Annotated in this window: 40 protein-coding genes and 1 pseudogene (1 of these 41 running past the window's edge); 18 read left to right on the top strand and 23 right to left on the bottom strand. The window is 71.7% G+C overall.

Annotated elements, in window-relative coordinates; all coding sequences use genetic code 11:
* Positions 1-420: 420 nt before the first annotated feature.
* Positions 421-966, bottom strand: a complete 546-nt coding sequence (locus WMF45_RS40740; protein WP_437711509.1) for a DUF4920 domain-containing protein — start codon at positions 964-966, stop codon at positions 421-423.
* A gap of 158 nt (positions 967-1,124) precedes the next feature.
* Here WMF45_RS40740 and WMF45_RS40745 point away from each other — a divergent pair, with 158 nt between their 5' ends.
* The gene (locus tag WMF45_RS40745) at positions 1,125-1,958 is read left to right on the top strand and encodes a hypothetical protein (protein ID WP_437711511.1); all 834 of its coding nucleotides are present in this window, start codon (positions 1,125-1,127) and stop codon (positions 1,956-1,958) included.
* 21 nt (positions 1,959-1,979) lie between these two features.
* Here WMF45_RS40745 and nadA read toward each other — a convergent pair whose 3' ends face one another.
* Positions 1,980-2,939: a quinolinate synthase NadA gene (gene nadA / locus WMF45_RS40750; RefSeq protein ID WP_437711513.1), complete on the bottom strand. Its 960-nt coding sequence runs from the start codon at positions 2,937-2,939 to the stop codon at positions 1,980-1,982.
* Between the two features lie 179 nt (positions 2,940-3,118).
* On the opposite strand from nadA, the gene WMF45_RS40755 reads away from it, so the two are divergent.
* The 4 genes from WMF45_RS40755 to WMF45_RS40770 all read left to right on the top strand — a co-directional run bounded on the left by WMF45_RS40755 (position 3,119) and on the right by WMF45_RS40770 (position 9,093).
* A complete protein-coding gene (locus WMF45_RS40755) occupies positions 3,119-3,457 on the top strand; it encodes a DUF3634 family protein (RefSeq protein WP_044966758.1) in 339 nt (112 codons plus the stop codon).
* Between the two features lie 40 nt (positions 3,458-3,497).
* Entirely contained in the window at positions 3,498-4,889 is a 1,392-nt protein-coding gene (locus WMF45_RS40760; protein WP_437711515.1) for an ABC1 kinase family protein, read from the top strand.
* Between the two features lie 108 nt (positions 4,890-4,997).
* Complete coding sequence (locus tag WMF45_RS40765; RefSeq protein ID WP_437711517.1) at positions 4,998-7,181, top strand: protein kinase domain-containing protein; 2,184 nt, start codon at positions 4,998-5,000, stop codon at positions 7,179-7,181.
* Between the two features lie 34 nt (positions 7,182-7,215).
* Complete coding sequence (locus tag WMF45_RS40770) at positions 7,216-9,093, top strand: SBBP repeat-containing protein (protein WP_437711519.1); 1,878 nt, start codon at positions 7,216-7,218, stop codon at positions 9,091-9,093.
* 19 nt (positions 9,094-9,112) lie between these two features.
* On the opposite strand, the gene WMF45_RS40775 is transcribed toward WMF45_RS40770, so the two are convergent.
* Entirely contained in the window at positions 9,113-11,059 is a 1,947-nt protein-coding gene (locus WMF45_RS40775; RefSeq protein WP_437711521.1) for a ribonuclease R family protein, read from the bottom strand.
* A gap of 296 nt (positions 11,060-11,355) precedes the next feature.
* On the opposite strand from WMF45_RS40775, the gene WMF45_RS40780 reads away from it, so the two are divergent.
* The gene (locus WMF45_RS40780) at positions 11,356-11,886 is read left to right on the top strand and encodes an FHA domain-containing protein (protein ID WP_437711523.1); all 531 of its coding nucleotides are present in this window, start codon (positions 11,356-11,358) and stop codon (positions 11,884-11,886) included.
* A 19-nt stretch (positions 11,887-11,905) separates the two neighbouring features.
* Here the strand turns inward: WMF45_RS40780 and WMF45_RS40785 are convergent, their stop codons facing one another.
* Together WMF45_RS40785 and WMF45_RS40790 are read right to left on the bottom strand one after the other, a co-directional pair.
* Positions 11,906-13,753 carry a PEGA domain-containing protein gene (locus tag WMF45_RS40785; protein ID WP_437711525.1) on the bottom strand — a complete coding sequence of 616 codons (1,848 nt, stop codon included), beginning with the start codon at positions 13,751-13,753 and terminating at the stop codon, positions 11,906-11,908.
* A gap of 5 nt (positions 13,754-13,758) precedes the next feature.
* Positions 13,759-16,563, bottom strand: a complete 2,805-nt coding sequence (locus tag WMF45_RS40790; protein ID WP_437711527.1) for a protein kinase domain-containing protein — start codon at positions 16,561-16,563, stop codon at positions 13,759-13,761.
* A 500-nt stretch (positions 16,564-17,063) separates the two neighbouring features.
* Between WMF45_RS40790 and WMF45_RS40795 the strand changes: the two genes are divergently transcribed.
* Positions 17,064-18,461, top strand: a complete 1,398-nt coding sequence (locus WMF45_RS40795; protein WP_437711529.1) for a cytochrome-c peroxidase — start codon at positions 17,064-17,066, stop codon at positions 18,459-18,461.
* Between the two features lie 54 nt (positions 18,462-18,515).
* Here WMF45_RS40795 and WMF45_RS40800 read toward each other — a convergent pair whose 3' ends face one another.
* From WMF45_RS40800 to WMF45_RS40810, 3 genes are all read right to left on the bottom strand, one after another.
* Positions 18,516-18,824 (bottom strand): hypothetical protein, encoded by a 309-nt coding sequence (locus WMF45_RS40800; protein WP_437711531.1) that lies wholly within the window; start codon positions 18,822-18,824, stop codon positions 18,516-18,518.
* Positions 18,825-18,943: 119 nt separating this feature from the next.
* Positions 18,944-19,501: a hypothetical protein gene (locus WMF45_RS40805; protein ID WP_437711533.1), complete on the bottom strand. Its 558-nt coding sequence runs from the start codon at positions 19,499-19,501 to the stop codon at positions 18,944-18,946.
* A gap of 162 nt (positions 19,502-19,663) precedes the next feature.
* Positions 19,664-21,058: a hypothetical protein gene (locus WMF45_RS40810; protein ID WP_437711535.1), complete on the bottom strand. Its 1,395-nt coding sequence runs from the start codon at positions 21,056-21,058 to the stop codon at positions 19,664-19,666.
* A gap of 239 nt (positions 21,059-21,297) precedes the next feature.
* Between WMF45_RS40810 and WMF45_RS40815 the strand changes: the two genes are divergently transcribed.
* From WMF45_RS40815 to WMF45_RS40825, 3 genes are all read left to right on the top strand, one after another.
* On the top strand, positions 21,298-21,759 hold the full coding sequence (locus tag WMF45_RS40815) for a PIN domain-containing protein (protein WP_437711537.1): 462 nt from the start codon (positions 21,298-21,300) through the stop codon (positions 21,757-21,759).
* Positions 21,760-22,006: 247 nt separating this feature from the next.
* Positions 22,007-23,296, top strand: a complete 1,290-nt coding sequence (locus WMF45_RS40820) for a putative metal-binding motif-containing protein (protein ID WP_437711539.1) — start codon at positions 22,007-22,009, stop codon at positions 23,294-23,296.
* A 30-nt stretch (positions 23,297-23,326) separates the two neighbouring features.
* Positions 23,327-24,511: an aldo/keto reductase gene (locus tag WMF45_RS40825; RefSeq protein WP_437711541.1), complete on the top strand. Its 1,185-nt coding sequence runs from the start codon at positions 23,327-23,329 to the stop codon at positions 24,509-24,511.
* 67 nt (positions 24,512-24,578) lie between these two features.
* On the opposite strand, the gene WMF45_RS40830 is transcribed toward WMF45_RS40825, so the two are convergent.
* On the bottom strand, positions 24,579-24,992 hold the full coding sequence (locus tag WMF45_RS40830; protein ID WP_437711543.1) for a hypothetical protein: 414 nt from the start codon (positions 24,990-24,992) through the stop codon (positions 24,579-24,581).
* A 139-nt stretch (positions 24,993-25,131) separates the two neighbouring features.
* Between WMF45_RS40830 and WMF45_RS40835 the strand changes: the two genes are divergently transcribed.
* Complete coding sequence (locus WMF45_RS40835; protein ID WP_437711545.1) at positions 25,132-25,971, top strand: hypothetical protein; 840 nt, start codon at positions 25,132-25,134, stop codon at positions 25,969-25,971.
* A 27-nt stretch (positions 25,972-25,998) separates the two neighbouring features.
* Here the strand turns inward: WMF45_RS40835 and WMF45_RS40840 are convergent, their stop codons facing one another.
* On the bottom strand, positions 25,999-26,952 hold the full coding sequence (locus WMF45_RS40840) for an ABC transporter substrate-binding protein (RefSeq protein ID WP_437711547.1): 954 nt from the start codon (positions 26,950-26,952) through the stop codon (positions 25,999-26,001).
* Between the two features lie 84 nt (positions 26,953-27,036).
* On the opposite strand from WMF45_RS40840, the gene WMF45_RS40845 reads away from it, so the two are divergent.
* The 6 genes from WMF45_RS40845 to WMF45_RS40870 all read left to right on the top strand — a co-directional run bounded on the left by WMF45_RS40845 (position 27,037) and on the right by WMF45_RS40870 (position 34,492).
* Positions 27,037-27,804, top strand: coding sequence for an SDR family NAD(P)-dependent oxidoreductase (locus WMF45_RS40845; protein WP_437711549.1), 768 nt, complete (start codon positions 27,037-27,039; stop codon positions 27,802-27,804).
* Between the two features lie 231 nt (positions 27,805-28,035).
* Entirely contained in the window at positions 28,036-28,398 is a 363-nt protein-coding gene (locus WMF45_RS40850) for a GFA family protein (RefSeq protein WP_437711551.1), read from the top strand.
* Positions 28,399-28,576: 178 nt separating this feature from the next.
* Positions 28,577-29,335 carry an NAD-dependent deacylase gene (locus tag WMF45_RS40855; RefSeq protein ID WP_437711553.1) on the top strand — a complete coding sequence of 253 codons (759 nt, stop codon included), beginning with the start codon at positions 28,577-28,579 and terminating at the stop codon, positions 29,333-29,335.
* A 207-nt stretch (positions 29,336-29,542) separates the two neighbouring features.
* Positions 29,543-30,907, top strand: coding sequence for a hypothetical protein (locus WMF45_RS40860; protein ID WP_437711555.1), 1,365 nt, complete (start codon positions 29,543-29,545; stop codon positions 30,905-30,907).
* Between the two features lie 8 nt (positions 30,908-30,915).
* Positions 30,916-32,997 carry a tetratricopeptide repeat protein gene (locus WMF45_RS40865; protein ID WP_437711557.1) on the top strand — a complete coding sequence of 694 codons (2,082 nt, stop codon included), beginning with the start codon at positions 30,916-30,918 and terminating at the stop codon, positions 32,995-32,997.
* Between the two features lie 106 nt (positions 32,998-33,103).
* On the top strand, positions 33,104-34,492 hold the full coding sequence (locus WMF45_RS40870; protein WP_437711387.1) for an IS1380 family transposase: 1,389 nt from the start codon (positions 33,104-33,106) through the stop codon (positions 34,490-34,492).
* A gap of 174 nt (positions 34,493-34,666) precedes the next feature.
* On the opposite strand, the gene WMF45_RS40875 is transcribed toward WMF45_RS40870, so the two are convergent.
* From WMF45_RS40875 to WMF45_RS40930, 12 genes and pseudogenes are all read right to left on the bottom strand, one after another.
* On the bottom strand, positions 34,667-35,272 hold the full coding sequence (locus WMF45_RS40875) for a Uma2 family endonuclease (protein WP_437719630.1): 606 nt from the start codon (positions 35,270-35,272) through the stop codon (positions 34,667-34,669).
* Between the two features lie 120 nt (positions 35,273-35,392).
* Positions 35,393-35,980, bottom strand: a complete 588-nt coding sequence (locus WMF45_RS40880; protein ID WP_437711559.1) for a Uma2 family endonuclease — start codon at positions 35,978-35,980, stop codon at positions 35,393-35,395.
* Between the two features lie 106 nt (positions 35,981-36,086).
* The gene (locus WMF45_RS40885; protein ID WP_437711561.1) at positions 36,087-40,703 is read right to left on the bottom strand and encodes a capsule biosynthesis protein CapB; all 4,617 of its coding nucleotides are present in this window, start codon (positions 40,701-40,703) and stop codon (positions 36,087-36,089) included.
* A gap of 179 nt (positions 40,704-40,882) precedes the next feature.
* Positions 40,883-41,716 (bottom strand): KPN_02809 family neutral zinc metallopeptidase, encoded by an 834-nt coding sequence (gene ypfJ / locus WMF45_RS40890; RefSeq protein WP_437711563.1) that lies wholly within the window; start codon positions 41,714-41,716, stop codon positions 40,883-40,885.
* A gap of 352 nt (positions 41,717-42,068) precedes the next feature.
* The gene (locus WMF45_RS40895; RefSeq protein WP_437711565.1) at positions 42,069-43,352 is read right to left on the bottom strand and encodes a ferritin-like domain-containing protein; all 1,284 of its coding nucleotides are present in this window, start codon (positions 43,350-43,352) and stop codon (positions 42,069-42,071) included.
* A 154-nt stretch (positions 43,353-43,506) separates the two neighbouring features.
* Positions 43,507-44,505 carry an ADYC domain-containing protein gene (locus WMF45_RS40900; protein WP_437711567.1) on the bottom strand — a complete coding sequence of 333 codons (999 nt, stop codon included), beginning with the start codon at positions 44,503-44,505 and terminating at the stop codon, positions 43,507-43,509.
* A gap of 130 nt (positions 44,506-44,635) precedes the next feature.
* A complete protein-coding gene (locus tag WMF45_RS40905) occupies positions 44,636-48,685 on the bottom strand; it encodes an nSTAND1 domain-containing NTPase (protein WP_437711569.1) in 4,050 nt (1,349 codons plus the stop codon).
* A gap of 94 nt (positions 48,686-48,779) precedes the next feature.
* Positions 48,780-49,168 (bottom strand): annotated as a pseudogene (locus WMF45_RS40910) (nuclear transport factor 2 family protein).
* Between the two features lie 492 nt (positions 49,169-49,660).
* Entirely contained in the window at positions 49,661-50,986 is a 1,326-nt protein-coding gene (locus WMF45_RS40915; RefSeq protein ID WP_437711570.1) for a monooxygenase, read from the bottom strand.
* A gap of 17 nt (positions 50,987-51,003) precedes the next feature.
* On the bottom strand, positions 51,004-51,708 hold the full coding sequence (locus WMF45_RS40920; protein WP_437545480.1) for a potassium channel family protein: 705 nt from the start codon (positions 51,706-51,708) through the stop codon (positions 51,004-51,006).
* Position 51,709: 1 nt separating this feature from the next.
* Positions 51,710-53,269 carry a cation:proton antiporter gene (locus WMF45_RS40925; RefSeq protein ID WP_437711572.1) on the bottom strand — a complete coding sequence of 520 codons (1,560 nt, stop codon included), beginning with the start codon at positions 53,267-53,269 and terminating at the stop codon, positions 51,710-51,712.
* A 479-nt stretch (positions 53,270-53,748) separates the two neighbouring features.
* Positions 53,749-54,963 carry an ATP-binding protein gene (locus WMF45_RS40930; RefSeq protein ID WP_437711574.1) on the bottom strand — a complete coding sequence of 405 codons (1,215 nt, stop codon included), beginning with the start codon at positions 54,961-54,963 and terminating at the stop codon, positions 53,749-53,751.
* Between the two features lie 546 nt (positions 54,964-55,509).
* On the opposite strand from WMF45_RS40930, the gene WMF45_RS40935 reads away from it, so the two are divergent.
* Entirely contained in the window at positions 55,510-56,949 is a 1,440-nt protein-coding gene (locus WMF45_RS40935) for a PAS domain-containing protein (RefSeq protein WP_437711576.1), read from the top strand.
* A gap of 114 nt (positions 56,950-57,063) precedes the next feature.
* Here the strand turns inward: WMF45_RS40935 and WMF45_RS40940 are convergent, their stop codons facing one another.
* On the bottom strand, positions 57,064-57,671 hold the final stretch of the coding sequence (locus WMF45_RS40940) for a hypothetical protein (RefSeq protein WP_437711578.1). Its footprint extends 2,167 nt past the window's final position; only the last 608 of its 2,775 coding nucleotides appear in the window; the start codon falls outside the window, past its right edge — the gene reads right to left on this strand; the stop codon is at positions 57,064-57,066.

The following is a 57,671-nucleotide window of genomic DNA, read 5'->3' on the forward strand; positions in this document are numbered from 1 at the left end:
CGAGCCCGGTCGGCGTCCGGTATTTGCTACCGACTTCCGTCCGGCGAACGGGGCGGTATATGCTACCACTTCCGTCCTTAGTCAACCCGTCATCGAAGTTTCTTTGAAGGTTCGCTTCGCTGAAACCGTCCGCCAGGCGAGCTGAAACCTCGCCTATGGCGCACGACCCCGGCCGCTCAGCTCGCTGAACGAGCTGGCCTCCTGGGGCTTCGCCGTCGGGCCACCGCCGAAGCGGCGCGTCCCGAACAGGGCGCGCTTTCTACGTCCCAACGCCGGGATGCGCAAGAACTTTTTTGGAGGAGCGCTCAGGTTGCCTGGAGAGTCGCTCCGGGGGGCGGACGGCCACAGGCTCACCGCCCCCAGCGCCAGCGCCAGGGTCGAGCCGCGAGGCTCCCCTCCCCGTTCTCCCCGTCCGCGCCGTCAGTCCAGGAACTGCACGCCGGTCGCTTCGAGCTCGATCTTCGCGACCCGCCCCGTCTGCTTCTCGGCTTCGCCGCGGCAGTTGTCCTTGGCGCCGCACGCGGCGCCTTCCTCGGCCTCGCCGGTGACCATCTTGCCCTGGACGACCGCCCGGTGACCGGAGGCGTCCTTCGGGACGAAGAAGCTGTGGCCCGCCATCTTGATGTGGGCGCTGCCCGACTCGTCGGCGATCTCCATCCAGCAGCCCATCGACTTGCACACGGCCGAGACGACCCCCTCGGTCCGGACGGTCTTTCCGCTGAACTTGCCCGGCTCCTTCAGGAGCGCCGGCAGCGGCGTCGTCGAGCTCTCCGTGATGGGCGCGCCAAACTGCTTCTTCTCGAGCCGCGCGATCCCGGAAGCCGACGCCTGCATCGGCGATGCGCCCTCGGCGGCGGCGGGAGGCGCGGGCTTTGAAGCCGGCTCGGCGTCGGGCTTGCGCTCGGCGGAACAGCCGAGCTGCGCAAGGACCAGGAAGAACAGGGAGGCGATGGGCTTTGCACGCATGAAGACGAGTTTGCCCGACCCGACGGGCCCCTGCCACCGGCCCAGGGAAGAGCACCTCGGCGGCGACGGAGCGCGCCCGGCGGCCCCGCAGCAGGTGGTGGGGGCGCGAGCGCAGCTGGCGGCTCGGCCGCTCACAAAAGCCTGCTACAAGGGCGGGCATGCGAACCGCTCGCGCCCGCGTCGGACGAGGCACGGCGGCGTGCGCGGTCGCGCTCGCCTGCGCCTCGACCGCGCACGCCGAGGAGCCCTCGAGCGCCGCGACCTCCAGGGATGCCGCTGCCGCCGGGCAGCCACCGGGACCTCCGCGGCCGCCGCTGCCGCCCGCGCCCCCCAGGACCCGCTTGCCGTGGGCCAGGCACATCGAGGTCGGCGCGGACATCGCCCTCGTCAACCGGTTCGGCTCGAACGACGCCGCCGGCCAGCCGACGGGGATTCGCCTGAAGCCCGCGATCGGCGTCGGGGCCCACGCGCGCTGGGAGATCTTCGACTACCTGCGCTTCTCCGCCTTCTTCGTGCACGCGGAGCACGAGCTCGCTCTCCAGGCGGGCGCGCTCGCGCAGCCCGGCCCGATCACGGCAGAGCCACGCGAGGACGGCGCGCCCGCGGTGCGCACCCTCGCGCTCGGCGCGCGCCTCGCGCCCACGCTTCCGCTCGGCGAGCGCGCCCGGTCGTGGCTGTCGGTCGGCGTCGGCTACGACCGGTTCGACTTCGACCGCATGCGGGTCTCCGACCCCGGGGGTGAGTTCACGGTCCGCGAGCGCGGCGCGTCGTACGTCGAGATCCCGCTGGGGCTCGGGGTGTCGTTCGACATCATCCGCCGCTGGCTCACGATCGAGCTGGAGACCTCGGGCGCCTTCCTGCTCGGCCGGGGCGGCGACGCCACCCGGGAAGGCCAGGCCATCGACGCCCAGGGGCGGCGGCGCAACGTCGGCGCGCTGCCGCAGGCCCGAGGCTCGTTCGTCCAGACGCTCGGCCTCTCCCTCGTGCTGTGATCGCCGCGTCGCCCGGCGAGCTCAGCTGAGGGCCAGCATGCGATCGATCGGGACGCGCGCGCGCTCGCGCAGCTCGGGCGCCATCTCGAGGCGCGGGGCGAGATCGCGCAGCGCGAGATAGACCTTCTCGAGCGTGTTGAGCCGCATGAAGGGGCACTCGTTGCAAGCGCAGTTGCCCTCCGGCGGCCCCTCGATGAACTCCTTGTGCGGCGACGCCTTGCGCATCTGGTGCACGATGCCGCTCTCCGTCGCGACGATGTACTTCAGGGCGTCGTCCGCGGTCGTGTACTTGAGCAGCGCGGTCGTCGAGCCGATGTAGTCGGACATCCGCAGGATCGGCTCCTCGCACTCCGGGTGCGCGATGAGCTTCGCGTCCGGGTGGCGCTCGCGCAGCGCGACGATCTTGCGCAGGCTGAAGGTCTCGTGAACGACGCAGCTGCCCTGCCACAGGCGCATCGGGCGGCCCGTCCGCTCGACGAGCCAGCGCCCGAGGTTCTTGTCGGGCGCGAAGAGGATCTCCTGCCCCTCCGGGATCGCGCGGACGATCTTCTCCGCGTTCGACGACGTGCAGATGTAGTCGCTCTCGGCCTTCACCTCGGCGGAGCAGTTGATGTACGAGATCGCGGCGGCGCCGGGGTACCGGGCGCGCCAGGCGCGGTAGCGGTCGACGGGGCAGCCGTCGGCGAGCGAGCAGCCCGCCGCGAGGTCGGGGACCACGACGATGCGCTCGGGGTTCAGGATCTTCGCCGTCTCGGCCATGAAATGCACGCCGGCGAACAGGATGACGTCCGCGGTCGTCTTCTTCGCCTGCTGGGCGAGCTGCAGCGAGTCGCCGAGGAAGTCTGCGAGATCCTGGATGTCGCCGTCCTGGTAGTAGTGGGCCAGGAGGACGGCGTTCCTCTCCCGCTTCAAGCGGCTGATCTCGTCGTGCAGATCCAGGCGCGGATCGATGGCGGCAGGCTGGGGCGCGGCGCTCGTCATGGCTAGCTAAGGTAGGCACCGCGCGGCGCGCTGGCCAGGGCCCCGAGCCGCGCGGCGAGCTCCGGCGCGCTCCAGCCGCGCAGCTCGCCGCGTCTCCCTCGTTGACAACGGCCGGCACCGGTTCACGATCGAGGCCCGCGGTGGGCCTGGGGAGGAGCTCTCGTCGTGGGCGGCCCCCCATGTCCTTCCTGATCCCCGTCGCCCTGCTCGCCCTCGTCGTGCCGCTCGTCGTGGCGCTCCTGCGCGCAAATGAGCTATTTTGCGTGCGCGTCGAGGGGCGCAACGTCCGGCTGCTCCGGGGCCGGATGCCGCAGCGGCTGCTCGACGACATCACGGACGTCCTCCGCGCAGCGCCTGTCGGGCGGGGCGCGGTGCGGGTCGTTGTCGAGGACCGGCGCGCCCGGGTCCACGTGGAAGGGGATATCTCTCCCGAGCAGGCTCAGCAGCTGAGGAACACCGTCTCCATGTGGCCGGTTCCGAAGATCCGCGCGGCCCCGAAGCGCCGCGCGGGCGCATGACCCCGCCGCCGACATTTCCACCCTAGCGAGTCAGTCCCGCATGGCCGACGACAAACCCCGAGACAATCCGCCGACCTCCAAGCTGGGGCGCCTCGCGCGCCTCGCCGGCCTCGCGCCCCGCACGATCCCGTTCGCCATCGAGGGCGCGAAGCGCGTCCTCGGCGCGACCCGGACCGAGGAGGAGGAGGCCGAAGCGCGGCGGAGGATGGCCCAGGAGGTCAAGAAGACCGCCGAGGCGATGCTGAAGACGCTCGGCGAGATGAAGGGCCTGCCGCTCAAGTTCGGCCAGATGGCGAGCTACATCGACGGGCTCGCGCCGCCGGGATACGAGGAGAAGTTCCAGGCCACGCTGAAGAAGCTGCTCGACAAGGCGCCGCCCCTGTCGCCGGAGGCCGCGGAGCAGATGATCCGCGAGGAGCTCGGCACCCCGCCCGAGCACGTGTTCGCGGCCTGGGAGCGCGAGCCGTTCGCGGCGGCGAGCATCGGACAGGTGCACCGGGCCACGACGAGGTCGGGGGAGCGGGTCGCGGTGAAGGTGCAGTACCCCGGCATGGACAGGGCCATCGAGAACGACCTGAAGAGCGTCTCGATGCTCGAGGCGATGATGGCGCCCCTCGCCAAGAAGCTGAACGCCCGGCAGACCGTCGACGAGCTCCGCAAGGTCTTCCTGTCCGAGCTCGACTATGCGCGCGAGGCCGAGATGGCGGACCTGTTCCGCCGCATGAACGCCGGGGACGAGGACGTCTCTATCCCGCGCATCCACCACAGCCTCACCACAAGGCGCGTCCTGACGCTCGAGCTCGTCGACGGCATGAGCTACGCCGAGTTCTGCGAGCGCGGCAGCCAGGAGGCGAAGAACCGCGCCGGCCTCTCCATCTGGCGCTTCACCTTCCGCTCGATGCTCCGGTACGGCTGGCTCTACGCCGACCCGCACCCGGGCAACTACCGCTTCCACGAGGATGGCCGCGTCACGATCCTCGATTTCGGCTGCGTGAAGCAGCTCCCGCCCGACCTCGTGGCGGGCATGAAGCGCTACATGCGCGCCGCCATGGACGCGGACTGGAAGGAGTTCGACCGGGCGTGCGTGGAGGTGCTCGGCTACGACCCGGCCGACGAGAGCTGGGATCTCTACCGGAGCTACACGATGGAGCTCATGGTCCCGCTGTGCACGCACGGGACCTGGAAGTGCTCCCCGGAGAAGGCGCGCGAGACGGTGGCGTACCTGACCCGCGGCATCCGGGGGCTCGCCCTCAAGGAGGGAGAGAAGATGCCCACCATCCCCCACGTGCCGAAGATGCCGCAGGACTTCACGTTCGTGAATCGCCTGCAGTGGGGGCTCGCGTCCGTGCTGGCGGGGCTCCGGACCGAGGCGGCGTTCCGGCGGACCATCGATCCCTGGGTGCGCGACGGGGTGCACCCCGTCCCCGATTGAGCGAGGATCGCTGGTAGGCTCGTCGGCGCGGAGAGGCGCGCCGAGGTCGCTTCCGCCGCGGCTCTCACCTTGACCTCGATCCCGCACGCTGTGACATTCGATCGGGGCATGGACGACGAGAGGGCGGCCTGCGAAAGGCGCGTAGGAACGACCCTGCGGGGCAAATGGACGATCGATCGCCTCGTCGGGATCGGCGGGATGGCCGCCGTCTATGCCGCGACCCACAAGATCGGGCGGCGCGAGGCGATCAAGATCCTCCACCCCGAGGTGGCGCGCTCGAAGGACCTGCGCGCCCGGTTCGAGCGCGAGGCGCAGGCCGTCAATCGCTTCCAGCACCCCGGCGTGGTCGAGATCCGCGACATCGACGTGACCGAGGACGGCGCGCCGTTCCTCGTGATGGAGCTCCTCGACGGCGAGTCGCTCGCCGACCGGATCCAGCGGCTCGGCAGCATCGAACCGGGCGAGATGCTGCGGCTCATGGATGAGCTGCTCGACGTGCTCGGCGCCGCGCACGGGCAGGGGATCATCCACCGCGACATCAAGCTCGACAACCTCTTCCTCGAGAAGACCGGGCGCCTCAAGGTGCTCGACTTCGGCATCGCGCGCATGCGCGACGGCGTGAAGACGGCGATGCGGACCCGCACGGGCGCGACGCTCGGGACGGTGTCGTACATGGCCCCGGAGCAGGTGCGCGGCATCTCGGTCGACCACAGGGCGGACCTGTTCGCCGTCGGCGCGACCATGTTCCGGGTGATCGCGAAGCGGCGCATCCACGAGGCGCGCACGGAGTCCGAGCTGCTCGTGAAGATGGCGACCATGGCGGCGCCGCCGCTCGCGAGCGTCGCGCCGGAGACGCCGCACGGGCTGTGCCTCGTCGTGGACAGGGCGCTCGCGTTCGATCGCGACCGGCGCTACCCGGACGCCCGCACGATGCAGGCCGACGTGCGCGCGCTCCTGCATGGAGCGGCGCCGCCGCACGCGTCGGCGCGCCTCGCGGCGGGCGACGTGCCGTCGGCGGGCGCGCCGCCGCTCTCCCCGATGCTCCTGGCGGCGGCCGCCTCGGCGGACGCGCAGGCCGAGCCTCCGCCGCGGCCCGCGGCCCCGTCGGGCGCGAGATGGAACGAGGTGGGCTCGGCGCCCGCGATCGGGTCGGAGCTCGGCCCAGGCAACAGCGGGGCGTCCTCGTGGGAGGCCGCCACGATGGCGGCGCCCGGAGCTCCGCGCGGGAGCGCCATGGATGCGGCCCAGGCGCACGGAGGCCACCCCGGCATGGCGCAGGCCGTCCCCGGCGCTCCGAATGGACCGCCGTCGGCCCTGCACAACACCGGCGCCGGCCACGCCGGAGCGCACGGCCCGCCGCCATCGTGGCAGGGCGCCGGCGCGCCCCACAGCGCGCCGGCCTCGCTCCACAACACAGGCTCGGGCCTGCACAACACCGGTCCGGCCTACGGCGCGCCCGCCTCGGCGCACGGCGCAAGCGCGCCCCACGGCCCGCCTGCCCCGGCGCACGGCGCAAGCGCGCCCCACGGCCCGCCTGCCCCGGCGTACGGCGCCAGCGTGCCCCACGGCGCACCCGTCTCGCTCCACAACACAGGCTCCGGCCTGCACAACGCCGGCCCGGCCTACGGCGCGCTCGCCCCGGCGCACGGCGCGAGCGCGCCCCACGGCCCGCCCGTCTCGCTCCACAACACAGGCTCCGGCCTGCACAACGCCGGCCCGGCCTACGGCGCGCCCGCCCCGCGGCACAGCGCCGGCGTACCGCACGGCGCGCCCGCGTCGCTCCACAACACGGGCTCGTCGCTGCACACCACCGGCTCGTCCTACGGCGCGCCCGCGCCGCCGCACAGCGCCAGCGCGCCCTACGGCGAGCAGCCGGCCGCCGCGTGGGCGCCGCGCCACGCTCAGCCGAGGCTGCCGCCGAAGCTCGTGATCCCGCTCGCGCTCGGCGGCGTGGCGCTCATGATCGTGAGCGTGCTCGCGGTCTGGATGGCGCTCCGCGACGAGCCCCAGAGCGACGCGGTCCAGCACGATCTGCTGCCGGCCCAGAGCGCGAGCGCCGGGCCGACCCAGCTCTCCCCGTCCTCGGAGAGCACCGACGAATCGCGGAGCAACGTGAACGAGCCAGGATCGCGGAGCAACGTGAACGAGCCAGGATCGCGGAGCAACGTGAACGAGCCAGCGACGATGCGCCCGGACGCGACGAACGCTCCGGCGAGCGCGCCGCCCGCGAGCACGTTCATCGTCGACTTGACCAAGAAGAAGCAGCGGACGAGAAAATCACGCCAGGACTGACGCCAGATCGCCGAACATGGAGCTCCGCCCCCTCATGGTGACGAGGACAACCCCGCGCGCTCGATCGATGCTCGTCGGGTCAGCGCTGGCGCTCACGCTCTCGGGAGCGTGCTCGGACCCGGTGCCGATCGGCCCACGTCCCGACGCGGGCGGCGACGGTGGAGGCGGCAGCGGAGGCGCCCCGCCGCTCTGCAGCTCCGGCGACGTGCAACCCTGCTATCCCGGCCCGGCAGACACCGAGGGTGTCGGCGTGTGCGCGGCGGGCGTGCGGAGGTGCCAGCCAGACGGGCAGAGCTTCGGCGAGTGCGAAGGCGCCGTGGTCCCGACGCCCGAGGACTGCAGCACCACCGTGGACGACGACTGCGACGGCGCGACGAACGAGCCCGACGCGGGGTGCGTGTGTACCCCGGGCCAGATCAAGACTTGCTACAGCGGCCCCGAGGGGACGAGCGGCGTGGGGCTCTGCGCGGTGGGGCTGCAGATGTGCGATCTCTCGGGCATGTCGTGGCGACCGTGCGGCGGCCAGGTCACCCCGCAACGAGAGACGTGCACGGACGACACCGACGAGGACTGCGACGGCTTCGCCTGCAGCACGCCGCTCTGGGCCGCCCTCTACGGCGATCAGAACACCCAGAGCGCGACCAGCGTCGGCGTCGACGCGCAGGGAAACGTCTATATCGGCGGCACCTTCTCGGGGACCATCAACCTGACCGGCAAGGAGACGGGCGCCCTCGTCAGCATCGGCACCTCCGACGTGTACGTCGCGAGCTTCGACCCCTCCGGACAGCACCGCTGGAGCGTGAGGTTCGGCGGCAGCGGCGCCGAGACGCTCAACGGGCTCGCGGTGACGCCCGAAGGCAACCTCGTGCTCGGCGGGACGTTCTACGGCTCGTTCACGTTCGGCGGCACGACGCTGAGCAGCGTCAACGCGCTCGACACCTTCGTGGTCACGATGACCGGAGAGAAGGGCGAGCAAGGCTGGGCACGCCAGCTCGGCGACGCGGCCGATCAGACGCTGCGCTCGATCGCGGTCGACAGCGCCGGGAACATCGTGATCGCCGGCTACTTCAGCGGATCGTTGCTCTGCGCGGCGTCGCCCGTCCCGGGCGGCAACCCGATCTGCGCCACCAGCGCAGGCGGCACCGACATCTTCGTGCGGAAGTACGATCCGCTCGGCGCCATCCTGTGGACCAGGATCTACGGAGACGACAAGAACCAGTTCGCCACCAGCGCCGCCGTCGGCAACGACGGCAGCGTGTTCGTCACCGGCCGGTACAACGGCACCCTGACCGTCGGCTCCCGGCAGGTGAAGAACACCGGGCTCGGGCCGAACCTGTTCGTGCTGAAGCTCGACAGCAGCGGGAACGGCGCCTGGCTCTCGGACTATGGAGACACGGCGTCGCAGGCAGGCACCGGGATCGCCGTCGCTCCCTCGGGCGCGGTGCTCGTGACCGGGACGTACATGGGCGCGCTCAACTTCGGAGCGGCCGGCACGCTCCCCGCCAACGATGTGCAGACGGCGTTCGTGGCGTCGCTCGCCCCCGACGGCGTGCCCGTGTGGGCGCGGTGGTTCGCCGGAGACGGCACGCAGGAGAGCACGTCGATCGTCGCGGACGCGGAGAGCGGCGTGGTGGTGACCGGCTCGGTCCAGGGCGTGGTCGACCTCGGCGGCGGGCCGCTGCCCAGCGGCGGCGGCTTCGACGCCTTCGTCGTGAAGCTCGACGCCGACGGCGACCACCTCTGGGGGAAGGTGCTCGGCGCCGCCGGGAACCAGAAGTCGAACGCGGCGGCCATCGCGCCGAGCACGGGGGTCATCGCGCTCTGTGGCACCGCCGAGGGGAAGATCGACTTCGGCCTCGGCGAGCGCGAGGCGAAGGGCACCGACGCGTTCGTCGTGCTCCTGTCGCCGTAGGCCGGAGCCGCGGCCCCGGTCACGCGGCGCCGCGAGCGCCCGCAGGGACGAGGTCGACGCGGCCGAGCTCCTCGTTGGTCGCCGCGATGGCGGCGCGGATCGGCTCGCCGACGCCGTAGCGACGGCTCGCGCCGACCAGCGCCTGCGCGGCGACGTCGATCCGGTACGGGCCGCCGGGCAGCGCCTCCAGCGCGATCGTGCCCGTCGCGCCGGACTCGACCATCTGGACGACGAGGCCGAACGGCTTGATGGACACGATGTAGCCCTCGATCTCCTCGCCGACGCGGGAGGCGAAGAGGCGCGCCACGAGCATGCGGTGCCGCTCCGTCTCGGCCTTGGCGGCGTTGCGCGCGCGCGCGTTCAGGTGGTGGGCGAGCGACGTGAGCGCCTCGGAGTCGACGCGCTGGTCGCGGCGGCCCTGGAGATAGCGCTTGACCTCGCGGTGCACCGCGAGGTCGGCGTAGCGGCGGATCGGGGACGTGAAGTGCAGGTACAGCGGGGCGCCCAGGCCGAAATGCAGGCCTCCGGCGCCCGTGTACCGGGCAGGGCCGAGCGCCTTGCCGAGCACGGTGCGGATGGCCGGCGCGAGCTCGGAGCCCCTGTACTGCGCCTCGAACGCCGCGAGGCCGAGGGGGCTCAGGCGCGCGCCGAAGCCGGCCTCGACGCCGAAGTTGTGCGCGAACTGCTCGAGCGCGCGGACGCGCTCCTCGGTCGGCTCGTCATGGACACGAAAGACGCAGGGGAGCCCGCGCGCCACGAGCCAGCTGGCCACCGCCTCGTTCGCCGCCACCATCAGCCGCTCGATGAGGCGGTGCGCGCCCGTGTCGGAGCGCGGCGAGACGGCGGTCGGCTCGCGCGTCTCGGCGTCCAGCGTCACGTACGCCTCCTCGCGATCGAGCTCGACGCCGCCGCGCGCCGCGCGGACCGTCGACAGCCGCGCGGCCGCGGTGCGGAGCCAGCGCACGACCGGCCGGGCGGCCTCGGGGATGCCGGCGGAGCGGCCCGTCGTCAGGAACTCCTCGACGGCGTCGTACGAGAGGCGGGCGTGCGAGCGGATCACGCTCTCGTGCAGGTCGATCGACGTGATGCCCCCCTCGGGGTCGATGCGCAGCTCGACCGTGACCGCGAGCCGATCGACCCCCGGGAGCAAGCTCGCCGCCTCGCTGGAGATCGCGTCGGGGAGCATCGGGATGACACGGCCAGCCAGGTAGACGCTCGTGCCCCGGGCGCGGGCCTCGAGATCGAGCGGCGAGCCCTCGGGGACGAACGCGTCCACGTCGGCGATCGAGACGAGGACGCGCAGCGCCCCGTCGGGCCCGGCCGGCAGCACGGAGACGGCGTCGTCGATGTCCGTGGTGACGGGCGCGTCAATCGTGACGGTGATGACGTCGCGCAGGTCGCGGCGGCCGCGCGCGAGCTCGCGCTCGACCGACGCCGCGGCGACCGCCGCGCGCGACGCCTCGAGGACCTCGCCCGAGAACACGGCGCGCACGCCGTTGCGGGCGAGGCAACGCTCGATGCCGAGGTCGGCCTCCGACGCGACGACGCGCGCCGGGACGACCGCCGCGCCCTCGATGGTGGCGACCACCGCGGCGCCCTCGGGGAGGTCGTCGGCGCTGCCCGGCTTGAACGGCCAGTCCGTGTTGGAGACGAGGCGATCGACCCGGAGGTGCGGCCGCTTCGCGTGCGATACGACCGTCCCGAAGAGCTCGGAGCGATCGCGCTGGACGAGGGCGAGCTGCGACGCGCTGAAGCGGCCCGGCTCCGCCTCGACGACCACCGCGTCGACGACGTCGCCGTCGAGGAACGGGTTCAGATCGGGCGGCGCGATGAAGGCGGTCGCCGGCCCGAGGGCAGCCAAGCCCGGCCTGCCCGGCCCCCCCGCCTTCTCCGGAGAGGCCTCGATGTTCAGGAACCCGAAGCCACGGGGGTTGACCGAGATGCGTCCACGAACGGGTGCGTGCATAGGCGCGGAAGGTACGCCAGATCCCGGCGCGTTCGAGCACAAGCTGCCCGTCGAGCTCGCATCAACGTCAGAGAATTACTGCAACACGGTAACAAGGCGGCGCGTGAGGTCGCGGCATCGCGCGCTGCATGCCGAGATGCGCTCGGGGGCCCGGGGTGCCTCGCGCTGCGCTGCGATGACGTGCGGGCGGCGTCGCGGTTCCACGTGCGCCGGGCCCCGTGCGTGGGCGGGACGCCACGGCAAAAGTGCCTCCCTGGACGGTTCGCGGCGCCGGATCGGCTTATACTCGACACATCGTGGAAGACTCAGGGGACATCATCGAGCTAGCGCGTGTGATGCCTCGGGACCGCTTCGTCCGCCAGGTGACGAACCTGCTCCTCGTGGTGTCCGAGGCGGGTCCGGACAACCAGCAGATCGCGTTCCGGACGGTCGCCGCATCGCCGGCGGCGCACCGGAAACCGCCGTCGCCGCCCGGCCCAGCGAGCGAGGTGTTCCAGCTCGTCAAGGCGAAGGGCAATCCCTATCTCGACCAGATCTCGGTGGGCCGCACGCGCAATTGCGACGTGGTGCTGCGCCACCCCTCGGTGTCCAAGTTGCACGCGCACTTCCGGCGGAGCGAGCAGGGGCAGCTCGTGCTCATCGACAACGGCTCACAGAACGGGACCCGCGTGAACGGCAAGGTGCTCTCCGAGAGCGAGCCGCTGGAGGTCTCGGTGGGCGACGTGATCCAGTTCGGCCGGCTCACGACGTCGCTGCTCGATGCGGCGGCCCTCTTCGACCTCGTGCGCGAGCAGGCGCGCCTCGCGAGGGACCAGGCGAACCGGTGAGCGCCGCGCGCGGCGATGCTCAGAACCGGTATCCCGCGGAGACGTTCGGAAAGAACATCGTGAACGTGCCGTGGGCGAGCTCCTCGAACACGACCTTCTTTCCCGGCGCGCAGTCGACCGTGGGGTGCGCCTCGTCGCACTCGGCCCCGACCACGTAGGTGTTGCCCGTCTCGAGCGGCGGGCCGTCGACGAGGAAGAAGCCGACGCCGAGGCCCGCGCTGGCGCTGAGGCGCCCGAGCTTCATCCGGAGCCTCAGCTCGGGCATCGCGAACGGGGCGGCGGAGCGGACGGCCCTGCCCGCGTTCTGCACGGCCACGCTGACGGTCCTCTCCGCGTCGGACGCCGTGCCGGTCACCTCGTCGCTCATCTCGGCCAGCACCACGCCGAGCCCGAGCGCGCCGCCGACGTCGAGCCATGACGACAGCCCGTAATGATAGCTGCCGCCGACGATCACCGTCACGCCGGCCATGCCGATGTCGTCGTGAAAGCTGTAGCGGATGGGGAGCCTCTCGCTGCCCCCGCGCGGAGCGGCGTACGTCGCGTCGAGCGAGCGATCGAGCGTCGTGCGGAGGCTCAGGTACCCGGCCGTGAGCTCGATGGCGGCGCCGATCGGGAACTCGTAGCTGCCGCGCACGCCGGCCAGAACGCCGGACGGGCGCGAGACGCCCGAGCAGCTGTAGCTGCCGCAGCTCCGCTCGGCGTCGCTCTCGAGCGACGACGCGAAGGCATAACCACCCGTCGCCTCCAGCCGGAAGACGCCGACCCTCCGACCCCAGCGCGGGTGCGCGTCGTCGATGGCGAGCGGCAGGACGATGTCGCCCCTCGTCGTCCTGTCGACGGTCGCGCGCAGCGTGCGCGAGAAATAGCCCGGCTCGTGCGCCTCGAAGGTGTGGCGCCCGAGCGGCAGCGCCCCGCGCCACTGCCCCTTGCCGACCGGGACGCTGTTGATGGTCAGATCCGCGCTCAGCGGCTGGGCGACGACGCGGACCTCCTCGCCGAGCGGCCCCGCCTCGACCGTGGCGACGGCGAGCTGCCCCGCGATGACGTTCGCCTCGCGGGGCGCAGAGCCGAAATTGCCCTTGCGGACCGAGTAGAAATGCGGGCCGGGCGCGAGCGTGCCCTCCCACGGCAGCTGGCCGATCAGCGCGCCGTCGATGGTGAGATCGGCGCCGACGAGCCGCTCGTCCTCGACCTTCAGCCGGCCCGTGCTGGCGAGCGGATCGAGCTTCGCGTCCACCGACCTGGTCTCGGCGACCCCGACGGTCACGATCCGCTCGAACGTGTGCCAGCCGTCCTTGACCACGCGGAGCGTGTGATCCCCGGGGAGCAGCCGGATCGGGCCGGCGAGGGGGAGCCGGCCGCGCTGCCTCCCGTCGATGAGCACCAGGCCATCGACGTTCGACGAGACGACGACGCTGCCGATCCGCGCTCGCAGCGTGGCGATCGCGGACGCGACGCTCCGGCGCTCCGGCTCGCCGAGCTCCGCGCGGAGCTCCGTGAGCAGCGCCTCGTAGAGCTCGAGCGCCTCGTCGTAACGCCCGAGCTGATCGAGGCAGAACGCGGCGTTGAGCGTGTTGGGCACGGACGCGACGACCTGACGGGACCTCAGGTAGAGCTCGAGCGCGCGCTGGAAGTCGCCGATCTTGCGCAGCTCGTTCCCTTCTTGAAAGAGCGCCTTGGCCCGGGCGAGCGCCTCGTCCGTCGACGCGGGCGCCGCGGGCGCCGAGGCAGGCGGCTCGGGTGGCACGCCCGGGACGGCCGCCGCCGGCGGGGGCTGCGCGCGGGCCGGAGGCGCAGGCGCCGCGCTCGCCACGGCGAGCGCGCACGCCGCAAAGCAGCGCCGCAGGGCGCGACGGGCGCGCGGCATCGGTCTCACCACCGGTCGACCGGCACCACCGCGGTCGGAGCCGGCGGAGCCGCTGGCGCCCCCGTGGCGGAGGGCGTGGCAGGCGCGGCCACGGGAAGAGCGCCGCGCGGGGCGCGGCTCTTCCTGTCACGGCGCGGGGCAGGCTCGGAGACCGCGACCGACGCGGAGGCCGGCGCGGGCGGCTGGAGCTCGATGCGATCAGGGCGGATCGTGCCGTCGCTCAGCATGAACACCGTCTCCTTCGTGGTCACGCCGCCGCGGGTCACCTCGATCTCGAACGTGTCGCCGGCCTTGCCCGTCAGGTCGAGCCGGCCGTCGCTCACCGGACGCGCCGCGCCGTCGACCCGCACCGTCGCCTCCTTCGGGAGCGTCACGACGGCGGTGAAGGACGCAGGCGCGGGCGCGGGCGCGGGCGCGGGCGCGACGGGCAGCGCGGGCTCGCTCGGCGCGGCGAGCGATGCGAGCGGCTCGTTGCCCGTCGAGGCGCGCAGCGCGAGACCGCCGCCGATCGCGGCCAGGGCGACCACCGTGACCGCCGCTCCGACGAAGCGCCGCCGCGCCGCGCCGGAAGGCTCCTTCACCGCGGTGAAGGAGCTGCCGCCGATGGATCGCTCCTCCCCCTCGGCCGATCGCGAGAGCCCGGACTCGCGCAGCGCGGCGATCGGGGTGGCGCCGGCGCGCCGCTCGGGGTCGATGCCCCGCAGCTGATCCAGCGTGACGACGCCGGTGCCCTCCGCGTGCGGCTCGAGCGCGGCGATGAGCTCCTCCATGCTCTGCCAGCGCTCCGCGGGATCCCGCAGGAGGCCGCGGTGCACGACGGCCGCGAGCGCCGGGGAGACCCACGGCGCGGCCCCGGAGAGCGGCGGAACGCGCTCGGTGCAGATCGCGAGCAGGAGCTCGGTGAGCGAGGCGTCGGGATCCCAGGGGCAGCTCCCGCAGAGCGCCTGGTAGAGCGAGACCGAGAGGCTCCAGATGTCGGAGCGGTGATCGACGTCCTTCGCCATCTTCGCCTGCTCCGGCGACATGTAGATGGGCGACCCGAGCACGCCGCCGGCGCGCGTGAGCTCGTGCGAGACTCCATCCCCCGTGCGCTTCGCGATGCCGAAATCGCACACCTTGACGACGATCCTGCGATCGCTCGACGACGGCGGGCGGATGGATCCGGACGGGCGCCGCCCCGAGGGCGGCGGGCGGACCGAGCCGGACGGGCGCCGCACCGACGGCGGCCCCGCCGTGAGCGAGCCGCGCTGGGTGGACGGCGGCGCCGAAGCGAGCGCGCCGCGCCGGGTGGACGGCGGCGCCGAAGCGAGCGGGCCGCGACGGGTGGACGGCGGCGCGATCGAGGTCGACGGCCTTTGGGCCGAGCCCTCGAACGGCGCGTGCAGGAAGAGGTTCGCCGGCTTGATGTCGCGGTGCACGATCCCCTCGGCGTGCGCCGCCGCGAGCCCGCGCGCCGCCTGGATGAACACGCGCACGACGGGCTCCGGCTCCAGCGGCCCGCGCATCCTGAGGAGCTTGGCGAGGTCGACGCCGTGCAGGAGCTCCATGATGATGAACGGCGTCGCGAGCGTGAGATCCATGCCTAGCTCGAACGTCTTGACCACGTGCGGGCTCTGGATCGCGGTCACCGCGCGCGCCTCGCGGATGAAGCGGCGCACGGCGTGGTCGTCCTGCCCGACGGCGCTCTTGAAGATGACCTTGGCCGCCACCCGCCGCCCCTCGGGCGACTCCGCCTCGTAGACGGCGCCCATCCCGCCGCGCCCGATCAGCCGGCGCACCGCGTACCGGCCGCCGAGCTGGCGGCCGACCAGCGGATCGGTCTCGGCGCCGGCGCGCTCGGCGATGGCCTCGCGCAGCTCGGGATCGAGCGGCCTCAGCACGTCGATGGTGATGCGCTCCTCGCTGCCCGACGCGGCGCGCAGCGCCTCGGCGAACGCCTCGATCGACGGATAGCGCCGGTCCACGTCGCTGTGCAGCGCGAGCGAGAGCGCTGTCGCGAGGCGCGCCTCGATCCACGGGGCGCGATCCTGGATCGACGGGAGCTGCGCAAGATGCGCAAGAGACGACGCCGGCGCGTCCGCCGCCGTGTCCGCGGGGCCGAGCTCGGCCGTGTCCGCCGTGACGTCGAGCTCGGCCCACGGCGAGACGCCGCAGAGCATCTCGTAGAGCGTCGCCGCCAGGCCGAACACGTCCCCCCGCACGTCCGCGGTGCGGTCCCGCGGCCCCGACTCGTCGCGCAGAGGACCGGTGCTCCTCGCCGCCTTGCCAGGGGCGGAGGTGGCCGTATCACAGCCCGTCGAGAGCCCGAAGCCAAAGACGCGGACGAGGATCTCTCCGTCCGGGAGGTGCTCCAGGAAGATGCGCGGCGGCCTCACGTCGCGGTAGACGAGGCCCGCGGCGTGCACCGCCGAGAGCCCCGCGGCGGCCTGGAGCGCGATCCGCACGGCGACCTCGGGCGCGAGCGGCCCCGTCTCGGCGAGCAGCGCGGCGACGTCGGTCCCGTCGAGCAGCGGCATCACGAGGTAGGCGAGATCGCGCTCGAGGTCGTGGCCGGCATCGACGATCGGGACGACATGCGCGTTGTCGAGCTTCGCGGTGACGCTCGCCTCCCGGGTGAGCCGCGACAGCGTGTCCTCGGTGACGACCTCGGGCCGCAAGACCTTGAGCGCGACGCGGCGACCCGAGGGGCCCCGGGCCTCGAACACGACACCGGAGCCCTGCGTGGAGAGGACGCGGACGATCCGATATCCGCCGGTGAGCGCGCCCCCCACGAGCGCCGTCGGATCCGCCAGAGGTGCTGTCCGGCCCATGTCCTCAAGCATACGACGGCCCATCGCGCCCCACAAAGCATGAGTGTCACGCGACCTCGGAGGCGCGCTGCGCACGGGCGCCGCACCGACGCGGAGCGCCGGCCACGCACCTACAACGACGCCACGCCCGCCGCACCGCGGCGCCCCCGCCAAATGTAGGCGCGACAACCGCAGATAACGCGATGAACGGACCGCCGTATACGCAAGGATACGAGGGGACACGAGGGGACACGAGGGGATACGAGGGGACACGACGGGACACGAGGGGACACGCAAGAGTACGGGGGGATACGAGGGGATACGCATGGATACGCACGGACACGCAGTAAGCCCTTTGAATCATGGAATATTTGTCCAATTTGTCTTGCCGACCGAAAGCTCACGAGTCTAGACTCCCATCATCCCATTCACCGCCGCTCGGTCAGGATCTGGGCAGGACTGGTTGATCTCAAGCGCGCACCCCGATGTGCGCCTCCCCCGCCGGGGGACCTGGAGGCACCATGACCCTGCGATCCCTCGGGCGCGCGCTCGCCGCCCTGACGGCCTTTCTCGTCCTCACGCTCGTCCTGGCGCGTCCGGCGCACGCCAAGGGCTCTTCCGTCGATGAGCGGCTCGCCAAGGTGCTCGCACGACACGGGTTCACCGGAGAGATCGAGTCGACGCTGGAGTCGCGGCTCGGGCGGAAGCTCGACAAGAAGCTCGCGAAGCTCGGGCGTGACCTCTTCTTCGACAGCCTCCTCGGCCTGAACGACGACAACTCGTGCTCAGGCTGCCACGCGCCGACCGCGGGCTTCGCCGACACGCAGTCGATCGCCATCGGCATCGACAACAACGGCGTCGTCGGGCCGCGCCGCACAGGGCCGCGCAACCAGCGCCGCGCGCCCACCGTCATCAACACGGCCTTCTATCCCACGCTGATGTGGAACTCTCGGTTCTTCGCCGTGTCCGGCGACCCCTTCGACAACAGCCAGGGGTTCTCGTTCACCGCGCCGGAGGGGACGTCGCTCTCTTCCCTGCCGCACCTGCTCAACGCCCAGGCGTTCATCCCGCCGACCGAGATCACGGAGATGACGGGGTACGAGGCGCCGCCGTCGCACGATGTCGTGCGCGAGGAGGTCACGGAGCGCGTGAACGACGTGAAGGCGTACCGGAAGCGGTTCGCCAAGAGCTTTCGTGCGGTGAAGCGGGGGGAGGACGTCACCTACGAGATGATCGCGGCCGCCATCGCCGAGTTCGAGATGTCGCTCACGTTCGCCGACGCGCCCATCGACAGGTTCGCCCGCGGCCGCCGGCACGCGATGACGCTGGAGCAGAAGCGCGGCGCGCTGCTCTTCTTCGGCGAGGCGGGGTGCGTCAGGTGCCACGCGGTGTCGGGGGAGTCGAACGAGATGTTCAGCGACTTCCAGCAGCACGCGATCGGCGTGCCGCAGATCGCGCCGACCGACGATCCGGCGCACTCGAACGTGGTCTTCGACGGCCCGAACGCCGATGAGGACTTCGGCCTGGAGCAGGTCACGGGCGATCCGGCCGATCGGTACAAGTTCAGGACCTCGCCGCTGCGCAACGTCGCCCTCCAGCCCACGTTCTTCCACAACGGCTCGTTCACGTCGCTGGAAGGCGCCATCCGCCACCACCTCGACGTCACCACGTCGGCCACGGAGTACACGAACAAGCACCTCGATCGCGATCTGCGGGGTGAGATGGGCCCGCTCGCGCCGGTCCTCGCCGCCGTCGACCCGCTGCTGCAGGAGCCGATCGACCTCACGGAGGAGGAGATCAGCTGGCTCTGCGCCTTCGTGGGAGAGGCGCTGCTCGACCCGCGCGCGACGCCGGAGCGGCTCGAGGCGCTCATCCCGGAGGAGCTCCCGAGCGGGCGCGAGGTCCACCGCTTCGAGTAGCCGCGGGCCGGGCAGGCGGAGCTCACCCGGTCGAGCGCCCGCCGGCACCCCGGCTCAGCTGCGATCCAGGCAGCTGCTCAGCGACTCTTTCTGGATGCTGCACTCCTCGTCGTACTTCGCGGGATCGCAGTGGTCCTCGGCGTGGTTGCGACACTCCAGGTACGACTCCCGGGCGTCGTGACAGCCTGCCTCCTCGGCGGCCTCCGTCTCGGCGCTGCACATCGCGAGGCAGCTCTGCTCCGTCATGGCGTCCCCCGGGCACTCCACGGCTTGCTCACAGAGCTCAGGGCAACCCTCCTCGCCGTGCTCGTCGCTGCAGCCCACGGCGACGAGGGCGATCACCATGATTGTCATCACCTTCATCGGCCCACCGTATCACGAGCGCGGCGCCGCGCGCTGGCGCGGCCCAGGTGGGCGCCAGGGGGCAGCAGCCAGCGCGGCGCGCCGGCGCTCTCCGGCGCCCGCTCCCGGGAGGGCGCAGCTCAAGGCAGCAGCCGGGAGAGGAGGCTCCACTTCGCCGAACGACCGGACTTCATGGCGAGGACCGTGGTCACGCCGATCACCCCCGCCGTGAGGGCGATGTTGAGGGGCCCCATGACGCCGAGGAGCCGGTGCAGCGCGGCGGCCTTCGCGGGCGGGCGCGGCGCCGCCGCTTCGCCCTCCTTGAACAGGGGCACTCCGGGGTCGGGCGCCTCTTCGCGCATCTGTCGTCCACCCGCCATGCTGGCGAGGCTCGTCGCGAGCGTCGCGCCCAAAAGGATGTCCTTCAAGCGCACCAGATCGCGGGTCTCACGGTCGATCGATCGCCCGGAGATCACCGTCCGCCCGATGAACCAGGTGGCGGCGGCGGTGCCGAGCGAGAGCGCGCTGACGAGGTTGTACCGCTGCCACGCGTCGGAGAGCACCTTGCCCCGCTCGGCCTCGGAATGGATGTCCTTGACCGCCTGGCGCAACGCCAGCCTGCCAAAGAGGGGGCCACCGAACCCCGCGGCCAGACCGAGCTCGTGCAGCACCCATGCAGACGTCGAGAGTGTAGCCATGTCGTTCCACCTCGCCGCGACGCACAAGCAAGATCGTGCCCAGGGCTTGACTGCGCGCCAGGATCCAGCCCGTCGCGGGCGCGCCGCCTCGGCAGCGCGCCGGCGTCCGCGAGGTCGGGCCCGGCGCGGCCCCGACGAGAACGGCGCTTGCCCGGCGCCAGGTCACGTCGACAGGTACGTCGCGCCGCCGCGCAGCACGGCATTCCCGCGAGCGCCGCTGAACTCTCGTCCGGCGGATGAACCGCGCTCGTCGACGAGCGCGGCGGCGGCGGGGCGGAGCACGTCGGCCACGGCCTGCTGCCGCAGCCGGTGGAGCTCGTCGGCGGCGAGGAACCCGTGGGAGGGCGGGAGATCGCGGTCCGCCATGCCCGGCGCTCCGGTGCCCACCTGGTCGAGCGCGCGCGCGAAGGCCGCGGCGACGCGCTCTCGCAGGCGCGCGCCGCCCATCGTGACGGCCCAGCGGACGAACGCCCAGGCGAGCTCCGCGTGGCGGGCCTCGTCGCGCGCGATCGCCTGGAGCGCCATGCGCACCGCCGGCGGCTCCGCCGCCTGCGCGGCGACCTCCGCCTCGATGGCCGAGAGGGTCTCTCCGACGCAGCCCTCCACGACCGTCGCCAGGGTGAGGGCCTCGAGCGAGCCGAGATCGTCGAGCGCGCCGTGCAGCGGCAGCGGGCCGACGCCCACCGGTTCCCCAGCGTACGCCGAGGCGATCGCGAGCGCGACGCGCGCGTGCCGCACCTCGTCGAGCGCCGCGCGGTGCGCCGCTTCGAGCAGCTGGGGAGGCGCGCCCTGCGCCATCAGCGCGAGCGCGAAGCGGCCGAAGGAGGCGATCGAGGCGTGCTCGTTCTGGCCACGCTCGGCCCAGCGCCGGGCGAGCTCGCGGCGCGCCGCGGGCGCGAGCGCGCTCAGGTCGGTGTCGGCGAGCGCGCGCTCGAAGCGCCGCAAATCGGTCTGCGACCACGCGCTCGGGGCGTGCGCGAGCGGCGCGACGCGGGGCTCGCCCCGGACCAGGAGGGGGCGCCCTTCACAGGAGATGGAACCGACGAGGTAGCAGCAGCTCGCCGGATCCGACGCCGTCCGGTTCGCGAAGGGGCCCTGGATCCACCCGGCCGCGCCCTCGCCCTCGGCGCTGCACGTGCACGTCCCCGAGCCGGGCGGCAGGTCATCGAGGTGCGGCGCAGCCTCGGAGGCCGCAGGGCAGGCGCCGCCGATCGGCGCCGTGCAGTGCACCTCGTAGCAACACTGGCCGTAATACCCACCATCATGAAACGGCCCGACGCAGGTCGGATCCGGATAGGGATCGAGCGGCGCCGAGGCGTCGGGAGGATCGACCTCGCCGCCTCCGCCGGCCCCCGATGTCGCGCCTGCCGTCGAGCTCGAGCTGGAGCTGGATGTCGCGCCTGCCGTCGCGCTCGAGCTGGAGCTCGGCCCCGACGTCGCGCCTTCAGGCGAGCTCGAGCTCGAGCCGGACTCGACGTGCGTGCCGCAGCCCGACACCAGCGCAAGGCTCGCGCCCCACTGAGATGCGACCAGGATTCGAAGCAGGAAGTTTCGCATGGACGGCGACAAGCAAGGCATGTACCGGGCGAACACACGTGTTTCAGGCCGCCGGGAGAGCACCGCCGTGCCACCATGTGCCAGCGCCCTGTCGCCCTTCACGCGGCCTCGGCCCATGCTGCCGGTCGACCTTCCCTCCGGCCGCGGCGCTGGATACCGGGTCTCGATGTCACCGAAGCACCCGGACCGCCGGGCAGATCCGGAGCGGTGCGATGGTGCGCCCGTCCCGAGGAGGCCTCATGCGGATCGTTCTTGATAGCTCCGTCGCCATCGCCTCGATGAAGCCCGCGGAGCCCGGGCACGCGGACGCGCTCGCCTTTCTCGAGCGCGCCCGCGCCGCGGTGGCCGCGGGCGCGGCGCGCGTGCTCGCGCCGCCCGAGCTATGGCTGGAGGTGTACGTCGCGGAGCAACGGCTCGCGGTGTCGCGGCGGGCGGCGCCCGCGGCCACGAGCCCGCTGGGAGGCCTCGCGATCGAGCTGGTCGCGCCCGTGGACGCGAGCGCCATCACGGAGTTCCTCGACCAGCTGACGAGGCGCATGCGCGGCCGCAGGCCCTTCGCCAACGCGACCGACCTCGTGTATCTGTGGGCCGCCCGCCGCGCAGATGCGACCGTGGTGACGCTCGACGAAGGGCTCCTCAAGTACCACGGTGTCGTCTGCGATGTGACAAGGCCGCAGCACGTTCGGCTCGAATCCGGATAACGCGCCGCAGCGAGCGACGAGTGCACTTCGCGACAACCGCCGTCCGAGAAACGTCGAAAAACAGCATCTCTGGATGGTCACGGCGCAAGTTTACACTCCGTGCAAATGCACTTGTCGCACCCGGCGAGGGCAGCTATCCCTGAGCGTCGCAGCGGAGCGCGCGGAGCTCGCGAGCCTGAACTGCGCGGCGAGGCGCATGCGAAGTACATCGCTTATTTCACCGGTCCTCCCGGTGAGCTTGGCCCTCTTGACCACCCTGGCTGCGCCGCAGGCCCACGCCCGCCGCGCCGGGCTCGCGGTGGAGGGGTGCAACGGCTGCCACACCGGCGGCGCGGAGCCAGGTATCACCATCGACTATAGCCCCAAGAACCCGGCGGCCGGCGAGACGGTGACTCTGCAGGTGCAGATCCGGTCTGCCAACATCAACGCCGGGGGCATCTATCTCCTCACCGAGACAGGCCGGCTCTCCCCCATCAACGGTCAAGGCACCAAGCTCATCGACGAGCACCAGCTCGTCCACGACGCGCCGAAGCGGGCGAGCGGCGGTGTCGTCCGCTTCGATGCGCAGTGGATCGCGCCGGGCGCGCCGGGCGGGGTCGTCGTCCGGGTGTGGGCCCTCGCGGCCAACGGCGACAACGGCCCGCGCGGAGACGGCGCTTCGTCCGCCGACGCCGCGTTTGCCTACGGATGCACCGGGACGACGTATTACCTCGATCGCGACGCCGACGGCTACGGCGACTCCAGCGTGCCCAGGGTCGATTGCACCCGGCCGGCCGATCACGCCGAGCGCGGCGGCGATTGCGACGACTACAGCGTCAACATCCATCCCGATCAGGTCGAAGCCTGCAACGAGACCGACGACGACTGCGATGGAGAGATCGACGAGGAGCTCGAGATCACGACGCAGTATGAAGACGCCGACGGCGACGGCTATGGCTCGTTCTTCGGCGCGACGGTCACGGCGAAGTGTCCCCCCGAGGGGTACGCGCCGAGCTCCAACGACTGCAACGACAGGTCCCCCGACGTCCACCCGGACGCGACCGAGATATGCAATCTCGCCGACGACGACTGCGATGGCCGCATCGACGAGGGCGTGCGGGAGGTGTGCGGCGTCGGGATGTGCGCGCGGGAAGCGACCGCGTGCGTCCCCGGGTCGTGCACGCCCGGCGAACCGAGCGCCGAGGTGTGCAACGCGCTCGACGACGACTGCGACGGGGAGGTCGACGAGGATCCAGGCCTCTGCGCGCCCGGCGAGGGCTGCCCGAGCGGCACGTGCAGCAGCGGGACCGGCGCCGGCACGGCCGTGAGCGCGGGGAGCGCGGGGAGCGCGGGAAGCGCGGGAAGCGCCGGCGGCGCCGTTGCGTCCGCGGGCTCCGCGGGCGGCGGCGCGCCGGACGAGGGAGGAGCGGACAGCGGCGGTTGCGCCGTCGACGCCGGCGACCCCCGCGGCGGGTCCCCGTGGCGGCTGCTGACGCTCGCCTCGCCGTTCGCCCTCCTCGCGTTGCGACGGCTGCGGAAGAGTGGCACCCTGCGGTAAGCCTTCCTTCCGAGCCTGAGGTCAACACGCATGCTCTACCGCCGCTTCGGTCGCACCGAGCTCAAGATGCCTGTCCTTTCGTGCGGAGGGATGCGGTACCAGCAATCCTGGAACGACAAGGACCCCGTCTCGCCCGCGAGCCAGCGCAACCTCGAGGCGTGCATCGAGCGGGCGCTCGAGCTCGGCATCTATCATATCGAGACCGCGCGAGGGTACGGCACGAGCGAGGAGCAGCTCGGGAAGATCCTGCCGACGCTGCCGCGCGAGCGGCTCATCGTCCAGACGAAGGTCAGCCCCGAGGCGGATCCGGCGAAGTTCCTTGCGACGTTCGAGCGGTCGATGAAGCTCCTCCGCCTCGATCACGTCGACCTGTTCGCCCTCCACGGCGTCAACGACGAGACGCGCCTCTCGTGGTCGCTGCGCAAAGGTGGCTGCCTGGACGCCGCGCTCGAGCTGAAGCGGCAAGGCCGCGTGCGCGCGGTGGGGTTCTCGACGCACGCGGCGCCGCGCGTGATCACCGCCATGGTGCAGGACGGCCGCTGCGATTACGTCAACCTGCACTGGTACTACGTGAATCAGCTCGCCTGGCCTGCCATCCAGGCTGCGGCAGAGCAGGACATGGGGGTCTTCATCATCAGCCCCACCGACAAGGGGGGCAAGCTGTACGAGCCGAGCGACAAGCTCGTGCGGCTCTGCGACCCGCTCTCGCCGATCGTGTTCAACGACCTCTTCTGCCTCGCTCGCCCCGAGGTCCACACGATCAGCGTCGGGGCCGCGCGCCCGTCCGACTTCGACGAGCACATGAAGGCCTTGCCGCTGCTCGACGGCGAGGGCGCGGCGCAGGCCGCGCTGGCGCCGATCCTGCGCAGGATCGACGAAGAGCTCGAGCGGGTGCTCGGCCGCGCGTGGCGCGACACATGGCACGTCGGCCTCCCCGACTGGGAAGCCGTCCCCGGGCACGTCAATATCCGCGAGATCCTGCGGCTGTACAACCTCGCCCGCGCGCTCGACATGACGGCCTACGGCAAGATGCGGTACAACCTCCTTGGCAACGGCGGCCACTGGTTCCCTGGGAACCGCGCCGATCGCGTGCGGGAGCTCGACCTCGCGCAGGCCCTCGCGGGCGCGCCGCAGCGGCACCGCATCCCCGAGGTGCTGGCGGAGGCGCACGCGCTGCTCGGAGGACAAGAGGTGAGGCGCCTCGGCAAACACTGAGTCTGGGCCCCGCGCCGGCCCGGCGAGCGGCGCCTCGGCGGGTGAGCCGGGCGCGCGCCGCTCTCGGTCACGGAGGCGTGCCGACTTCCAGGCGAGCTCCTCGCGGGCCCCACAGGGCCACCAGCATGCCGAGGTGCGCGGCCGCGTAGAGGGCGAGCATCGCCCGCAATGTCAGCGAGGCGTCGAGGAGCAGCGGAAGCGCCACGCCTGCCCAGCCGATCACGAGGAGCCCCGAGATCGTCAGCGGCCCGCGCGTCCACGGCTCGCCTCGCCGCAGCCCGCGGGCGGCGAGCACATCGAGCGCGCCTGCGGTCCACTGGGCGAAGCTGATGAAGGCGAGATGAGCAGCCCGATCCGCGGGCGGAACAACGCCCTTCTTCGCGACGCCAGCGAGGACGCAGGCCGCGTGCGCGGTGCCGCCCAGGAGCAGCGCGATGCCCGTCACGAGAGCGATAGACGCCAGCGCGGGACGTGGAGACATGCCGCCCAGGGTACCCGAGGAGCGAGCACCCGCGCTGCGAAAGCGGAGACGGCCGACAGCGCACGGTTCTTGCCGCCTCCTGCCCTTGTTCGACATCCTCCCTGGTGGGTCAGGGACAGTCGTTCCAAGGAGGTCTCTCATGCGCATTCACGGTACAGGGACGATGGCGCTCCTCTGCGCGCTCGCGTTCGCCGCAGCGGCAGGCTGCAATTCGGGCGGAGGGGACAGCGGAAGCGGCGGTGCGAACACGGGCAGCGGCGGCGCGAGCGCCGGCACCGGCGGCCCGAGCTCCGGCACCGGCGGCGCGGGCGCTGGCACCGGCGGCGCGGCCGATGGCAGCGGCGGAGCGGGCGCCGGCACCGGCGGCGCGGGGGATGGCAGCGGCGGCGCAGGCGCTGGGACCGGCGGCGGGGCGGAGGAGCTGAGGTGGTATCTCACGTGCGGCGATCCGGTGTGCAGCGGGCACCGGCCCCGCGACGGGGTGAAGCCATGCACCGACGAGAAGGAGGGGGGGCCGTGCGCCGCACCGGACGCGACGTGCGATCCCGGGAACGACTGCAACGCCCAGCTGCTCTGCACGAGCGACGATCCGAGGCAGCGGCCGGAGGGTTGCCCGAGATCGCGCGCCCGGTACAAGCACGATATCCGGTACTTGCAGGAGACCGAGCTCGCGCGCGTGCGCGACGAGCTCGTCGCCACGCCGCTCGCGACCTGGCGTTACAACCACGAGGGCGGGCACGGCCGCGAGCGTCTCGGGTTCATCATCGACGACAATCCGGCGAGCCCGGCGGTCGCGAGCGACGGCGACCACGTCGACCTGTACGGGTACACGAGCATGGCCGTGGCAGCGATCCAGATGCAGCAGAAGCAGATCGCCGCCCTCGAGCGTGAGCTCGCGGCGCTCCGCAAGGAGCTCGACTCGGCGCGGCAGGCGGCGCGCCCGCCGGCGTCCAGGGCGGCCGGCCGGGCCACACGATAGAACAGCCGCAGGCGTCGAGCGCCGGGGTCACTCGTCTTCGAAAGCGTGCCGCCGGAGCTCCGCGTCGATCCGCACCACCGACCGGGCATGCGCGCGGCGCGCATCGGCAAACAGGCCCGGGTGAGCGCAGGCCGCGAGGATCTCGAGCGACTCCACGATGCGGGGACCAGGGCGATTGAAGAAGGCGTTGCCGTCTGCAATGTACACGCGGCCCTGCGCCACGGCCCGATACGTCGCCCAGGGCAGCACACGGGGGAGGAGATCGAGCTCATCGAGCGTGCGCTCGAGGGTGAAGCCGCACGGCTTGATCATCACCACGTCGGGATCGAGCGCGGCGAGCGCGGCCGGGGAGAGCGTGGGCGCGTGCTCGCCGGGCCGCGTCACGAGGGGTTCCCCGCCCGCGAGGGTGATGAGCTCCGGCATCCACGTGCCGCCGATCATGACAGGCTCGATCCACTCGACCGCGAGCACGCGCGGCCTGCCCGTCGCCGCGGCCGCGCGCGCGGCGACGGCGGCGACGCGCGCGCGCAGCCGCTCGACGAGCGCCTCGCCGCCCGCCGCGCGGCCGATCCCCTCGGCGACGCGGCGAATGTCGGCCCAGATGTCGTCGAGCCGCGTCGGGTGCAGGTTGATGATGCGCACGTCCCGCCGCGCAAGGCGGGCGACGGCCGCGCGGACGTCATCGAACGAGACCGCGCAGACGTCGCAGAGGTCCTGCGTCACGATCACGTCCGGCCGCGCCTCCCGGAGGGCGTCCAGATCGATGTCATAGACCGCGAGCGCGTCCCGGAGGACGTCGCGGACCGCGGCGTCGATCTCCCGGCTGGAGCGCGCCGGCCTGAGCCGCGGGCGCGTGAGCACCGGGAGGCCGGTCAGCCCCTCGGGGAAGTCGCACTCGTGAGAGACACCGACGAGCTCGCTCTGCGCGCCCAGCGCGCAGACGATCTCGGTCGCGGACGGCAGCAGGGAGGCGATGCGCATGCGCGGTATTCTATCTCCTGGCGATCCCCGCGGGGCGCACAAGGCTCGTGGTCGGCACAATACTGGTGAAGACAGGAGGTCCCCATGAGACTGCAAGGCAAGATCGCGCTGGTCACAGGGAGCAGCCGGGGCATCGGCCGCAGCATCGCTGTCCGGTTCGCCCGGGAAGGCGCCGACGTGGCGCTCACGTACCACAAGAGCAAAGAGGGCGCCGAGGAAGCCCTCGCAGAGGTCGAGGCCGCAGGAAGGCGAGGTCATCTGTTCGCCGTCGACGTCGCCTCCGTCCAGAGCGTGCAGGGGCTCATCCAGGAGGCCGTCGCGCGCTTCGGCCGGCTGGACGTGCTCGTCAACAACGCGGGACTCGAGAAGCGGGCGCCGTTCTGGGAGGTGACCGAGGAGGACTACGACGCGGTCATGAACACCAACCTCAAAGCGGTGTTCTTCGGGAGCCAGGCGATGGTCCGTCACCTGCGCGAGACAGGGCGCCCCGGCAAGATCATCAACATCAGCTCGGTCCACGAGGATCTGCCGTTTCCCCACTTCGCGTCGTACTGCGCCAGCAAGGGGGGCGTCCGCATGCTCACGCGCACGCTCGCCGTGGAGCTGCGCGGCACCGGGATCACCGTGAATGCCATCGCGCCGGGCGCGATCGAGACGGAGATCAATGCCGCTCTGCTCAAGGATCGAGACAAGCTGAGCGCGCTGCTCGGCCAGATCCCGCTGGGCCGCCTGGGAAAGCCGGAGGACGTGGCCGGGCTCGCCGTGTTCCTCGCCTCGGCGGACGCCGATTACGTGACCGGCTCGACGTACTTCGTCGATGGCGGGCTGACGTGGAACTACGAGGAGCAGTAGGCGGGGCACGGCCCCTCGCCGAGAAGCGGCGTCGTTGGACAGCCTGAGCCGAGAAAAGTTTCCGACAGAATGCAATGCAGCGCGGCCGAGACCGGCGCCGGCGACCTGCCGCTGCGCTGCCTCGGCGCGGAACATCTTTTGCGCAGACGTAACCCGCGTAACCCGCGTGACCCGCCACGACACATCGCATTTTTGCGTCACGCGGCCAGCTCCTTGTGGCACCATGCGCGCATGACGGAGCTCAAGACCTATACAGGTGGCTGTCACTGCGGGAAGGTTCGCTACGAGGTCAAGGTGGACCTGAGCAGTCCCGTGATCATGTGCAACTGCTCGCGCTGTTCGAAGCTGGGCGCGATGCTGGCCTTCGCGCCGGTGGACCAGCTCACGCTCAAGCAGGGTGGCGACGTTCTCACCGACTACCAGTTCAACAAGAAGGTCATTCACCATGTGTTCTGCTCGATCTGCGGCGTCGAGTCGTTCGCGCGGGGAGTCGGTCCCAACGGACAGGAGATGTGCGCCATCAACGTCCGCTGTCTGGACGACGTCGATATCGACGCGCTCAAGACCATGAAAGTCGACGGGAAGAGCCTGTAGTCGCGCGCCGGCTGGCCGGGTCCGCGGCGGCCGCGGCCGCCGCCAGCGCACCGGGCCACGGGCCCGGAGGGCGGTGCCGCGGCCGACCACCGCCGGCCCTGCGCCAGCGCACCTCCCGCTCGCGCCCCTGGCCAATCCGCAGGCGCGAGCCCGGGCGACACGGGTAGACTGGCGCCCGATGTCGATCGAACGAGCAAGCGCGCTCCTGGCCTCGGCCCGCTCAGCCCTCTTCATCACCGGCGCGGGGGTCTCCGCGGCCTCTGGCATCCCGACCTACCGCGGGATCGGAGGGCTCTACGGCGAGAAGGCCACCGACGAGGGGATCGCCATCGAGGAGGCGCTCTCCGGCGAGATGTTCCAGCGGCGCCCCGAGGTCACGTGGAAGTACGTGCACCAGATCGAGCGCGCGTGCCGCGGCGCGCGGCTCAACGCGGCGCACGCGGCGATCGCCCGGCTCGAGCGCCGCCTCGCGCGCTGCTGGGTGCTCACCCAGAACGTCGACGGGTTTCACCGCGGCGCAGGCTCCACGAACGTCATCGACATCCACGGAGATCTCCACCGCATCCTCTGCACGCGCTGCCCCTACGAGGCGCACGTCGACGATTACGCGGAGCTCGCCCCGCGCCCGCGCTGCCCGGCGTGCGCCGCCGTGCTCAGGCCCGATGTCGTCCTCTTCGGGGAGATGCTCCCCCTGGAGAAGGTCGAGATCCTCCGGAGGGAGCTCGCGCGGGGCTTCGACGTTGTCGTCTCGATCGGGACGTCGAGCCTGTTCCCCTACATCACGAGGCCGGTCCTGGAGGCCGCGCACTCCGGGGTTCCGACCATCGAGATCAACCCGGCGCTCACCGCGATCTCCACCGCCGTTTCGGTGCGGCTCCCGATGCTCGCTGTCGAGGCGCTGGAGGGGATCCTCTCCCGCATCGAGCCCGGCAGCTGACCGGTTTCGCGCGCTGCGTGGCAGCTGCTCGGCCTGCCGCCAGACGACAGCATGGCCTGCGCGGGGCGGCGGTGCGCAAGGCTGTGGCTCACGGCGCCGCCGGCCATGGCGACAACACTAGCCAACCATATGTAATTATTCAACATTCATCGCCAACCCGAGTCCGCCTAGCGGCCCGGGCCCGGTTGCGGCAAGGTGCACCGCATCATGGCTGCCCGCTTCGAATCGATCGTCCTGACCGACCAGCTCGAGCTCCCGGCCCGGGATGCGCGCTCGGTCCGCGCTGCCTGCAATCCCCGGTTCGACCTGGTCGGCAAGGACCTGCTGGCGTTGCGAGAGGATCTCTCGAGCGTGCGCGGCGGCAACCGCATCCAGCGGATGGAGGAGTGCATTCGGGGCTCGCTCCGCGGCGACTACCAGGTCCAGCTCCTCAGTGGACACCCCGGCAGCGGGAAATCGACCGAGCTCCGCTGGCTCGCCGGCGAGCTGCAAAAGGACAGACAAGGCCAGAGCTTTCACGCCGTCGTGGTCGATCTACAGGAATACCTCGACGTCCGGGATATCCAACTTCCGGAGTTCATCACGGCAATCTTCTCGGCGATCCTGGATGACGAGGTGCTCGGTCCTTATGCGCGAACATCGACCACGGCAAGGAAGGTGTGGAAAGAGGTCCTATCCTGGGTGAAAGGGTTGGGTATCTCCCTCGACGCAGAGATCCCCGCGGGTGTGGCCAAGCTCAAGCTGTCGCTCAAGACGTCGCCCGGCCTGCAGCAGCGCTACCGCGAGGCGAGCCGCGATCATGTGACATCGCTGATCGAGGGGCTCGGCGATCTGATCCAGGACGTGCGCTCTCATCTCGTGAAGCAGGACGTCGAGGATCTCGTCATCATCGCCGACAACCTGGAGCGCATCGAGCGACTTCAGCTCGACGACGGCACAAAGCGCACGACACACGATCTCTTCTTCCTGGAGCAGCTTCCGCTGATCCAGAACGTCCCTGTTCACCTCATCGTCACGATCCCCGTCTCGCTGCACTTCACCCAGGGGCGCCTCCGCCACGTCTACCGCGCCCCGAACGATGTCGTCTTGCCCATGATCGCCGTCCGCGCCCGGGGGACCGGCGCCGAAATCCCCGACGAGGCGGGTGTGGCGGCGCTCCGCAGGATGCTCGCGCGCCGGATCGACTGCTCGGTCGTGTTCGCCGATGACGACGCGCTCCGTCACGCGATCGTCCAGTCTGGCGGCTGCCTGCGCGATCTGCTCCGCATCGTGACGCAGGGCGCGCTCATGAAGCCCGAGCTCCGGCTGACACGTACGGAGATCGACGGGGTGATCAAGGAGTTCGTGGGCAACATGGAGCGGCTGCTCCAGGGCCGATCGTTCCTCGCTGAGCTCCACCACATCGTCAACACGGGTTCTTTTCCGGGCGCCTTCGACGACGAGGCGCGCCAGTGGCTGCTCTACGAGCTCGTCGTGCTCGAGTACAACGGGGAGACCTGGTATGATGTGCATCCGTTCGCGCGGCGGACGCACGCGTTCCGGCAGGCGCGCAGCGCGCCTGCCGGGGGCTGAACGGCGTCGTGCTCGACATCGACGCGGACGGCAGGGTGGACGCGCTCTGGCGGGCCGTCGCCTGGAGCGAGTCGTTCGCGCTGATCCTCGTGCACGTCCCCCCAGGTCCGGCGCGGGACGAGCTGCTCGATCGCTTCCGAGCGTGGTCAGGGCGCGACGGGATGCCCGACGTCCTCTTGGTCACGCTCGGCGCAGCGGAGCGGCCGTTCGACAAGCTGGAGAAGCTCGGCCTTGGCGGCGCGGGGCGGACGGCGGTGGTCCTTGTAGGGCTTGAGCAATGCGACGCGGGCGCGCGCGTCTCCCCGGCGCTGGCCGAGCTCAACTTCGCAAGGGATCTCCTGCCGCGGCTCGTGCCGGGGCCGCTCGTGCTGATGGCGTCGGACGAGGTGTTCGATGCGCTGCTTCGAAGCGCACCGGACCTCTTCACGTGGCGACAGTTCGAGATCAGCGTGGGGGCTGGTGGGGAGCCGCATGTGCAGCTAGAAAAGAGGGAGCACGCGCACCTGCCGCCGTCGAATGCGGGCCTGGAGGAGGCACAGGCCGAGGTCGCTCGGCTCGCTGCGCTGCTGCAGGGCATGGTTGAGCGGCGGACGGGGCACGGCGATCTCGAGGGTGCAAGACTGCGGCTTCGGCTTGGCCACGCGTTGCTGGATGCCTATCGGTACGACGAGGCAGACGTCGCGCTGCAGGGCGCATTGGAGGCATATCGGTCCGCGGACGAGGCAAAGGGCGAGGCCGATAGCTTGCATACCATCGGCCTCGTCGCGCTGCACCGTTGGGATGATGAGCGGGCGCGCCTGAATTTCGAGCAGGCGCTGTCGCTCTATCGTCCCATCGGCGACGTGCTCGGCGAGGCCAACTGCATCCAGAGCCTCGGGGACATCTCCTTGAAACGCTCGGACCACGCGCAAGCGCGCACGTACTTCGAGCAGGCGCTTCCACTCCATCGCCTCATCGGTGATGTGCTCGGCGAGGCCAATTGCGTCCAGAGCCTCGGGGACATCGCATTGAACCGCTCAGACCACGAGCAGGCACGCACGTACTTCGAGCAGGCGCTTCCGCTCTATCGTCGCATCGGCGATGCGCTCGGTGAGGCCAACTGCATCCTGCGTCTCGGACGAATCGCCCTAGAACGCTCGCATCACGAGCAGGCGCGAGCGCATTTCGAGCAGGCGCTGCAGCTCTACCGCCGCATCGGCAATGTGCTCGGCGAGGCCAACTGCATCATGAGTCTCGGGGGAATTGCACTACAACGCTCAGACCACGAGCACGCGTGCGCGCATTTCGAGCAGGCGCTTCCGCTCTACCGCCGCATCGCCGACGTGCTCGGCGAGGCCAACTGCGTCATGAGTCTCGGAAACATCGCGCTGCGACGCTCGGCTCATGAGCAGGCACTCGCCTGTTTCAAGGACGCGCGCCAACTGTATCGTCGCATTGGCAATGTCCGCGGGGAAGCCAATTGCATCCATAGCCTCGGGGTCATCGCGTTGGAATGCTCAGACCACGAGCAGGCGCGCGCTCATTTCGAGCAGGCGCTTCCGCTCTACCGTCGCATCGGCGACGTGCTCGGCGAGGCCAACTGCATCATGAGTCTCGGAGACATCGCGCTGCGACACTCGGCTCATGAACAGGCGCGCACGTATTTCGAGCAGGCGCTACCGCTCTACCGCCGCGTTGGCAACGTGTTCGCCGAGGCCAACTGCGTCCAGGGCCTTGGGTTCATCGCGCTGCGACACTCGGCTCATGAACAGGCGCGCACGTATTTCGAGCAGGCGCTACCGCTCTACCGCCGCGTTGGCAACGTGTTCGCCGAGGCCAACTGCATCCGAGACCTTGGTGACGTCGCACGCGCCCGATCCGACCATGAGGCAGCTCGGGCTTGCTACGAGCAGGCGCTGCGACTCTTCCAGCACCTCTCGGTGCCGTACTCAATCGGCTCCGCGCACGAGAGGCTGGCACGCATCGCCACCGACGCAGATCTCCGCCGCAAACACGTGGAAGCTGCGCGTGCGGCCTGGGCGAGCATCGGTCGGCTCGACCTGTTAGAGAAGCTCGTCCCCGATTCGCGGAACGACCCGTCCGGTGACTGAGCGTGGATTTCGCGCCTACGATGCCGGTCCGAGGCGTGAGAAATTCGACGCCGTAAACGGAACGCCTTGAAAGAAAGGCTCGGCGTGGCGACCCGTCCGGGTTGCTATGACCAAACGAAGGCACACGCCGAGCACCTGCAAGGTGCGCCGGCGCGAACTCGGGTTCAAGAGGAAAGGCGACGGGCGGCACCAGGAGCGAATCCGGCGGCCAGACCCATGCAGAATCCACGTCGAACCGACGGAGAAGAACCTGACCGGCGTCGCAGGGCTTGCCCCGTTCGGCGCTTTCATCCGGCAGCTCGGCGTCGACGCGGCCTTGAGGCGCAGGTTCTCCCGGCTGAAGACGGGCCGCTCGGTGATCTACCCGATGGCCGCGCAGATGCGCCTGCTCATGGACAGCGCGCTCGCCGGCGAGGAGCGCGTCTTCGGCATCGAGGCGCTCGCCGTCGATCCGCTCTTCGTACGCCTCGCCGGCGGGGTCGTCCCGAGCATCGACACCGTCTACCGGGACCTGTGCCGCTTCGATGAGGAGGCGGTTGAAGCGCTGCACGGCATGGTCGTCGACCACGGGCTCGCCCTCATTGCGCGGCGAAAGCACCGATTCGTGCACCTCGACGTCGACACGACCGTGGAGCCGCTCTTCGGGATGCAGGAGGGGGCGCTTCCAGGCCCGAACCCGCGATACCACGGCCGGCCGAGCTATCATCCGATCCTGGCGCGCATCGCCGAGGCCGACGCCGTCGTCGGAGCCAAGCTGCGACCGGGTGACACGAGCTTCGGCGAAGCCGATGTGCCTTTCGTCGAGCAGTGCATCGACCGGGCGCGCGCCGCAGCGCCGAGCGCGGCCATCTACGTGCGGATCGACGGAGCGGGGGATTGCAGCGCCTTGATGCACGCCGTCGCCGCGAAGGGATGCTTTTTCCTGACCAAGGCGCGGATGAGCCCCGATCTGGTGGGCATGGTCGCCTACGCCACCGGATGGCGTACCATCGACTGGGATGCCGATGGTCGTCCTCGACGACAGGTCGCCGAGGTCCCCTTCCGGCGCAGCGGTTGGCCGGATGGCGTCCGCGTGATCGCCGTACGAACACGCGATCGGTACAATGGCAAGCAGATCTACCTCTGGGAGGACCTCGACTACACGGTGCAGGTCTTCCTGACCAACGAGCCGGTCGAAGCGCCGGAAGACGTCGCGGCGCGGTATGACCTGCGCGCGGGCATCGAGCCGCTCATCGGCGATCTCAAGCATGGGTGGGGCTGCGGCCGCGTGCCGAGCCACAGCTTCAACGCCAATCATGCCGCGCTGCTGCTGAAGCTCCTGACCGCCAACCTGATGCGCCGGTATGTGCTCGACCATGTTCCGCACCTCGCGAGCTGGCGAACGCCGTGGCTGCGCCGCGCGCTGATCCTCGTCCCGGGAAGGTTGGCCCGGTCGGGTCGGGGCACGACCCTGCACGTGCCAGAGCGCTCGCAGCTCGCTCGCCAGCTCAATTGAGCTTGGAACCAGCCAAAGTCATTGCGGGGGGTAAGGGGGGCGTGTGCCTTCGCGACGCGTTGGGAACGCGCAGTTGTAATTGGCGTCGCATTCGTCGGCGGAACGCCGCTCGCGCGTCGCCGTCGGCACCACTGGTGCCCCGTGGGCGCGAAATCCACGTTGAGCCGGAGAACGTTACTCGGCCGGCTCCTCTTCCCCCAGCCGGTCGAGCTCGCCCCAGAGCTCGTCCAGGTCGACCACCAGCCCGTCGCACCCCGGCACCGCCTCGACGCGCCCGCCCGCGGCTGCCTGCGCCCACACATAGCGCCCGTCCGGCCCGAGCTCGTAGATCTCCAGCATCCTCGTCGCCGGATCGAGCAGCCAGTACCAGCGCACGCCGAACGCCGCATACTCGCGCAGCTTCTCGATGCGGTCGCGGTGGACATCGCGCGGCTGCGGCGAGACCACCTCGATCATCACGTCCGGTGGGCGCCGCATGGGCCCGCGCCGCGGCGGGGGCCTCTGCCCGGGCAGCACCATGGAGACGTCCGGCTTGCGCCCGCTGCCCTTGCGGAGGAGGTACTTGAGCTCCGAGCCGGCCACGAAGCCGCCGCGGGCCGCCGCCCACGCGCCGAGCACCCGGATGAGCCACATGACGGCGGTCTCGTGGATCCAGTCCGGCGCCTCTTCCTCCACGAGCGCGCCGCCGACGAGCTCGCCCGGCTCGTCTTCGGCGAGCTCCAGCCACGCCTCATCGCTGAGGCGGTCCGAGCTGTCCCGAGCAACGGCGGCGCCAGCCATCACGGATTGCGAGGATAGCACGCTTCAACCCCACGACGCCGCCCTGCTCCTTGGCCGCGCACCGCCGCGAGCGCCTCGCGGAGATCGAGAATGCGCCCGGCGCCTCTCGAGGCACACAGCTCAATCGCTCGCGGAAGGCGCGAGCGGCACCTTGAGATAGACGCGATCGACGTCGATCACGACGCCGACCGACTCGAGCTCGAGCCGCGTGCCGGGGCCCAGGATCGACAGCAGCCACCGGCCGTCCGGCTGCCGCTGGAAGTGCTCGATGCGCACCTCCTTCTGGGAGACGAGTACATACTCCGCGATCGAGGGGACGCTCCGGTACTGCGCGAACTTGTCGCCGCGATCGTAGGCCTCCGACGAATCGGAGAGCACCTCGACGATGACGTTCGGGTTGAGGAGCGTGTCGATCTCTGCGTCCTCGAACACGGGATCGCCACAGACGACGGAGGCGTCGGGATACACATAGCGCCCCGTGGGCGTGATCTTGACGCGCATGTCGGAGGTGTGGACCTCGCAGGCGCGCTCGAGCAACGCATTGCCGAGTTCGCGCTGGATGCTCCCGGCCAGCAGGCTGTGCGCCCGGGTGCAGCCTGACATCGCGAAGATCTCGCCGTTCGCGTACTCGTGCTTCTGCTCGGAAGCCCGCTCGAACGCGAGGTACTCCGCGGGCGAGAGCCCGGTGCGCCTGGCAGGATGTCCCATCTCACGGACAGCTTAGGGCATCCGCCCCTCCGGGGCGAGGCACCCGCCTGCCGCCTGCAACGCGCCCCCGGCGCGTCTCCCCTGCTCCCCCTACGCCCCTACACCCCTACCCTGATTCCGCCGCCGCCCCCGCCGGCGCGGCCGGCTCGGCCTTCTTCGGCTGCTTCTTCCGACGGCTCTCCAGCCACGCCCTGCGCTTCTCCACCCACTTGGCGAGATCCTTCGCCAGCCAGCCGCCCTTCTGCCGGCCCACGATCTCCCGCAGCAGCAGCGCGGCCTGGCCGTGGCCGATGCGCATCGCGAACAGGTCGTCCATCACGATCTTCGCCCACCGCGTCCGACGCACCGAGTCCATGTGGTCGACGAACTGCTCTACCCGGAGCAGCACCTTCGTCCCGACCCCCGTCTTGCCCGTCACCACGAGCGCCGCCGTCTTCTCCTTGTCGAGCGCCTCGAGCCTGCGGATCGCCCCGTCGATCAGGTTCGCGTGCTCCGCCCACCCGGCGCCGCCCTGCTCCTTCGCCGCGCGCGTCGCGGCGAGCGCCTCGCGCAGATCGATCAGGCCGAAATCCGAGTACGACAGGAAGAACGTCAGCACCTCGCGCCGCGCCGACGCGTTGCTCTGCATCCGCTCGATCGCCGTCCTCACGCGATCCATCGAGAGCCACCGGTAGACGAAGTCGAGCCCGGTCCCCTTGATGTTCTGCGACCCCATCAGCCGCGCGTCGAACCCCGGCGGGATCTCGCGCGTGATGAAGTCGATCACCTTGTCCCCCTTCGCGTCGGCGTTCCACAGCACCGCGATGCGATCGAGGCACAGCTCGCGGAACGCCGCGCGGAACGCCTGGTTGGCCTCGGCGTCCGCGCCCCGCGACAGCGCCGCCTCCACCTCCGCGCGCGCCTTGTCGCGGCGGGCGAGCCGCCGCGACAGCCGCGCGGCGTGGTGGATGATGTCCGGGCGGATGTCGTCCTCGCCCGCCGGCGGCGCGTGCGCCTCCAGCGCCTGCTTCACCGCCGCCTCGATCGCCTCGGGCTCCCCCTTCTTCCCCGCGACCCCGGGGCCGCCCACGATGGCCGCCGCCGCGGCCTCGTCGATCGCGGGCAGCGCGCGCAGCATCCGGGTGAGATCCTCCTCGAAGGCGCCCGCCCGCGCCGGGATGCCCAGCTTCTTCATCTGCTCGTCGAAGCGCTCGAGCGCGCGCTCCTTGCCCCCGTCGCCCGTGATCACCATGTCCCGGAGCCGGGCGTCGAGCCCCTCGGTGATGAACTGCATCATCCCGCCGAGGTTCGAGTTGATCAGCACCACGTGATCGACCCCGATGTCCTCGACGATGATCTGCGCGAACACGCGCGACCGCGCGACCCGGTCGGCGCGGTTGTTCACAACCATCACCGTCGCCTTGCCGGGCGTCGCGTCCATGTCGTGCTTGTCGAACGCGAGCCGCGTCCAGTTCGACATGAACCCGGCGCGCTCGTTCGCGCTCATCCCGTTCGAGAACGTCAGCTTCCGCCCCCGGTACTGCACCGTCGGGTACGTCTTCAGGACGCCTAGATCGAGGATCACGTGATCCGCGATCTCGACGAGCGCGAACTCGCGGTCGACGCCGAAATGGTCCGCGAGCGCCAGCACCAGCGCCACGTTGCGCGGGTGCTCCTGGTACGGGAGCCGATCCAGGAGGTCGACCGGCAGGAGGTCCGCGTCGATCGGCGGGATCGCGACGAGGTTCGTCCCCTTCCGCTGCGCCTGGTCCTTGAGCAGCGGGAGCATCTGCTCCTCCGTCGTGAACGACAGCCCGTCCGTGGGCATGAAGCGCGCGATCACCCGGGCGACGTCCTCGCCCCCGGGGCCCTGGATGTCCTCGTGATCCGGGTAGGCGTTCGTCAGCGTCGTGATCTCGTCGCGCATCCACTCGGAGCAGAGCGTGTCCACGAAGAGCGGCTGGAGCGCCATGCACTCCCACAGGAACACCTGGGCGCGGAGGTTCCGCCCGGCCGTGAGGATGTTCCGCTGCTCCCAGATCGTGGCCTTGTCGTACGGGCGGTAGATGAAGATCTCCTGCGCCGGCAGGTCGCGCATGGCGTGGATGAACATCGCCTCGCAGCCGGTCGTCTTCACGACGACGTCGTAGCGGAGCGCGTGGAACAGCGCGGCCTTGAGCCGCTCCGAGCCGCTCTTGCCGCGCGTCCCCCAGCCGCCGATCGTGAGCGGGATGCCCGCGCGCGCGCGCTCGATCTGCGCCGCGATCCACGCGGCCCGCAGCACCATGTACGCGAGGACGAGGAACACGATCCACGCGAGCTGCGTCGGGACGTTGCCCGCCGGCGAGACGAGGTACGAGAAGAAGCCGTCGATCCAGACGGGCACCGAGGGGCCGGCGAGCCAGTCGCGGCCGCTCTGGAGCAAAGGCGGCAGCGCGACCGCGAGGTACTTGCCCGGCAGGTGCGGCTCGATCGCGTACGCGCGGCCCTCGACCTCGCCCCCGGTGTCGCCGAGCGCGACCGTGAAGCCGAGCTCGCCCGTCATCAGCGTGAACTTCTTCTGCTCGGCCGGCTCCTGCGCCACGAGCGCGCGCATGCGGGCCTGGGCGTAGCGGTCGTAGCGCAGCGTGAGCAGGGCGCGGGCGCGCAGCCGGTGCGCGAGCTTGGCCGGGCCGCGCACCGTGACCGTGCCGCGCGCCGTGATGAGGCGTATCTCGCGCTGGGTCAGGCTGGCGGCGACGAGCAGGTCGTCGATGCGGGGGACGAACGGCCCCCAGCCGCCGACGGGCGGGTAGACGTGGCGCTCGCCCGGCACGCGCGTCGGCGTGACCTCCGCCATGCCGACCGGCGGAGCGACGAGCTCGCCCGCGAACAGGCGGCCGCTCGTGTGGATCCACCCCTTGCGCTTGTCCGGCATCGGCGTGCGCATCTCGTGGATGAGCCGCCAGAGGCGGAAGCCGCGCGGCTCGCCGCGCGTGAGCAGGTACCGCCCCCGGCCGCGGCGCCGCAGCGTGTACGTCATGTCGCCGCGCGACGCGACGACGAGCGCGCGCTCGACGTCCCTGGGCTCGGCGTCGGCCGGGAGCTCGACCGGCGCGCTCTCGCCCTCCAGGAGCTCCGACGCCGCGGCGAGGAGCGTCTGGCGGATGTGCTCGGCGATCGGGCGGCTCTCGACCTCGAGCAGCCGCAGCGCGGCGGCGGCGTCGTCGGACAGGTCCGGCGAGATCGCCGGGCGGCTCGCGAACTCGGCGAGCAGCTCGACGAAGGTCCCCGGAGGCAGCGGGGCGTAGGGCCCGGCGCAGAGCGTGCGCACCGCCTCGAGGGCCGCGCGGGACGCGAGCGGCGGGCCTGGCTTCGCCAGGGCGAACCGGACGGCGCGCTCGGCGAACGGGGCGGCGTCCGCGTGGTCGGTCGCGTGCCGCGAGAGCTCCCGCAGCGCGTACCCGCGGACGCGAGGCGACCCGTCGCCCTCGGCGAGCTCGACGAGCGCCGTGAGGGCCTCCGCGCCGCCGAGCTCGACGAGCTGGCGCACGAGCTCCTGGCGGACGTGCTCGCTCGGGTCATCGCGGGCGAGCAGCGCGATGGCGAGCGGGTCCGCGCTCGCGGGCGCCACGCGGGCAGGCGGCGCGCCGGCCGCGGGATCGGCGCTGAGCCGGGGCGCCGAGTCGGGCGCGGGCGTGTCGGGCGGCCCTTCGCCCTCGTGGGCGCCTCCGGAGGCGGCGGCCTCCGGCGCGATGCTCGAGCGGCTGGCGCGGCTGGCCTGCGGGCCGTTCCAGCGGCGCGGGGCGCCGGCGAGGCGCGCCGCGCGGTCGAGCGGGATCACCGGAGCGGACGGGCGCGCCGCCGCGCCGAGGAGGCGCAGGGCGTTGCGGCGGAGGATGGGGCCGTCCTTGTCGGCGGCGTCGCGCGCGCGGAGGCGCTCGGCCAGCAGGGAGAACGCCTCGTCGGGGAACAGGAGGACGCCGATCTCGAGGGCGGCGATCTGCACCCAGCGGGACGCGTTGACCCCGCGCGACCACGCCAGCACGGAGCGGGCCGCGTCGAGCCCGAGGTGGCCGAGCCGCTCGCGCGCCGGGAGGCGGTGCAGGAGGGCGACGGCGGCGAGCAGCGCGGCCCGGCGGACGGGCGCGGGGCGGCTCGGCTCGGCGTGCGCCATGGCGAGCCGGAGGACGCCGCCGTCGCGGGCGACGTGCACCGCGTCGGACGGGTCGTCGAGGTGCTTCGCGAGGTGGGTGAGGGCGTGGTAGGCGACCTCGATCTCGTCGAGGCGGTCGGCGATGGCGGTGGCGAAGCGCTCCTGGGCCGCCTCGAGGTCGAGGCTGCGGCCGAGCGCCGAGAGGTCGCCGGCCCGCCCGACGCGCGCGGCGACCCAGCCGAGCAGGGAGGCGGCGCCGCGGCTCTCGCGCTGCTCGCGCTCTCGCGCCCAGACGCGGAGCTGCCGGGCGAGGAGTTCGCGCCGCTCGGCGGGGGTGGCGGCCGACTGGTAGGCGAGCACGAGCGCGGACTCGGCGCTGCGCAGCCGGTCGACCTCGGCGGCCGCGCCGTCGGCGCACCGGGCGAGCGCGGCGAGCAGCGCGGGCCTCGGGTGCTCCTCGTCGCCCAGGTCGGCCGTGACGCGCGCGACGACCGTGGCGATGGCGCGCGGGCGCAGGCGCACCTCGATCTGGGGGAGGCTGTCCTCGATGACCTCCGCGATCGGTCGCGGCGCGGCGGTCCAGGAGTCAGGCGACTCGCGCGAGCTCACGGCGCCTCCGGGAGCGTGCGAGGGCGAAGGGGACGCGCACGAGGGCGGAGGCGGCCTTGCGTCGGGGAGCGAGGGGCACCGTGCGGCGAGACCATCGGCGGGCGAGCAGCGTACACCGTCGCGCGGAGCTGTCGCGAGCCGCCGCTCGTGCGATCTGCGTGACCCTTCGCCCAGGCCTGTTAGGGTGAGCCTTCGGCGAACGTGTCGCAGTCCTCGACGCGGCCGCCCTGCATGCCGCGCTTGAACCAGGTGACCCGCTGCGCCGACGAGCCGTGCGTCCACGTCTCCGGGTTGACCCTGCCGGTCGCGGCCTTCTGCAGCCGGTCGTCGCCGATCGCGGACGCGGCCCGGAGGGCCTCCTCGACGTCGCCCGCCTCGAGCAGGTCGCGCTTCGCCGTGGAGTGGGCCCACACGCCGGCGAAGCAGTCCGCCTGGAGCTCCATCTTCACGGAAAGCGCGTTCTTCTCGCCCGGGCGCGCGGCCTGCAGCTGGCGCAGGCGGCGCTCGGTCCCGAGCACGTTCTGCACGTGGTGGCCGATCTCGTGGGCGAGCACGTACGCCTGGGCGAAGTCGCCCGGCGCGCCGAACCGCGCCTTGAGCTCGCGGTAGAAGCCGAGGTCGATGTACGCCGTCCGGTCCGCCGGGCAGTAGAACGGGCCCATCGCCGACTCGCCGACACCGCAGCCCGACCTCACGGAATCGGTGAACACCGTCAGCGTGGGCGCCGGATAGCGCTGCCCCGTCCGGCTGAACACCTGCGTCCACACGGCCTCGGTGTCATCGAGGACGAAGGAGACGAAATCGACGAGGCGCTCCTCCTCGGGCGAGCTCGCGTGCCCGCTCTGCGCGCCGGGGATCGCGGAGCCCTGACCGAGCCCCGAGAGGAGATCCTTCCCGAAGACCAGCGAGAGCACGAGCAGGATCACCGTCCCGCCCACACCGAGCTTCGCTCCGCCGGACGCGCCGCGGAGGTCTCGGAGGTTTTCACTGCGTTTCCCAGGTGTCCAGCGCATGACCAGCGCATGTATAGCGTGGACCGCGCATCGGGTGGTACCTTAGCTTTCGGTCGGGACGTGCGGGTATTGCCCGCCTGGTGATGGCGCCGGTCTGGTCGCGCGGCGCGCGACGAGGGAATCACCGCCTGCGCTTGCCACGAAGAACACGAGGTCTCTCTCTCGGCGTCTCCCGAGAAGACACCTCTCTGCGCCTTCAGGCGTCCTGGCGGTGCCTCTCCTCGACTCGCCCCGTGCTCTGGCCAGCACTCCCAAGACGGCAAGAGCAAGCAGGTCTGGCTCGAGGTGGATGGAGAGGAGCACGCCTCGCCCATCCTCTCCGCCGCGAAGAGCGGAGCGCCTCCGGAGATCGCTACGCGCTCGCCGCAGGCCGAGCCGCCCCCGCGGCGGCCGCGGGCCTCCAGAGCCCCAGCGCGCGCGCGCACGGCAGCACCACCTGGGCGAGCGCCGCGCCTTGCAGCGCGCGCACCTCGGCCACGGCGAGGTGGCCGTGCGCCGCGAGCGCCGCGGCGCGGCCGCCGCCCGGCTCGGCCCCCGGCGGGGGCGGGCGCCCGAGCGACGCCGCGGCGGCCTCGAACACCTCGGCCACGGCGCGGCGCACCGGCTCGCCGCCGGCCCCGATCGCCCACGCCACCGTCAGCCAGGCGAGCTCGGCGTGCCGCGCCTCGTCCTCCGCGATCACCCCGAGCGCCGCCCGCACCGCGGGATCGTCGGCGCGGGCGCGCTGCTCCGCCGCGATCACCGCGGCCACGGTCTCTCCGACGCAGCCCTCCTCCGCGGCGGCGCGCGCGAGCGCCGCGAGATCCGCGGCGATCGGCACCGCCGGCGGCATGGGGAAGGCGGCCGGGCCGACAGGGCCGCCCCGGTAGGCGGCCGCGAGCGAGAACCCGAGGCGGGCGTGACCGACCTCGTCGAGCGCGGCGATGTGCGCCGCCTCGACGAGCGACGACGGCGCGCCGTGCGCCATGAGATCCAGCGCGAAGCGCGCGAACGACGCCACCGACGCGTGCTCCTCGAGCGCGCTCCGCAGCCATCCCCCGGCGAGCGTCTCCCGCTCCTCGTCCGTCAGATCCGCGAGCGAAGGCTGCTGCCCACCGGCGCCGCTCGCCGTCGCACGCGCGAGCCACCCCGCCTCGGCCAGCCGCAGAGCTGCCGTGACGTGGTGCCCCTCCAGCGAAAAGGGCCGTCCCACCGCGGCGCAGTCGAGGGTGTTCTCCTCGACGATCACCTCGTAACAGCACGCGCCGTCACGGCGGGTCGCGTCGCTCTCCACCGACACGATCGTCTCCTTCTCCAGCTCCACGTCCTTGCCGTCGCAGGGCTGGTGGATGGTGGTGAACTCCTCCAGCGCCGCCTCGCGGTCCAGGCAAGCCCCGAGCTCGTCGAACCAATCGAAGCAACGGAGCTCCCGGGCGCTCTCGGCCTCGGCCGCGGCCTCCCCGCAGCCCGGCGCTGCGACGAGGAGCGCTGCGGCCGCCGAGGGGCCAGCGCTCTGCAGGAGACGGGCGATGAGCGTTCGTCGAAAGGATCGGTCGAGCAGCATGACGTGCACCTCCAGCCCCCATGCCCGCTGCCTCATGCGCGCGGCGAGGAGCTCGAAACAGGGCGGCTTGTGCGGGACGCTGTCGCAAGCCATGGTCCACCGCCGGTCGGTGCTCGTTCACATCGAGAGCCGCGGTATCTGCGGGCGCCGCGGGGCGCTCCCCCCGATCGTCGCGCCGCAGCGCTGACACACTCCGGCACTCCCGGGCGCGGGCGTGACCGCGCCCGGACCTGCGCGACGGCGCTGCCTACAGGGGCATCACGTTGGTCGTGAACGACGCGTTTCGCAGAATGCGCCGCTGGCCGAGCGGCGTCGTGAAGCCGTTCTCCTTGTGAAAGGTCGAGGTGCTCCCGCCGCAGCTCGGATCATCCCCGGCCCACCGCTCCGGGCAATGCGCCATGATGTAGTCGCGATCCGGGTTGCTGCCGCCGGGGCCGTTCCACCGGGTGTGCTTGATGCAGGCGGCGCCGTCCACCGTCCACTCCGCCTCGAGGCTCATGCCAGAGCCCACCGTTTCGGTCTGGATGCCGAGCGCATCCCAGACGTCGATCGCCGTCCCGGTCTGGGTGTGCGGCACGCCGTCGCCGCAGTAGTCCGCGCGCACCATGCGGATGCACGCTTGATGGAAGTACGAGAGATCCCTGTCCTCGCAGCCGCTCGCATTGCACTCCGCCTCGGCCACCCATTCCCTGTAGCCCCACTCGGCGCACTTCCCGATCGCCGCGCCCTGACAGGCGAACGTGAACATGCCCCCGTCGTCCGAGTGGGCCCCCGTCACCGCGTTCCACGTCCCCTTCACCGGGATCGCGTCGAGGCCCTCGCCGCAGATGTTCACCCAGACCCCGGGGCCGGCGTTGTACTTCACCGTGTAGTACTGGATCCCGTCGCGCTCGACGACGTTCGTGACGCGGACGGACACCGACGACCCATCGTCCAGGACCGCCTCGACGTCCGCGCCGATGAAGTCGGCCCCGGCGACCGGCGCGCCGTCGCCCTCGCGCGTCCCGACCAGCGTCGTCGCGTCCAGCGAGACCCCGTTGAAGCGGACCCCGTTGAAGCGGACCCCGTTGAAGCGAACCCCGTTGAAGCGGACCCCGTTGAGGTTCATGCCGTTGAGCCTGCTCATCGCGAACGAGCTCTCCGCCAGCGCTTCCTCGTCCTCGCCGCCGTCGATCTCCGCGGCGCAACCGGCGCCGAGGGAGTTGAGCCCGACCATAGCCCCTACCAGGAACCCTCGCTTCAACATGATCTCCTCCGGACGCTGCCGCTAAAGCCGTGACGCCTTGCGCATCGACGGTCTTCCCTCGGGCGGTCGGGCCCCGATCACGCGAGCGATGAAGCCCGCGTCGGCGCGAGCGCCGCAGGCCTCGTCGCCTTCACGGTGGTGGAGGGAACGAGGCGCAGATGCGGAGCCCGATCACCGGGTCGAGGAAGGTGCCATCAACGACGGTCCGGTTGTCACTTCGGACCGAGGTTTGATCATAGATATAAGCACCACCTCGCAACAGCACTTTGTCGGTCTCGATCGAAGAAATAGCCCACTCCAACACGTTTCCCGCCATGTCGTCAACCCCGAACGGACTACGTGAGGCGGGGTGCGAGCCCACCTCATCCGGCCCCATCGTGGAGCTCTCCTTGCCGTAGGTCTCATCGAAGTTGGCGTCGCCGGGAGACAGCCTGTCCCCGTGCGGGAAGATGCGGCTGTCGGCGCCCCGCGCCGCGCGCTCCCACTCGTAGTCGGTGCAGAGGCGGGCTCCGCGCACTCGGCCTGTCCTGTGGAGCCACGCGGCATACTCGGTGGCCTGAGCGAAGGAGATGCCCGTGACGGGGAAACGAAGCCAGTCCTGCTGCGCGCGGACCGCCCGCGATGGGTACACGAGCGGCTCTCCTGCCCGCGCGGTATACGCCTGCACCGTGGGCTGGATCGTGAGCTGCCACACACCGCTTGGCAGGCGGCGCAGCCCCAGGGCGCCTGTCATGGCGCCGTTGCCCGCCTGGATGGACGAGCTGCCGCGGGACTCCTTGGGGAGCTCCTGGATGTAGTCGAGCCACTCCTGGAACGTCGTCTCGTGCCGCGCAATCAGGTACGCGCCTGTGCGGATCTCATGGAGAGGAACGGTGGAGAGGAACGCCCACCGGTACATGTCGTCAAGGGCGGCGCCGAAGAGGAACCGGCCCGGCGGGATGTAGATGTACCCGGGAGGAACGTCCCCGGCGTGCGGCAGCGGGATGGAGAGCTTCAATGACTCTCCGCGTTGGACCAGGAACGGATAACGCACGATGGTGCGATTCCGCGCCTCGCAGGTGAGCAGGTAGGAGCCCTGAGCGAGCGCGATGCTCGCGAAGGGCGTCGTCCCGAGGAGGCGCTGGCCGGTCAGCTGCCGGCGCCCCTCCGCGTCGCTCTCGTACCGCTCCAGCGTGATGTCGGCGCCGGGGGGATCGGTCTCGATGGCGACCTCCGCGGGCGCGTTCCATCGCTGCCGGCGCGCGCCGTCGGGATCGTACGTGGTCATGCGCTGGAGCAGCTCGTCGCGCAGCGAGGCGTGGCCGCGCGCGTCCGCGGCCAGCGCGCGCTCGTAGAGCACGTCGCCGAGCCGCGCGCGCGCGTCGTTGCGGGCGCCGTCGAGCGTGAGCGCGGCCTCCAGCTTCTGGCTCACCTGCAGCTGCAGCCGCTCGGCCTCGGCGGCGCGCCCCTGCGCGCGCTCCCAGAGCGCCTCCCCCTCGTCGCGGCGCCGGCGATCGAACGCCGAGAGCGCCTCCGCGCGGATCGCATCGGCCTCGGCGCCCTCGAGCGCCGCGGCGGACGACGTGAGCGCGGCCTCGTGGATCTTCCTGTCGGCCCGCGCGGCGAGCTGGCGCGCCGCCCTGAGCTCCAGCGTGCCGTAGAGCAGCGCGGCGACGAGCGGGACGCCCACGACGAGGGCCCACCGGACCGCGCGCTGCGTCAGGACGGCGCGCCGCGACGCCCTCAGGAACGCCGCCTCGCGCGGCGGCAGGTCGGCCGGGTCGAGGCCCCTCGCCTCCTTGAGCTGGCGCGCGCTGAAGAGCGCGTCGCGGCGCCGGCCGAGCCGCTCCCACTCGGCGGCCGAGGCGTCGAGGCGCTGGCGCGTCGCGCGCTGCTCGCGCTGCTCCTCGAGCCAGTGGCGCAGCGTCCCCCAGCCGTGGATCAGCGCCTCGTGGGCGATCTCGTAGACCGTCCCCTGCTCGCCTTCGCGGGCGAACAGGAGGCGGCCCTGCACGAGCGCGTCGAGCGCGGCGCGCGCCGCCCCGTCGCCGCCCTTCTCCGCGAGCTCGCCCTCGGCGCGCCGCGCCCGCGTGCCCTGCGGGGTGATGAGCGCGCCGAGCAGCCGCCGCGCGGCCGCGTGGACCTCGGGCGCCAGGCGGCCGAGCACGCGATCGGCGTGGCGGGCGAGCGCGCCCTCGACCCCGCCGATCTGCGCGAGGTCGGCGCTGCTGAGCGGCGCGTCGGGCGCGGCGCGGGCGTCCCAGAGCTCGGCGAGCGCGAACTGGAGGAGCGGCAGCCCGCCCTCGGCGCGCGCGGTGGACTCGACGAGCGCGTCGACGACCGCGTCGGACTCGAACGCGACGCCCTTGGCCAGCGCCGGCCCGGTGATGGCCTCGCGGAGCTTGTCCGCCGACATCGGGCGGAGCAGGTAGAGCGCGCGCTCGATGTCGTCGCCCAGGCCGGAGATGCCGGCGACGCGCGCGAGGAAGTCGCCGCGCACCGTGGCGAGCAGGCGCAGGGAGGGCGAGCGCGCCGCGAAGGCGCTGAGCACCTCGCCGACGAGCGCCGCCTCGCCCGGGCTGCTCAGCGTCGCGAGCTCTTCCATCTGGTCGATGAACAGGACGAGCCCGCCGCGCTCGCCGAGCCGCGCGCGCAGGTCGCGGGCGAGGGAGCCCGGCGCGGCGCGCACGGCCTGGGCGATGCGCTCGGCGGGCGCGCCGAGGACCGGCTCGAGCGCGGCGGCCAGCGCGGCGAGCGGGTGCCGGCCGGGCACCATCATGGCCGCCTGGAAGGCGCGCCCGCCGCCGAGGGCGCCCTCGAGCACGAGCGAGAGCACGCCGGCGCGGCAGAGCGAGGACTTGCCCGAGCCCGAGTCGCCGGCCACGACGATCATGGGCTCGGAGCGGAGCCGGTCGAGGATCGTCCCCGTCTCGGAGCTGCGCCCGTAGAACACGGAGCGGTGCTCGAGATCGAAGACGAGCAGCCCGCGGTAGGGGTTGCCCTCCGGGGCGACGGAGGCGTGGCGGTTCCTGGCGAGCAGCTGCTCGAGCGCGTCGCGCAGCTCGTCGCCCGAGGCGAAGCGGTCGGCCGGGTCGATCTCGAGGCACCGCTCGATGACGGCCGCGAGCCGCGGATCGACGCCCGGCGCGAGGGCGGCGAGGGGCCGGGGCGCCTCGGTCTGGACGACGAGCGGGAGCTCGGTCATCGGCACGTCGTGGTGCGGCGGGACGCCGGCGCAGAGCTCGAAGAGCAGCGCGCCGAGCGAGTACACGTCGGAGCGGCGCGTCGCGAGCTCGTCGCGCCACAGCTCGGGCGGCAGGTAATGGGGCGTGCCGCCGCCGACGCTCGTCGTCGCGTCGAGCAGGCGCGCCGCCATCTCGGCCGCCTCGCGGAACTCGCCCTCGAGCGGCTCATCGCCGGGCGCGATCGCCGCGTCGGCGTCGCCCTGCGCTCCTCGCAGGGCCTCGCCGCCAGAGAGCGCGTCCGCGCCGAGCGCGTCCGATCGCCCCCCGGGCATGTCCGATCGCCCTCCAGCGACGTCGGATCGCGCCCCGCGCGTGTCGGACCGCGCGGCCGGCTCGAGGAGCTTTGCGAGGCCGAAGTCGAGGAGCTTCGCCTCGCCCTCCGCGGTGAGCACCGCGTTGGCCGGCTTGATGTCGAGGTGCAGCACCCCCCGGCGGTGGGCGGCCGCGAGGCCCCGCGCAAGGCCCGCCCCGAGCTCGAGCACGCGGCGCGAGGGCATCGGCACGTCGACGCGGTCGAGGCTCTGGCCGCGGACGAACTCCGAGACGACGAACAGCCGTCCCCGGAGCTCGCCCACGCGGAAGATGGCGACGACGTTCGGGTGCTGGATGCGGGCGGCCGCGCGCGCCTCGGCGAGCAGCCGCGCGCGCACCTCGGCGTCCGCGGTCTCCGCGCGGATGAACTTCATCGCGACCATGCGGTCGAGCAGCGTGTCGTGCGCGAGGTAGACGTCGCCCATGCCGCCGCTGCCGAGCTTCTGGAGGAGCCGGTACTCCTCGAACCGTCTCGGCGGGTGGAAGCTCGACGGGCCCGGGCTGTCCGGGCCGAAGCTCGACGGGGCGAGGCTCTCCGGGCCTACGCTCGACGGCGGCAGGGCGTCGCCCGCCTGCGGCTGCGTCTCCGCGCCGCCGGGGCGCAGGATGGCCTGCGAGAGGGTTGAAGCAATCTTCTCTTTCACGAGGGCCCGCCTCGCGCCAAGCGCCCGGGGACTATACTCGAGCCGAGCGTTCCCTGTGGGGTCCGCCGCCCGGCGCCGCGCAGTCCCCCCGCGCTCAACCCTGGTCCAGGCCCGTCGACTGGCCCGCGATGTAGCGCCACACGCCCTCGCGGCGCGCGTAGACCTGCGTGGAGCGGAACCGCGCGCTGAACGGCTCGCCACGCCAGGTCCCCTCGTCGCGCACCACGCAGGTCACCACGGCGACTTCGCCATAGCTGCGCAGGCTGACCTCCTCCGCGGCCTGCGCGCTCCAGCGCAGCGCCCCCCCTCGACCGCCGTCAGGTACTCGGCCTTGCCCGAGAGGGTCCCCTGGGAATTGACGTACGAGAAGTCGTCTGCGAGGAGAAGCCGGAGCTCGGCGAGGTCGCGCGTCACCAGGGCGCGGGCGCGGCGTTCCATGACGTCGCGGATGGCTTGCTCGAAGGCGGGGTGTTCGTCGGTCATGGAGGTCCGCGGCTCCACGCAGTGTTACCCGTGCGCTCCGACGCCGTCGACGGTGAAGTCAGGCCGCGACGAGGTGTGGCGTGGCGGACGGCGCCGGCAGGATCGCGGGCATCGGACAGCGGCGGCCCGGGGGTCCGAAGGCCTTGGGGTGCATCGCGGAGCGCGCGAACAGGCGCATCGTTCAATTCGGTCCATGAGGCCGCGTCAACCGCGTGGCCATCGACCCGATCATGAATCAACGAATGTGCCCGCATCGCGAGCAGCTCAGCACCTCTTGGGGCGGCTCATGGCGGCGGGCCAGCTCGGCACGTTCGCAGCAGCGCGGACATGCGACGAGGAGATTCGTCACCGATTGGAATAACCATTCTGCTCGACAGAAATAGAGAGATGATTCCGACAGGACGCTCGTAATGGCGTGAGCCTCGGTGCGCCGGGGATGTGGCTTCGCCGCGCACGGTCCCCGGGGACTGCAAGCTGCCGGGAAGCCCGCGCTCAGCGCCCGGTCATGTAGAACGTGCCGAGGCACATCTCGTCGGTCGTGCCCTCTCCCCAGACGACATCCCTGGGGACCCGCGGCTGTCCGTCGATGATCGGCTGCTTCTCGGGCGTGTTGTCCCAGTGGCACTCGATCGACAGCTTGTCGCCCGGACCGAGCACCTTGGGCTCGGCGAGCTTGTAATTTCCCTGCCAGTGGAAGTCCCAGCGCGGGATGTCGAGCACACACTCCGAGCCGCCATTGGCCCGCTCGATCTCGAGGCGCGCGCGCGTACCGAGCGTGTGCATGTGGAGGCCCACCCAGTGGATCTCGATCGGCTCGTTGCCCGCGAGCGCCCGGGAGGGATCGGCCCCCCAGCGGTGGACGACGTCGCTCTCCAGGGCAGGGATCAGCATGGAGTCGCCGCTGAGCCAGGCCGGGTTCGCCCACGGCTGCATCGTGCCCTCCCGCTCGACCGAGCTCTCCAGCATCACGTCGATCGCGGTGCGATCCGGCAGCTTGCCCGCCGTCAGCGTGTTGTAGTGGACCTGCATGATCAGCCTGGAACCAGGCTCGATCCGGGTGCCCGCGCCCGCCGGGAAGATCATGCTCCCGCCGCCGGGCACCCAGCCGCCGAGCCAGCGCGGCTTGAGCCCAGGACCGCCGTAGCAGGGATAACCCGGGCCCGGGTCGGCCGCGTCGAGGGCGTCGAGCTCGGCGAGCTGGTCCGGCGCCGCGATGAAGGCGATCACGTGGTGGACGACGCGCTGCTCGCCGGGCCTGATCCCGAAGCCCGTGACGTACCGCACGGCCTCCTCCGGCCAGTCGATCACGAAGCAGCGGTACTCGTCGGGCCCCGTCTGCGGGGTGTACTCGACAGGCATCTCGAGCGTCCGGTCCACACGAGCGAGCGCGGCGCTCGCCGGCGGGTCGATCGGCGGGCCCTCGTCCGCCGGATCGCCCAGGGCCGCGCCGCCGTCGACCCACGCGGCGATGGTCTGGATCTGCTGGTCGGACAGGGAGCGGTCGCCCACGTACTCGGCGCAGCCGTTGTCGGCCGGCCAGGGGGGCATCGTACGCTCGACGACGGCCCGCTTGATGGGCGCGGCCCAGGACGCCGCGGTTTCGTGGCCCTCGAGCGAGAACGGCGCGACGCCGCCGTCGCTGTGGCACCCCGCGCACCGCGCGTCGAAGATGGGTTTGACGTCCCGGTAGTACGTAACGGCGGCCTGGACGCCGCCGCCCGCCGCGGCCCCGGCGTCATCGCCGCCGCAGGCAGAGAGGACGGCCAGCGCCGCCGCGAGCCATGCCCATGAGCCCGTGATCCCCGCGCACCTCGTCATAGAACACCTGCCTCGTGTCAGCGGCGCTCGTGGACCCCGCCGCTCGCGGGCTCGCGCCGGAGGAAGAACGCGATGACCTCGGCGAGCTCGTCGCGCGCGGCCACGAGGAGCACCGTGGCGCCCCCCGCGACGACGGACGAGCCGCGCGGCGCCTCGACGCGGCCATCCGGGCGGTAGACGCCGGCGAAGACGCACGACGAAGGGAAGCTGGCGCTGCCCGCGATGGTGCTCACCGTGCGGCCCGCGATCACCGAGTCGACCGGGACGTCGAGCTCGAACGCGACCGACTCGCCGACGCCGAGCACCATCGCGTGGCGGACGCCCGGGTGCTCGATGGCGGTGGCCATCGCGCCGATGAAGACGTCGATCTCGGAGAGGATCTGGTCCACGCCCGCGCGGACGTACACGCCCCGGTAGGCGGGGTCCCGCATGCGCACCATGACGCGCTTGGCCCCCCCGGCCTGCGCGAGGAGCGCCACGGCGAGGTTGTCGGCGTCGCGGCGGAGCATCGCCACCACCACGTCGGCGCGCGCCACCTCGGCCTCCTGGAGGAGCCCGGCGTCGGTCGCGTCGCCCACGAGCGAGACGAGGCCGTGCCGCTCGAACGCGCTGTTGGCGATCGCCTCGTCGCGATCGACGGTCGTCACGTCGTGGCCCATCTTCGCGAGGTGGACCGCGACGCTCAGCCCTGCGCGCCCGGCGCCCGCGATGAGAACGCGCATGTCAGCTCTCTCCTTCGTGCTCGTGAGGGTGCGCGCCGGGCGCCGCGTGTCCGCCGGGGAGCTCCACCATGGCCCTGTCGATCCGGTTCACGTGGGCGTGCGCTGTGTCGGCGGCGATGAGGCCGCGCCTCGCCGCGTCGAGCACCGCCGCCTTCTGCGCCGAGAGGAGGGCGAGATCGGTGAGGTGGTCGCGGACCACCTCGCCCTGCGGCGTCTGGAGCGCAACCTCCGCGTGGATGACCTGCCGCTGGAACGCGGCGCGGCGCTCGGCGTGCTCCTTGCGGGACACGAGGCCCGCCGCGAGCAGATCGTCGAGCTCGGACTGGCCGCGCCGCGCCGCGATGAGCGTGGCCTTCGCGGCGTCGAGCGCGGCGTCCGCCGTCGGGATCGCGACCCGCAGGAACTTGAGCAGCCGCGCGAACGGCAGCGCCTGCGCGACCAGCGTGACGAAGGTCACGCCGAAGACGATCGTGATCAGGCGGTCGCGGTACGGCAGGCCGCTCGGGAGGCTGAGCACCGCGGCCATCGACAGCGCGCCCTTGATGTTGCCGACCAGCATCACGTGCTGCCAGCGGAAGGGCACGAGCTCGCCCGTGAGCGCCCGGAGCACGCCGAAGCAGCCGTAGACGGCCACCGCCCTGCCCCCGTGCAGGGCGATCAGCGCGAGGCCGATGGACGCCGCCTCGCGCACGAGCATGTCCGCCTGGATCTGCATGCCGACGAGCTCGAAGAGCACCACGTTGAGGCAGAAGCCGCTCGTCTCCCAGAAGCCCTGGAGCGCGAGCACGCGCGAGGGCTCGAGGATGCGGCGCGCGGCCTTGCCGACGATCACCCCGAGGACCACGACGGCGATGACCGGCGAGGCGTGGAGCCGCTCGGCGAGCAGGGCCGTGGCGAAGACGAGCACGATGGAGGCGAGGATCGCGGTCAGGTGATCCGGCGTGCGGCGGAGGAGGGACGCGCCGACGGCGCCGAACGCGCCCCCGACGGCCGCGCCGCCGACCATGGCCAGGGCGAGCGCGCGGAAGGTCTCGGCGCCGTCGAAGGTGCCGCTCGCGAGGACCTGCGACGCGAGCACGACGAGCACGAGCGCGGTGCCGTCGTTGAAGAGGCTCTCGCCTTCCATGATGGCCGCAAGCCGGTGCGGCACGCGGACGCTGCGGAAGGCGAGCAGCACGCTCACGGTGTCGGTGATCGAGAGCAGCGCGCCGAGGAGGAGCGCCGCGGCGAACGGGAGCGCGAGCAGCTGCGTCGCCACCGCGGCGGTGCCGAGCAGCGAGATGAGCACGCCCGGCACGGCGAGCGCGAGGATCGGCCGGCTCGCGCCCCTCAGGCTGTCCGCGTCCGCGAACAGGGCGCCCTCGAACACGAGCACCGGGAGGAACGCGATGAGGATGACCTCCGGGTCCATCGGCGCCTTCGGGAGCACGTCGACGACGACGAGCAGCAGCCCCACGAGCACGAGCGCGACGTTGTAGGGAATCGCGACGCGCTTCGCCCCGATCGCGACCGCCGAGCCGACGGCCAGGACGAGGAGCAGGCTCTCGAGCCGCTCCCTCATGAGGCACCTCGCGGCCGCGGCGCGGGCACGAGGGAGGGCGCCCGCGGCGGGCGCGTCGCGATGTGCACGGGGTCCGCGGGAGAGCTCACCGTGGATCCTGCGCTACCTGATCGCCTCCGGAATCGCAAGACGCGAGCGGCGTCGCCGGGCGGTCGAGCGAGAGGCACGCACACGCGAGGCCGCGCGCGCCTCTCGCTCGACCGCCCGGCCGCCCGGGAAGAGTTGGGATATCGATAGATCACATGACGCGACATCGACGACATCCTCGCTTTGTCGTCGTGGAGCGATCCCCCTCATCTCGTTGGCATCCTGGGCGGGAATTCGATCAGAGAGGGGGAATTTGAACAGGGAGACGGGGAGGCGGGGAGATGAATGGATTCTCACTCCCCGTCTCCCCGTGAATTTTCCCGAAAAAAATTCGAGAAACGCTTCAGGAGCGGCCCCCGACACCGGCTCTCAGCGCGCTCGATGCTCTTCTGTCAGCCTGCCGGCAGCTGAACGCAGAACCGGCTCCCCCGCCCCTCGTTGTCCCTCACGTCGATCTTGCCGCCGTGCGCCTCCACGACCAGCCGGCAGAACGTCAGCCCGAGGCCGCGGCCGGCCGCAGACATCGCGCCCCCGTCGGCGAGCCGCGCGTACTTGTCGAAGATGCGGTCGCGCAGGTGGACCGGGATCCCCAGGCCCTCGTCGCACACGTTGAGCTCGACCCAGCCCGGGTCGAGCCACCGCGCCTCGAGGCGCACCGCGCCCCGGGGCGGGCTATGGCGGAGCGCATTGTCGACGAGGTTCAGCAGGACGCGCCGCACGAGCTCCTCATCGACGCGGAGAAGACAGCTCGGCATGGCGGGGCAGAGCTCGATTCGCTGCCCGCGCGACGCGGCGAGCGGCTCCAGGATCTCGGCCACACCTTCGAACAGCGACGCAGGATCGAGCTCGGCGAGCCGCAGCACGAACATGCCGTGCTGGCGGCTCGCGACGTCGAGCAGGTTCAGCGCGGTGCGCTGGATGACCTCGGCCGAGGTGAGGACGGCATTCCATCGGCGCCGCTCCGGCTCCGGGAGATCCTGCTTTTTCAGGCGCGCCTGCGCGGCGAGGATGATGCCGGCGGCGGGGCTCCTGAGATCGTGCGCGAGGAACTCGCTCAGCGCCTCGTTCTGCCGGTGGAGCTCCTCCAGGGCCTTTTGCCTCTCCTCGAGGTCGCGGTTCGCCGCCTCGACCTCGCGCGCCCGCGCCTTGCCCTTCTCCAGGCCGTCATGGAGCGCGACGTTCTCCAGGGCCACGGCGGCGCTGCCGGCGAGCGCCTGGAGCAGCGACACCTCGCGCTGCGGGATCTCTCGTATGGAGCTCCAGTAGGTCCCGATCGCCCCGAGCGGAGCGCGCGCGCGGATCGGCACCATGGCCATGCTCCGCACGTAGGTCGGCTGATAAGCGTCGATCGGGACGCGGGGATCGCGCGTGATATCGCCGATGACCGCCGGCCTCCGATTCAGCATCACCCAGCCGCTGACGCACGCCGACATCGGAAACCGCTTCCCCTGCCAGAGCGGGGCGATCGAGTCTTCCTGCGCGTAGTAACAGAGGTCGCCGTCGCGGAGCACGAAGGAAGCGCCGTCGGCGCCCGTGAGGTCGCGGGCGGCCCGATCGACAATCTGCATGATCGCCCGGAGGTCGCGGGCCAGCGAGAGGTCCTGCACGACGCTGATGAGGCGTTCGCAAGGATGGAGTTGTCGGAAACTCGGGTCCGAGTCAGCGAATCTCTCGTGGCCCTCGGGTTCCATCTGGAGGGGTCTCTAACGCGCGCTCGCGCGCACGACAAGGCGAGCGCGACGCGTTAAACGACGTGCCCCGGCGCACGTCACCGCCAGTGTCCGCGCGACCGCCTCGCGCTCAGCGGCCGTGCAGCGGCGGCCGTTGCTGTCGGCCATCGCTTCATGCCGAGCGCGGAGGGGCGATGTGGTGGGCAGCGGGCGCCCGCCATCCGGCCGAGGTCGCGCGGGCGTCGATGCGCCGCGGCGCGTCTAGCGATGAGGCTGGCGTCTCGGCGCCCTCAAATGATATCACCACGTTACGGTTCGCCATGGTGCCAGGCTCGATGACCCCAGCGCCGAGAATCCGAGCAGCATCCCACCTCTTCGCACCCGGTGTCGTGACGTCGCCCACAGCGCGTTTGTTCACCCACCGTGAGAGGCCCGGGGCTGGCGCGCCGAGGGTCGTCGCTTCTGGCCCGTTGCAAGGATTCAATGGACGACAGGCTCGCTTCGCTCTCGTGTAAGACACTGCTCGACGGCACACCCACACCGCTGGCGTTGCTCTCCAGCGCGGGGGAGGTGGTGGCCTGCAACGCGGCCTGGGAGCGCTGCGTCGGCCCCTCCGGGCGGCTCCTCGAGCGCGTTCACGAGGACGATCGGGGCGAGCTGACGGCCCGGATCAAGGGCACGCGCGCCGCCGCGGGCAGCGTCTCCGCCGCGGCGCGCGTCGTGGGCGCCCGCGGGGAGAGCGTCCCGCTGCACTGGACGCTGTGGCGAGCCGACGACACGGCGCTCTGGGCTGCCGTGAAGCCCGATCGCAAGGTGTGGGAGGACCAGGCGCGCATCCTCGTCGACGTGTTCCAGACGATGGATGCGATCGTCTGGTGGTGCGATCGGGCGGGCACGCTCCATGTCTCCGACGGCAAAGGGCTCGAGAGCATGGGGCTCAAACGACATCAGCTCGTCGGAATGAACATGTTCGATCTCTACGGCGCGGACGCGGAGGTCATGGGCCTGACCAAGCGCGTCCTCGAGGGAGAGCCTGTCCGCACGGACACCGTGGCCGGGGGCGTGCACTGGATCGTGCACTACGCGCCCCGCCGGGACGATGACGGCGAGATCGTGGGCGTCCAGACGTTCGGCATCAACCTGGCCGACGACGTCAGACTCGCCGTGCAGGGGGAGATGCTCCGCGCGTGCATCGACAGCATGCCCCTCGCCATCCTGGCGTTCGACAGGGCCGGCCTCTGCGTGATCGCGCAGGGCGGGGCGCTCGCGCAGATCGGTTGTACGGAGCGAGGCGAGCTGGGCAAGCACATGCGCGAGCTGTGCGGCGACACCGAGGACGTGCGCGCGGCCTTCGAGCACGCCCTCTCCGGGGAGATCGCGCAGGTCGAGCAGGTCCGGCGAGACAGGATCTGGCGGACGAGGTTCGTTCCCCAGAAGGACGTCCTCGGGGAGACGACCGGCGTCGGCGCCATCTGCGAGGACATCACGCAGCAGCTCCGCGTCGAGCAGCAGCTGCGGGAGCAGCTGCGGTTGACGCAAAATCAGCAGGAGTCGATCGCGCGGCTGTCGAGCCCCATCATCGAGGTCTGGCAGGACGTGCTCATCGTCCCCTTGATCGGCTCGGTCGACGCGGATCGCGCGGCGATGGTGATGGAGTCGCTGCTCGCGAGCGTGGTGGAGAAGCAATCCGCCTTCGCCATCCTCGACCTCACCGGGCTCGATTCGGTCGATACGACGACGGCGCAGCACCTCATCAAGATCATCAATGGATTGACGCTGCTCGGCTGCAAGGGCGTTGTCACCGGCATCCGCCCGCCGGTCGCGCAGACGATGGTCGGCCTCGGCTTCGATCTCTCGCAGGTCAAGACGCTGCGCAGCCTGAAGGAAGCGCTGCGCTGGTGCATGGGCGCGCGCCGCCGCTGAGGCGCCGCGCCGTACCGCGTGGAGCGCGGCGCGGTCGAAGCGCCGCGCCGGCCGCGCCGCGTTGAGGGCGGCGCGGCGCGGCGCTGGCGTCGACTCAGTCGACGCAGCGGCGACTCAGTGGCTCGTCGGATCCGCGGGATCGGTGCCCGCGTCGCACTCATCGCCGTCGAGGAACCCGTCGCCGTCGCGGTCGATGGCGATGCGCGTGCCCGAGCCCGGAGGCACGCAGGTGTACGTCACCGGGTGGCCGGTGAGCGCGGCGAGCGAGCGCAGGACGAGATCGCTCAAGGGCGGGGCCGCGGCCCGCGCCGCGGTGAACTGGCCACCTCCGACATAGAGGAGGCCGGTCTCCTCGAGGAGGAACGGGAGCTTCGCCACGAGGTCGCACTCCCCGACCTCGGCGCGCTGGCGGAGCAGGTCGATGCGCGGCCAGGCCGCCGTGGCGTTGTGCGATCCGAGCGTCACCTGCTGCCCGACGATGGGCGCGAGGTTCGTGTCGAACGCGAGCATGTACTCCACGGCCTGCTCGCGGAGGAGCTCGCCGGGCGCGCCGGGCGGGAAGCCGTTCGGCGAGAACACGCTCTGCTCGAACCCGATCGCCTGGTGGAAGCGGAAGAGCGTGTCCATCACGCCGTCGTGCATGAACCCGAAGCCCCGGATCTGGTCACCCTTGAAGTCGTTGTCTCCCAGGTGGAAGAGGCTCGGGACGGGGGCCATGCCGA

Source organism: Sorangium sp. So ce448 (genome assembly GCF_051520915.1).
In the GTDB taxonomy this organism is placed as follows: Bacteria; Myxococcota_A; Polyangia; order Polyangiales; family Polyangiaceae; genus Sorangium; species Sorangium cellulosum_B.

What these genes read in the sequence shown, in the direction of transcription:
- WMF45_RS40830 (WP_437711543.1), bottom strand. Translation starts at nt 24,992, where the DNA reads ATGTCTCCACGTCCCGCGCTGGCGTCTATCGCTCTCGTGACGGGCATC.
- WMF45_RS40840 (WP_437711547.1), bottom strand. Translation starts at nt 26,952, where the DNA reads ATGCGCATCGCCTCCCTGCTGCCGTCCGCGACCGAGATCGTCTGCGCG.
- WMF45_RS40860 (WP_437711555.1), top strand. Translation starts at nt 29,543, where the DNA reads ATGGCTGCCCGCTTCGAATCGATCGTCCTGACCGACCAGCTCGAGCTC.
- WMF45_RS40770 (WP_437711519.1), top strand. Translation starts at nt 7,216, where the DNA reads ATGGTGACGAGGACAACCCCGCGCGCTCGATCGATGCTCGTCGGGTCA.
- WMF45_RS40835 (WP_437711545.1), top strand. Translation starts at nt 25,132, where the DNA reads ATGCGCATTCACGGTACAGGGACGATGGCGCTCCTCTGCGCGCTCGCG.
- WMF45_RS40805 (WP_437711533.1), bottom strand. Translation starts at nt 19,501, where the DNA reads ATGGCTACACTCTCGACGTCTGCATGGGTGCTGCACGAGCTCGGTCTG.
- WMF45_RS40755 (WP_044966758.1), top strand. Translation starts at nt 3,119, where the DNA reads ATGTCCTTCCTGATCCCCGTCGCCCTGCTCGCCCTCGTCGTGCCGCTC.
- WMF45_RS40935 (WP_437711576.1), top strand. Translation starts at nt 55,510, where the DNA reads ATGGACGACAGGCTCGCTTCGCTCTCGTGTAAGACACTGCTCGACGGC.
- WMF45_RS40765 (WP_437711517.1), top strand. Translation starts at nt 4,998, where the DNA reads ATGGACGACGAGAGGGCGGCCTGCGAAAGGCGCGTAGGAACGACCCTG.
- WMF45_RS40815 (WP_437711537.1), top strand. Translation starts at nt 21,298, where the DNA reads ATGCGGATCGTTCTTGATAGCTCCGTCGCCATCGCCTCGATGAAGCCC.
- WMF45_RS40875 (WP_437719630.1), bottom strand. Translation starts at nt 35,272, where the DNA reads ATGGCTGGCGCCGCCGTTGCTCGGGACAGCTCGGACCGCCTCAGCGAT.
- WMF45_RS40925 (WP_437711572.1), bottom strand. Translation starts at nt 53,269, where the DNA reads ATGAGGGAGCGGCTCGAGAGCCTGCTCCTCGTCCTGGCCGTCGGCTCG.
- ypfJ (WP_437711563.1), bottom strand. Translation starts at nt 41,716, where the DNA reads ATGCGCTGGACACCTGGGAAACGCAGTGAAAACCTCCGAGACCTCCGC.
- WMF45_RS40785 (WP_437711525.1), bottom strand. Translation starts at nt 13,753, where the DNA reads ATGCCGCGCGCCCGTCGCGCCCTGCGGCGCTGCTTTGCGGCGTGCGCG.
- WMF45_RS40870 (WP_437711387.1), top strand. Translation starts at nt 33,104, where the DNA reads ATGACCAAACGAAGGCACACGCCGAGCACCTGCAAGGTGCGCCGGCGC.
- WMF45_RS40745 (WP_437711511.1), top strand. Translation starts at nt 1,125, where the DNA reads ATGCGAACCGCTCGCGCCCGCGTCGGACGAGGCACGGCGGCGTGCGCG.
- WMF45_RS40920 (WP_437545480.1), bottom strand. Translation starts at nt 51,708, where the DNA reads ATGCGCGTTCTCATCGCGGGCGCCGGGCGCGCAGGGCTGAGCGTCGCG.
- WMF45_RS40850 (WP_437711551.1), top strand. Translation starts at nt 28,036, where the DNA reads ATGACGGAGCTCAAGACCTATACAGGTGGCTGTCACTGCGGGAAGGTT.
- WMF45_RS40915 (WP_437711570.1), bottom strand. Translation starts at nt 50,986, where the DNA reads ATGACGAGGTGCGCGGGGATCACGGGCTCATGGGCATGGCTCGCGGCG.
- WMF45_RS40810 (WP_437711535.1), bottom strand. Translation starts at nt 21,058, where the DNA reads ATGCGAAACTTCCTGCTTCGAATCCTGGTCGCATCTCAGTGGGGCGCG.
- WMF45_RS40900 (WP_437711567.1), bottom strand. Translation starts at nt 44,505, where the DNA reads ATGTTGAAGCGAGGGTTCCTGGTAGGGGCTATGGTCGGGCTCAACTCC.
- WMF45_RS40795 (WP_437711529.1), top strand. Translation starts at nt 17,064, where the DNA reads ATGACCCTGCGATCCCTCGGGCGCGCGCTCGCCGCCCTGACGGCCTTT.
- WMF45_RS40800 (WP_437711531.1), bottom strand. Translation starts at nt 18,824, where the DNA reads ATGAAGGTGATGACAATCATGGTGATCGCCCTCGTCGCCGTGGGCTGC.
- WMF45_RS40880 (WP_437711559.1), bottom strand. Translation starts at nt 35,980, where the DNA reads ATGGGACATCCTGCCAGGCGCACCGGGCTCTCGCCCGCGGAGTACCTC.
- WMF45_RS40775 (WP_437711521.1), bottom strand. Translation starts at nt 11,059, where the DNA reads ATGCACGCACCCGTTCGTGGACGCATCTCGGTCAACCCCCGTGGCTTC.
- WMF45_RS40760 (WP_437711515.1), top strand. Translation starts at nt 3,498, where the DNA reads ATGGCCGACGACAAACCCCGAGACAATCCGCCGACCTCCAAGCTGGGG.
- WMF45_RS40790 (WP_437711527.1), bottom strand. Translation starts at nt 16,563, where the DNA reads ATGGGCCGGACAGCACCTCTGGCGGATCCGACGGCGCTCGTGGGGGGC.
- WMF45_RS40825 (WP_437711541.1), top strand. Translation starts at nt 23,327, where the DNA reads ATGCTCTACCGCCGCTTCGGTCGCACCGAGCTCAAGATGCCTGTCCTT.
- WMF45_RS40845 (WP_437711549.1), top strand. Translation starts at nt 27,037, where the DNA reads ATGAGACTGCAAGGCAAGATCGCGCTGGTCACAGGGAGCAGCCGGGGC.
- WMF45_RS40740 (WP_437711509.1), bottom strand. Translation starts at nt 966, where the DNA reads ATGCGTGCAAAGCCCATCGCCTCCCTGTTCTTCCTGGTCCTTGCGCAG.
- nadA (WP_437711513.1), bottom strand. Translation starts at nt 2,939, where the DNA reads ATGACGAGCGCCGCGCCCCAGCCTGCCGCCATCGATCCGCGCCTGGAT.
- WMF45_RS40855 (WP_437711553.1), top strand. Translation starts at nt 28,577, where the DNA reads ATGTCGATCGAACGAGCAAGCGCGCTCCTGGCCTCGGCCCGCTCAGCC.
- WMF45_RS40895 (WP_437711565.1), bottom strand. Translation starts at nt 43,352, where the DNA reads ATGGCTTGCGACAGCGTCCCGCACAAGCCGCCCTGTTTCGAGCTCCTC.